At 68.3% G+C, this 54421-nt stretch carries 45 protein-coding genes and 3 pseudogenes; 25 read left to right on the top strand and 23 right to left on the bottom strand.

From position 1 onward, the window contains the following. The first annotated feature begins 79 nt into the window (after positions 1–79). Both GA0115254_RS19820 and GA0115254_RS46250 read left to right on the top strand, forming a co-directional pair. The gene (locus tag GA0115254_RS19820) at positions 80–496 is read left to right on the top strand and encodes an SMI1/KNR4 family protein (RefSeq protein WP_218105562.1); all 417 of its coding nucleotides are present in this window, start codon (positions 80–82) and stop codon (positions 494–496) included. Continuing rightward, on the top strand, positions 484–609 hold the full coding sequence (locus tag GA0115254_RS46250) for a hypothetical protein (protein WP_256102688.1): 126 nt from the start codon (positions 484–486) through the stop codon (positions 607–609). Before GA0115254_RS19820 ends, GA0115254_RS46250 begins: the two co-directional genes overlap by 13 nt. Here GA0115254_RS46250 and GA0115254_RS19815 read toward each other — a convergent pair. Then, positions 604–1677: an IS110 family RNA-guided transposase gene (locus tag GA0115254_RS19815; RefSeq protein WP_093896618.1), complete on the bottom strand. Its 1074-nt coding sequence runs from the start codon at positions 1675–1677 to the stop codon at positions 604–606. The genes GA0115254_RS46250 and GA0115254_RS19815 overlap by 6 nt on opposite strands. 282 nt (positions 1678–1959) lie before the next feature. Between GA0115254_RS19815 and GA0115254_RS19810 the strand changes: the two genes are divergently transcribed. The 4 genes from GA0115254_RS19810 (at position 1960) to GA0115254_RS19795 (ending at position 7387) form a co-directional block, all read left to right on the top strand. Beyond that, positions 1960–2187 carry a hypothetical protein gene (locus GA0115254_RS19810; protein WP_093896617.1) on the top strand — a complete coding sequence of 76 codons (228 nt, stop codon included), beginning with the start codon at positions 1960–1962 and terminating at the stop codon, positions 2185–2187. Positions 2188–2612: 425 nt separating this feature from the next. Next, entirely contained in the window at positions 2613–3779 is a 1167-nt protein-coding gene (gene rhaI, locus GA0115254_RS19805) for an L-rhamnose isomerase (protein ID WP_093896626.1), read from the top strand. A 67-nt stretch (positions 3780–3846) separates the two neighbouring features. After that, positions 3847–5892, top strand: a complete 2046-nt coding sequence (locus GA0115254_RS19800; protein WP_093896616.1) for a bifunctional aldolase/short-chain dehydrogenase — start codon at positions 3847–3849, stop codon at positions 5890–5892. Between the two features lie 16 nt (positions 5893–5908). Then, positions 5909–7387: a rhamnulokinase gene (locus GA0115254_RS19795; protein ID WP_093896615.1), complete on the top strand. Its 1479-nt coding sequence runs from the start codon at positions 5909–5911 to the stop codon at positions 7385–7387. Between the two features lie 121 nt (positions 7388–7508). Here the strand turns inward: GA0115254_RS19795 and GA0115254_RS19790 are convergent, their stop codons facing one another. Beyond that, positions 7509–8723: an IS110 family RNA-guided transposase gene (locus tag GA0115254_RS19790; RefSeq protein ID WP_093896614.1), complete on the bottom strand. Its 1215-nt coding sequence runs from the start codon at positions 8721–8723 to the stop codon at positions 7509–7511. A 237-nt stretch (positions 8724–8960) separates the two neighbouring features. On the opposite strand from GA0115254_RS19790, the pseudogene GA0115254_RS19785 reads away from it, so the two are divergent. Further along, positions 8961–10423: pseudogene (locus tag GA0115254_RS19785) on the top strand (arabinose isomerase). Between the two features lie 76 nt (positions 10424–10499). Here the strand turns inward: GA0115254_RS19785 and GA0115254_RS19780 are convergent. After that, a pseudogene (locus tag GA0115254_RS19780) lies at positions 10500–11571 on the bottom strand (enoyl-CoA hydratase/isomerase family protein). A gap of 242 nt (positions 11572–11813) precedes the next feature. On the opposite strand from GA0115254_RS19780, the gene GA0115254_RS19775 reads away from it, so the two are divergent. Then, positions 11814–13961: a SpoIIE family protein phosphatase gene (locus tag GA0115254_RS19775; RefSeq protein ID WP_093896613.1), complete on the top strand. Its 2148-nt coding sequence runs from the start codon at positions 11814–11816 to the stop codon at positions 13959–13961. Positions 13962–14057: 96 nt separating this feature from the next. Here the strand turns inward: GA0115254_RS19775 and GA0115254_RS19770 are convergent, their stop codons facing one another. From GA0115254_RS19770 to GA0115254_RS19750, 5 genes are all read right to left on the bottom strand, one after another. After that, positions 14058–14678 carry an LAETG motif-containing sortase-dependent surface protein gene (locus GA0115254_RS19770; protein WP_176740199.1) on the bottom strand — a complete coding sequence of 207 codons (621 nt, stop codon included), beginning with the start codon at positions 14676–14678 and terminating at the stop codon, positions 14058–14060. A gap of 154 nt (positions 14679–14832) precedes the next feature. Continuing rightward, positions 14833–15321 (bottom strand): GNAT family N-acetyltransferase, encoded by a 489-nt coding sequence (locus tag GA0115254_RS19765; protein WP_093896611.1) that lies wholly within the window; start codon positions 15319–15321, stop codon positions 14833–14835. Positions 15322–15362: 41 nt separating this feature from the next. Then, the gene (locus GA0115254_RS19760) at positions 15363–16409 is read right to left on the bottom strand and encodes a DUF6397 family protein (protein ID WP_370740902.1); all 1047 of its coding nucleotides are present in this window, start codon (positions 16407–16409) and stop codon (positions 15363–15365) included. 135 nt (positions 16410–16544) lie between these two features. Then, positions 16545–16958 (bottom strand): roadblock/LC7 domain-containing protein, encoded by a 414-nt coding sequence (locus tag GA0115254_RS19755; RefSeq protein ID WP_093896610.1) that lies wholly within the window; start codon positions 16956–16958, stop codon positions 16545–16547. 143 nt (positions 16959–17101) lie between these two features. After that, a complete protein-coding gene (locus GA0115254_RS19750) occupies positions 17102–17728 on the bottom strand; it encodes a GTP-binding protein (protein WP_093896609.1) in 627 nt (208 codons plus the stop codon). A 346-nt stretch (positions 17729–18074) separates the two neighbouring features. Here GA0115254_RS19750 and GA0115254_RS19745 point away from each other — a divergent pair, with 346 nt between their 5' ends. Genes GA0115254_RS19745 through GA0115254_RS19735 form a run of 3 tightly spaced genes read left to right on the top strand, consistent with a single transcriptional unit; the run spans position 18075 to position 21689 of the window. Continuing rightward, a complete protein-coding gene (locus GA0115254_RS19745) occupies positions 18075–18440 on the top strand; it encodes an ArsR/SmtB family transcription factor (protein WP_093896608.1) in 366 nt (121 codons plus the stop codon). Continuing rightward, positions 18424–21144: a magnesium-translocating P-type ATPase gene (gene mgtA, locus GA0115254_RS19740; protein ID WP_093896607.1), complete on the top strand. Its 2721-nt coding sequence runs from the start codon at positions 18424–18426 to the stop codon at positions 21142–21144. The genes GA0115254_RS19745 and mgtA overlap by 17 nt, the downstream gene beginning before the upstream one ends. Continuing rightward, on the top strand, positions 21141–21689 hold the full coding sequence (locus GA0115254_RS19735) for a GNAT family N-acetyltransferase (RefSeq protein ID WP_093896606.1): 549 nt from the start codon (positions 21141–21143) through the stop codon (positions 21687–21689). Before mgtA ends, GA0115254_RS19735 begins: the two co-directional genes overlap by 4 nt. Positions 21690–21716: 27 nt before the next feature. On the opposite strand, the gene GA0115254_RS19730 is transcribed toward GA0115254_RS19735, so the two are convergent. Next, positions 21717–23144: an LCP family protein gene (locus GA0115254_RS19730; RefSeq protein ID WP_093896605.1), complete on the bottom strand. Its 1428-nt coding sequence runs from the start codon at positions 23142–23144 to the stop codon at positions 21717–21719. Positions 23145–23398: 254 nt separating this feature from the next. Here GA0115254_RS19730 and tatA point away from each other — a divergent pair, with 254 nt between their 5' ends. Beyond that, positions 23399–23584, top strand: a complete 186-nt coding sequence (gene tatA / locus GA0115254_RS19725; protein WP_093896604.1) for a Sec-independent protein translocase subunit TatA — start codon at positions 23399–23401, stop codon at positions 23582–23584. 160 nt (positions 23585–23744) lie between these two features. Then, entirely contained in the window at positions 23745–24320 is a 576-nt protein-coding gene (locus GA0115254_RS19720; protein ID WP_072487761.1) for a TerD family protein, read from the top strand. Positions 24321–24432: 112 nt separating this feature from the next. Here GA0115254_RS19720 and GA0115254_RS19715 read toward each other — a convergent pair whose 3' ends face one another. The 4 genes from GA0115254_RS19715 to GA0115254_RS19700 form a co-directional block, all read right to left on the bottom strand. After that, positions 24433–24867, bottom strand: a complete 435-nt coding sequence (locus GA0115254_RS19715; RefSeq protein WP_093896625.1) for a DUF742 domain-containing protein — start codon at positions 24865–24867, stop codon at positions 24433–24435. Positions 24868–24889: 22 nt separating this feature from the next. Further along, positions 24890–25327: a roadblock/LC7 domain-containing protein gene (locus GA0115254_RS19710; protein ID WP_093896603.1), complete on the bottom strand. Its 438-nt coding sequence runs from the start codon at positions 25325–25327 to the stop codon at positions 24890–24892. Then, positions 25324–27885, bottom strand: coding sequence for a sensor histidine kinase (locus tag GA0115254_RS19705; protein WP_093896602.1), 2562 nt, complete (start codon positions 27883–27885; stop codon positions 25324–25326). Before GA0115254_RS19705 ends, GA0115254_RS19710 begins: the two co-directional genes overlap by 4 nt. Positions 27886–27950: 65 nt before the next feature. Beyond that, positions 27951–28829, bottom strand: coding sequence for an MHYT domain-containing protein (locus GA0115254_RS19700; protein WP_093896601.1), 879 nt, complete (start codon positions 28827–28829; stop codon positions 27951–27953). A gap of 171 nt (positions 28830–29000) precedes the next feature. On the opposite strand from GA0115254_RS19700, the gene GA0115254_RS19695 reads away from it, so the two are divergent. Next, positions 29001–29600, top strand: a complete 600-nt coding sequence (locus tag GA0115254_RS19695; RefSeq protein WP_093896600.1) for a class I SAM-dependent methyltransferase — start codon at positions 29001–29003, stop codon at positions 29598–29600. A gap of 24 nt (positions 29601–29624) precedes the next feature. On the opposite strand, the gene GA0115254_RS19690 is transcribed toward GA0115254_RS19695, so the two are convergent. Continuing rightward, positions 29625–30527 carry an oxygenase MpaB family protein gene (locus GA0115254_RS19690; protein WP_256102687.1) on the bottom strand — a complete coding sequence of 301 codons (903 nt, stop codon included), beginning with the start codon at positions 30525–30527 and terminating at the stop codon, positions 29625–29627. Positions 30528–30636: 109 nt separating this feature from the next. Here GA0115254_RS19690 and GA0115254_RS19685 point away from each other — a divergent pair, with 109 nt between their 5' ends. Together GA0115254_RS19685 and GA0115254_RS19680 are read left to right on the top strand one after the other, a co-directional pair. Further along, a complete protein-coding gene (locus GA0115254_RS19685; protein WP_093896624.1) occupies positions 30637–30945 on the top strand; it encodes a hypothetical protein in 309 nt (102 codons plus the stop codon). A 120-nt stretch (positions 30946–31065) separates the two neighbouring features. Further along, positions 31066–32154 carry a hypothetical protein gene (locus GA0115254_RS19680; protein ID WP_093896598.1) on the top strand — a complete coding sequence of 363 codons (1089 nt, stop codon included), beginning with the start codon at positions 31066–31068 and terminating at the stop codon, positions 32152–32154. A gap of 93 nt (positions 32155–32247) precedes the next feature. Here the strand turns inward: GA0115254_RS19680 and GA0115254_RS19675 are convergent, their stop codons facing one another. The 3 genes from GA0115254_RS19675 to GA0115254_RS19665 all read right to left on the bottom strand — a co-directional run bounded on the left by GA0115254_RS19675 (position 32248) and on the right by GA0115254_RS19665 (position 34009). Continuing rightward, the gene (locus GA0115254_RS19675; protein WP_305137304.1) at positions 32248–32622 is read right to left on the bottom strand and encodes an MOSC domain-containing protein; all 375 of its coding nucleotides are present in this window, start codon (positions 32620–32622) and stop codon (positions 32248–32250) included. Between the two features lie 40 nt (positions 32623–32662). Then, positions 32663–32845, bottom strand: coding sequence for a hypothetical protein (locus tag GA0115254_RS19670; RefSeq protein WP_093896596.1), 183 nt, complete (start codon positions 32843–32845; stop codon positions 32663–32665). Positions 32846–32929: 84 nt separating this feature from the next. Further along, positions 32930–34009, bottom strand: coding sequence for a fatty acid desaturase family protein (locus GA0115254_RS19665; RefSeq protein ID WP_093896595.1), 1080 nt, complete (start codon positions 34007–34009; stop codon positions 32930–32932). A gap of 295 nt (positions 34010–34304) precedes the next feature. Between GA0115254_RS19665 and GA0115254_RS19660 the strand changes: the two genes are divergently transcribed. From GA0115254_RS19660 to GA0115254_RS19630, 7 genes and pseudogenes are all read left to right on the top strand, one after another. Further along, complete coding sequence (locus tag GA0115254_RS19660) at positions 34305–37187, top strand: DEAD/DEAH box helicase (RefSeq protein WP_093896594.1); 2883 nt, start codon at positions 34305–34307, stop codon at positions 37185–37187. Next, positions 37184–38554, top strand: coding sequence for an SWF or SNF family helicase (locus GA0115254_RS19655; RefSeq protein WP_176740198.1), 1371 nt, complete (start codon positions 37184–37186; stop codon positions 38552–38554). Before GA0115254_RS19660 ends, GA0115254_RS19655 begins: the two co-directional genes overlap by 4 nt. Positions 38555–38969: 415 nt before the next feature. After that, complete coding sequence (locus tag GA0115254_RS19650; RefSeq protein WP_093896593.1) at positions 38970–40457, top strand: APC family permease; 1488 nt, start codon at positions 38970–38972, stop codon at positions 40455–40457. Beyond that, positions 40454–41470, top strand: a complete 1017-nt coding sequence (locus GA0115254_RS19645; RefSeq protein ID WP_093896592.1) for an acetamidase/formamidase family protein — start codon at positions 40454–40456, stop codon at positions 41468–41470. The genes GA0115254_RS19650 and GA0115254_RS19645 overlap by 4 nt, the downstream gene beginning before the upstream one ends. A 24-nt stretch (positions 41471–41494) precedes the next feature. After that, a complete protein-coding gene (locus tag GA0115254_RS19640) occupies positions 41495–42088 on the top strand; it encodes an N-acetylmuramoyl-L-alanine amidase (RefSeq protein WP_093896591.1) in 594 nt (197 codons plus the stop codon). A 105-nt stretch (positions 42089–42193) separates the two neighbouring features. Further along, positions 42194–43445 (top strand): annotated as a pseudogene (locus tag GA0115254_RS19635) (GAF domain-containing protein). Positions 43446–43550: 105 nt separating this feature from the next. Further along, on the top strand, positions 43551–45074 hold the full coding sequence (locus tag GA0115254_RS19630) for an acetaldehyde dehydrogenase ExaC (protein ID WP_093896590.1): 1524 nt from the start codon (positions 43551–43553) through the stop codon (positions 45072–45074). Between the two features lie 160 nt (positions 45075–45234). Here the strand turns inward: GA0115254_RS19630 and GA0115254_RS19625 are convergent, their stop codons facing one another. Together GA0115254_RS19625 and GA0115254_RS46245 are read right to left on the bottom strand one after the other, a co-directional pair. Further along, a complete protein-coding gene (locus tag GA0115254_RS19625; RefSeq protein WP_093896589.1) occupies positions 45235–46626 on the bottom strand; it encodes a tyrosine-type recombinase/integrase in 1392 nt (463 codons plus the stop codon). Further along, positions 46617–46814 (bottom strand): helix-turn-helix transcriptional regulator, encoded by a 198-nt coding sequence (locus GA0115254_RS46245; protein ID WP_093896588.1) that lies wholly within the window; start codon positions 46812–46814, stop codon positions 46617–46619. The genes GA0115254_RS19625 and GA0115254_RS46245 overlap by 10 nt, the downstream gene beginning before the upstream one ends. A gap of 999 nt (positions 46815–47813) precedes the next feature. On the opposite strand from GA0115254_RS46245, the gene cutA reads away from it, so the two are divergent. Beyond that, complete coding sequence (gene cutA, locus GA0115254_RS19610) at positions 47814–48140, top strand: divalent-cation tolerance protein CutA (RefSeq protein ID WP_053748156.1); 327 nt, start codon at positions 47814–47816, stop codon at positions 48138–48140. A 49-nt stretch (positions 48141–48189) separates the two neighbouring features. Here cutA and GA0115254_RS19605 read toward each other — a convergent pair whose 3' ends face one another. After that, on the bottom strand, positions 48190–49434 hold the full coding sequence (locus tag GA0115254_RS19605; protein WP_093896587.1) for a helix-turn-helix domain-containing protein: 1245 nt from the start codon (positions 49432–49434) through the stop codon (positions 48190–48192). Between the two features lie 128 nt (positions 49435–49562). Between GA0115254_RS19605 and GA0115254_RS19600 the strand changes: the two genes are divergently transcribed. Next, a complete protein-coding gene (locus GA0115254_RS19600) occupies positions 49563–50030 on the top strand; it encodes an ATP-binding protein (protein WP_370740901.1) in 468 nt (155 codons plus the stop codon). Between the two features lie 344 nt (positions 50031–50374). Here the strand turns inward: GA0115254_RS19600 and GA0115254_RS19590 are convergent, their stop codons facing one another. The 3 genes from GA0115254_RS19590 to GA0115254_RS19580 all read right to left on the bottom strand — a co-directional run bounded on the left by GA0115254_RS19590 (position 50375) and on the right by GA0115254_RS19580 (position 54167). After that, entirely contained in the window at positions 50375–51829 is a 1455-nt protein-coding gene (locus tag GA0115254_RS19590; protein WP_218105561.1) for an argonaute/piwi family protein, read from the bottom strand. Then, the gene (locus tag GA0115254_RS19585; RefSeq protein ID WP_093896586.1) at positions 51826–53316 is read right to left on the bottom strand and encodes a DUF4365 domain-containing protein; all 1491 of its coding nucleotides are present in this window, start codon (positions 53314–53316) and stop codon (positions 51826–51828) included. The genes GA0115254_RS19590 and GA0115254_RS19585 overlap by 4 nt, the downstream gene beginning before the upstream one ends. A gap of 641 nt (positions 53317–53957) precedes the next feature. Beyond that, entirely contained in the window at positions 53958–54167 is a 210-nt protein-coding gene (locus GA0115254_RS19580; RefSeq protein WP_093896585.1) for a DUF6243 family protein, read from the bottom strand. Positions 54168–54421 lie beyond the last annotated feature (254 nt).

Raw genomic sequence — 54421 nt, 5'->3', positions numbered from 1 at the left:
CGGCCTCGCGCCGCTGTGGAAGTACGTTGAAGCTCCTATAGATCGTCAAGCCCGTGGGCGGGGTCCATAGGTTGCGTTCGTGGCTCAGTTTGATGAGGTCAAGGCGACGTTCTGGGGCGAGGTCCGGTACGGGGTTGAGCCACCGTTGACCGACGCGGTCGTTCAGGTGGCCGAGCGTCAGCTCGGTGTCTGTCTGCCGACTTCGTTGCTGGAGATCCTGCGGGTCCAGAACGGCGGTGTGGTGGCGGGGCTGTGGAACGCGTTCCTGACCGATGTGCCGACGTCGTGGAGCAAGGATCATGTTCCGCTCGACGACATGATGGGCATCGGCCGTGACAACGGCCAGTTGTCCTTGCTGGACACGGCCTACTTGGTCGAGGAGTGGGGTCTTCCGTCTCCTCTGGTTCTGCTGTCCGGTGATGGTCACTGTTGGATCGCTCTCGACTATCGGGCATGCGGGAAGCGCGGGGAGCCGTCCGTGACGTGTTCGACGTAGACGACAGCACGGAGCTCTCGCTGGCCGCGGACTTCAAGGCGTTCGTCGAGCGTCTGACTGCGGCCGAGTCACTCGATTCCGATGACGCGGACGGTGGTCGGTCGGCATCATGATCTGGCTCTGGCCGGGCCTGTCGTGTTCAGGGTGTTGGTGCTCATGAGGTGCCTGTAGATCTCGCGGGCGACGAACCTCTTGAGACACCGCATGATGTCCTTGGTGGACATGCCCTCGGCGGTGCGTCTGGTGACGTAGTCCCGTGTTCGTTGGTCGTGCCGCATGCGGACCAGGACGATGGTGTAGAGGGCACTGTTGGCATGTCGGTCTCCGCCGCGGTTGATGCGGTGGCGGTTTGTGCGGCCGGACGAGGCCGGGACCGGGGCCGCGGCGCACAGGTGGGCGAAGGATGCTTCGGATCTGAGCCGGTCGGGGTTGTCACCCGCGGTGATCAGTAGCTGGCCGGCCGTCTCGGTCCCCACTCCGGGCAGGGCAACGAGACTGGGTGCCGCCCGGGTCACGAGGGGAGCAAGGTCCGCGTCGGCCTCTTTGATCTCCTGCTGAAGGGCCTGGTAGCGCCGGGCCAGGCGGCGAAGTGCCGTCTTGGCCGCGCAAGCCGGGTCCGCGAGGTCGCCAGCCGGCCGGGTACGGGCGAGAGTGTCGATCAGCAGGCCGGTGGGCAGCCCACGCAGCTTGTCTCGCAGGGCGGAGGGAGCGGTGACCATGAGCGCGCGGATCTGGTTGATGGTCTGCGTCCTGGCCTTGATCGCGCTCTTGCGGACCACGCGCAGAGCACGGATCGCTTCCACGATCCCGTCCCGACTCTTCGGAGTTCCGCTCGCCCGGCCGGACAGGACTGCGGTGGCCGCCGCATAGGCGTCGATCGGATCGGACTTGCCGTGGGCCCGCCTGGCCCTTCGGTCTGGCCGGTCGACCTCGACGACCGTGATGCCGCTGGCTGTCAGGAACCGGGCGAGTTCGGCGCCGTAGGCTCCGGTGCCCTCCATCCCGACCGCGATGACCTCGCCCTGGGAGTGGAGCCAGGCCAGCAGTTGCTCGTATCCGGCTGAGTTCGTTGCGAACGACTGCGTGTCCAGGTGACGGCCGACCGAGTCGATCACTGCGGCCTGGTGGACGTCCGTATGGGTGTCGATTCCGCCGATCACCGCTATCTCGGGCGCTGTCATGCTCGGCTCTGCCGTCCTTCCGTCTGAGGCGTGTGAACAGCGCGTGCTGCCCGGGCAGACGGACAAGACAGTGAAGAGGCTGGTGGCCAAGCTCCTATGAGGTCACGGACACCCGCGAGCACACGCGGTGGCATCCCCCGAAGGCCGACGATTCAACGCACAGACAGCCGAAGCGTCAGTCAGACCCAGAGTCAGGCCCCCGAGGAATGCCGAGTACATCCTCACTGTCAGACCCATGGGGGATGCTGGGGGGTCCGACACCTCTGACCGGGAGATGCTGAGATGCGCAATGACGAACTCGCCGCGGCCCAGGCGTATGTCCGACTGCTGGAGGCCACTCGGGCCGCGCTCGCGGAACCTGACGAGGGCCCCTTGTACATGCCATTGCTCGCCTCGCCGATCGCGGAGGCCGATGGCGCGCTGGAGCGTGCGGGACTCTGCGGCAACGAGTCCCGGTTCTTCGATCTCGTGCGCTCGCTTCAGCCAAGCATGTCCGGCAGCGGTCGCTGAACGGATCTGCTGAACGGCACCGCATTGCGGTGTTCTCCATCGCCGGGCGGACCGGATCGAAAGTCCCGCCCCGTCCGGCGGTCGGCGGTCGGCGGTCACAGCCGTCCGTCGTCGCGCTGTCGCTCTTCACCTCGTCGCTCCGATGCGCCACCATGCTCTGAACGAGTCAGCGGGCAGTGGGCTCTGAGGACCACCCCGAGCGCACTCTATGTCTGTCGGCCCGAACCCAATCGCTCGTCCGGTGGTCAACCCTCTCTGCGAGTGCACCCGCCCCACCTATGGGGTGAATTGATTCAAGCCAGGAAGAGAACGCACCTGGCTGCTTGACTGGAAGCTCGCGGCAGTCCTAGCGTACGGCCAGATGAAACGATTCATATCGTCCGAACGACCAGCGGTCGCTGGATGACTCCGCTTGCGAGGTGTTCATGTCTGATGTGTCGGCCGTCAAGACAGCTCTGAAGTCTCAGGTGATCGAGACACCGTCGTGGGGGTACGGGAACTCCGGGACGCGGTTCAAGGTGTTCGCACAGCCAGGAGTACCGCGCGACCCGTTCGAGAAACTGGAGGACGCGGCGCAGGTGAACGCGTTCACGGGTGTGGCACCGAAGGTTTCGTTGCATATTCCGTGGGACAAGGTCGAGGACTACTCAGCGCTGACCCGGCACGCCGAGGATCTCGGGCTGCGGATCGGTGCGATCAACTCCAACGTCTTCCAGGACGACGACTTCAAGTTGGGATCGGTCACACACCCTGACCCGAAGGTGCGCCGCAAGGCCACGGACCATCTGCTGGAGTGCGTCGACATCATGGACGAGACCGGGTCCCTGGATCTCAAGCTCTGGTTCTCCGACGGCACGAACTATCCCGGGCAGGACGACATCGTGGCCCGTCAGGACCGGCTCGCCGAGGCGCTGGCCGAGGTGTACGAGCGGCTGGGCGACGACCAGCGGATGCTGCTGGAGTACAAGCTGTTCGAGCCGGCGTTCTACACGACCGATGTGCCGGACTGGGGTACGGCGTACGCGCACTGTCTGAATCTCGGCCCGAGGGCTCAGGTGGTCGTGGACACCGGGCACCACGCACCGGGCACCAACATCGAGTTCATCGTGGCGTTCCTGTTGCGTGCGGGAAAGCTCGGCGCGTTCGACTTCAACTCCCGGTTCTACGCGGACGACGATCTGATGGTCGGAGCCGCCGACCCGTTCCAGTTGTTCCGGATCATGCACGAGGTGGTCAAGAACGGCGGCATGAAGCCCGAGACGAACGTCAACTTCATGCTCGACCAGTGCCACAACATCGAGGCGAAGATCCCTGCCGTGATCCGGTCGGTCGCCAATGTGCAGGAAGCGACCGCCAAGGCATTGCTGATCGACATGAACGCGCTGAGCGCCGCGCAGCAGTCCGGCGATGTGCTGGCCGCGAACGCTGTCCTGATGGATGCATACAACACCGATGTCCGTCCGCTGCTCGCCGAGGTGCGTGATGAGATCGGGCTGGCCAGGGACCCGTTCGCCGCATACCTGGCCTCAGGCAATCAGGTGCGGATCGCGGCCACCCGGGTCGGTGGCGAACAGGCCGGCTGGGGCGCCTGAGCCCCCGTCCCTTCCCCGTACACCCGTCCGACCGATTCAGCCCGGCCCCCGACACCGAAGGAATCTCATGACGTCCGCGACCCATGCCGAAGTGGCCGCGCTCCTGGAGCGCGCCCACCGGATCGGCTCCGACGCCCGCAACACCAACTACGCAGGTGGCAATGCATCGGTCAAGGCCACCGCCACCGACCCGGTCACCGGCGGCGAGACCGAGCTGCTGTGGGTCAAGGGATCCGGTGGTGATCTCGGCACGCTGACCGAGGCCGGTCTCGCCGTGCTGCGCCTGGACCGGGTGCGCGCGCTCAAGAACGTGTATCCGGGGATGGAGCGCGAGGACGAGATGGTGTCGGCCTTCGACTACTGCCTGCACGGCAGGGGCGGCGCCGCTCCGTCCATCGACACGGCGATGCACGCACTGGTCGAGGCCGCGCATGTCGATCATCTGCATCCGGACTCGGGGATCGCGCTGGCGTGCTCCGCCGACGGTGAGAAGCTCACGGCGGAGTGTTTCGGCGCCAAGGTGGCCTGGGTTGGCTGGCGCAGGCCCGGGTTCCAGCTCGGTCTGGACATCGCCGCGGTCAAGGAGGCCAACCCACAGGCCGTCGGCGTGATCCTCGGCGGCCATGGCATCACGGCCTGGGGCGAGACGTCCGAGGAGTGCGAGCACAACGCGCTCTGGATGATCCGTACCGCCGAGACATTCCTTCAGGAGCAGGGCAGGACGGAGCCGTTCGGCCCCGTGTGGAGGGGTCGGGAGCCCCTCGCCGAGGAGCAGCGCCGGGGGCGGGCCGCCGCGCTCGCCCCGCTGATCCGCGGTCTGGCCTCAACCGACCGTCCGCAGGTGGGCCACTTCACTGACGCGGAGCCGGTGCTGGACTTCCTCTCCCGCACCGAACACCCCCGGCTCGCCTCGCTCGGCACCTCGTGCCCCGACCATTTCCTCCGTACGAAGGTCAGCCCACTGGTCCTCGACCTGCCCGCGGACTCCCCGCTGGACGAGGCTGCGGCACGCCTGAAGGAACTGCACACGGAGTACCGGGAGGCGTATCGCGCGTACTACGAGAGTCACGCGACCCCCGGCTCCCCCGCGATGCGCGGCGCGGACCCTGCAATCGTGCTGGTGCCCGGTGTCGGCATGTTCTCCTTCGGCAAGGACAAGCAGACTGCCCGGGTCGCCGGGGAGTTCTACCTCAATGCCATCAATGTGATGCGCGGCGCCGAGGCCGTCTCCTCGTACGCGCCGATCGAGGAGTCCGAGAAGTTCCGGATCGAGTACTGGGAACTGGAGGAGGCCAAGCTGCGCCGGATGCCTGAGCCCAAGCCACTGGCCACCCGGGTGGCGCTGGTCACAGGTGCGGGGTCCGGTATCGGCAAGGCCATCGCGCACCGGCTGGTCGCGGAGGGGGCGTGTGTCGTCGTTGCGGACGTGAATGCGGAGAGCGCCTCCTCGGTGGCGCAAGAGCTCGGCGGGCCCGACAAAGCTGTCGCGGTGACGGTCGACGTGACCAGTGAGGAACAGATCGCCGGGGCGTTCAAGGCGGCAGTGCTCGCGTTCGGCGGCGTGGATCTCATCGTGAACAATGCCGGGATCTCGATCTCGAAGCCGCTGCTCGAAACCACGGCCCGGGACTGGGATCTTCAGCACGACATCATGGCGCGCGGCTCGTTCCTGGTCTCGCGTGAGGCAGCACGGGTGATGCGGGCGCAGAACCTCGGCGGCGACATCGTCTACATCGCGTCGAAGAACGCGGTTTTCGCGGGCCCGAACAACATCGCCTACTCGGCGACCAAGGCCGATCAGGCTCACCAGGTGCGGCTGCTGGCGGCCGAGTTGGGTGAGCACGGGATCCGGGTGAACGGCATCAACCCCGACGGTGTGGTGCGCGGCTCGGGGATCTTCGCGGCCGGCTGGGGTGCCCAGCGTGCGGCGACGTACGGCATCGAGGAGAAGAAGCTCGGCGAGTTCTACGCCCAGCGGACCCTCCTCAAGCGCGAAGTGCTCCCGGAGCACGTCGCGAACGCCGTCTTCGCACTGACCGGCGGGGACCTCACGCACACGACCGGTCTTCACATTCCCGTCGACGCCGGTGTGGCGGCGGCGTTTCTGCGATGACCCGGATGAGAGTCCCATGTCTGTGACGTCACCGAGCGACGCGGTATTCGCGGCCGTGGACCTCGGTGCCACCAGCGGCCGGGTGATCACCGGCCGGGCCGGTTCCGGAAGGCTCGTGCTGACCGAGGTGCACCGCTTCCCCAATACCCCGGTCCGGCTGCCGGACGGGCTGCGGTGGGACGTGCTCGCCCTGTACCAAGGGATGCTGGACGGTCTGCGGACCGCCACGCGCAGCGGTCCGATCGCCTCGGTCGGCATCGATACCTGGGCGGTCGACTACGGCCTTCTCGATGCCGACGGGGCGCTGCTCGGGCTGCCGTTCCACTACCGCGACAGCCGTAACGGCCAGGCAGCCGAACAAGTGCTGGCCGAATGCGGGGCGCAGGAGCTCTACTCCGTCAGCGGCTTGCAGCATCTGCCGTTCAATACGGTGTTCCAGCTCGCCGCGCATCAGGCGAGTGCCCACCGGGGTGCGGCACGGACGATGTTGTTGATCCCCGATCTGCTGGTGCACTGGCTGACCGGAACGGTGGGCGCAGAAATCACCAACGCGTCAACGACCGGCCTCTTCGATGCATCTGCCGGGACCTGGTCCGATGCGCTGATCGGCCGACTGGGTCTGGAGCGCTCCTGGTTTCCGCCACTGCGTGATCCGGGTGACCCGGCGGGGACGCTGTTGCCGCATGTGACCGAGTACACCGGGCTGCCGGCCGGTACACCGGTGACGACCGTCGCTTCGCACGACACGGCGTCGGCGGTCGCCTCGGTGCCCGCCGTCGGGCCCGGATTCGCGTATGTGTCCTGTGGCACCTGGTCGTTGGCAGGTCTGGAACTGGTGGCCCCGGTACTCACGGAGGAGTCCCGGGCGGCAAACTTCACCAATGAGCGCGGGGTCGACGGCACCATCCGCTATCTCCGCAACATCATGGGCATGTGGCTGCTGGAGGAGTGCCGCCGTGCCTGGGACCGGCGGGGTACGGCTCCGGGCCTGGCCGAACTGCTCGCAGGGGCGGCCCGTGCCCGGCCGTTCGCCGCGTTGATCGACCCCGACGACGAGACGTTCCTCGCTCCGGGTGACATGCCGTCGCGCATGGACGCCCATCTCGTACGGACCGGACAGAAACCGCCCGACACTCCCGGCGGGTATGTTCGGTGTGTGCTGGAGAGCCTGGCGCTGGCGCATCGCAGGACACTGCGGCAGGCCGCCGCCCTTGCGGGGCAGGAGCTGACCCGGATCCATCTCGTCGGCGGGGGTTCACGCAACGAGCTGTTGTGCCAATGGACCGCGGATGCCACCGGCCTCCCGGTCACGGCCGGTCCCGCCGAGGCGACCGCGCTCGGGAACGTCCTGCTGCAGGCACGCGCCCATGGTCTGGTCGGCGATCTCATGGACATGCGACGACTCGTCGCGCAGACGCAGGAATTGCGCCACTACACCCCTCAGGGGGATCAACAGGCCTGGGACCGGGCTGCCGCAAGGCTGGAGCCGGCCTGAGTCCTGGACACCTCGACCGGGCGCCCGGGCCTCTCCGCGGAGGCCCGGGTAGTCGATGGATGACGAAGGAAGGATTCCCAATGACGTTGTCAACCCCGGTCGGTGACGCCTTGTGACGGGGTCATGCCGCTGTGGCGGCGGGGCTGGGGGTGACGGCCTCGAAGGTTCGGTGGTCGCGTATCAGGGCCCAGAGCACGTTCAGGCGGCGCCTGGCCAGCGCGAGGACGGCCTGCTTGTGGGACTTTCCCTCGGCGCGTTTGCGCTGGTAGAAGGTCTTGGATTGGGGGCAGTGCACCGCGGCGACCTGGGCGGAGAGGTAGAACATCCGCAGGAGTCGGCGGCTGTAGCGTCTGGGCCTGCGCAAGTTGCCGCTGACCTTGCCCGAGTCGCGGGGGACGGGAGCGAGTCCGGCGACGCCGGCGAGCCGGTCGGGGCTGCCGAAGGCGGTCATGTCGCCGCCGGTCGCGGCGATGAACTCGGCGCCGAGCATGTCACCGATGCCGGGCATGCTGGTGATCACTTCCGCGTCGGGATGCTCGCGAAACCGGCCCTCGATGAGGGCGTTGAGCTCGGAGATCTCCTCATCGAGGGCCATCACCTCCCTGGCCAGGGTGTGGACCATCTTCGCAGCGGTCTTCTCCCCGGTGACGACGGTGAACTGGGCCTCGGCAGCGGTCACCGCGGTGTCGGCGGCGCTCTTGGCGGTGCTGAGAGTGCGGACGCCGTGGTTCTTGAGCCAGGTGGACAGCCGGGCCCGGCCGATCCTGCGCAGGGCGGCCGGGGTCTGGTAGCCGGTGAGCAGGATGAGCGCGGTCTTGGACCTGCTGTAGTCGAAGGCCCGTTCCAGGGCGGGGAAGTACTCCAGGATCTGGGCCCTCAGCCGGTTGATGGCCCTGGTGCGGTCGGCGGACAGGTCCATGCGGCGGGCGGTCAGGATCTTCAGGTCGACCGCGATCTCGCTGGTCTCCTGCAAGGGCTGGAGGTCGCGGCGCATGCGTGCCTGGTCGGCGATGACGAAGGCGTCCTTGGCGTCGCTCTTGCCGTCGCCCCGGTAGGCGCCGGAGGCGTGGTGGATGGTTCGGCCGGGGATGTAGAACAGCCGCTGCCCGTGGTTGACCAGCAGGGCGATCCACAGCGCGGCCCCGCCGGCGTTGAGATCGACCGCCCAGGTCACCGGGCCACCGTCGGCCAGGTCCAGGACGTCACCGAGCAGTTGCAGCAGCTCGTCCTCGTTGTTCGGTACCCGGCGCGAGAGCACCTTGGTCCCGTCCGTGTCGATCACGGTGCAGTGGTGTTCGGCCTTACCCGCGTCTGTCCCCGCCCACAATTCGGGCACCGGAGCCTCCTTCGTCGTTCTCCTGTGCTGTCCCAGCAGACGACCTCGCTGTCACGTCCATACGAGCGATTCGGTTTCGCGCATCCCAATCAGCAGTCGAGTCGTCGCGGGATGCCGGGCGGCCAATCCTTCCAAGCCACGAACGCGGCACCCGCATGACAGCCACACCCGGCATCCCTGGGTGTCCCGATCTTACGAATGACCGCGATCAACCCACGAAGAAAGGTATGGAAGCTCATGACTGATGTGTCTCCCGCCGTGCTCGACGGCGTGCTCGCCCGCACCACGCGTCGCCGCACCCGTGTCGGCCTGGTCTCCGGCGGACTCGGCGCGTACTGGCCACAGTTCCCCGGCCTCCTCGACCAACTGCAGGAATCGGCGCGCTTCGTGACCGGGCGGTTCGAGGAGATGGGCTGCGAGGTGGCCGACGCCGGCTTCATCTCCGACCCGCAGGAGGCCGCCAAGGCGGCGGAACAGCTGCGCAGGGCCGACTGCGACATCGTCGTAATGTTCCTGACGACATATCTCACGGCCTCGATGGTCCTGCCGATCGCCCAGCGCACCCACACTCCGGTACTGGTCATCGACCTCCAGCCGACCGAGGCGATGGACCACCCGAACACCGACACGGGCAAGTGGCTGGCGTACTGCGGACAGTGCCCGCTGCCGGAGGTCGCCAATGTGTTCCGGCGAAGCGGCACCCCTTCCGCTCCGTCTCCGGTCATCTGCACGACGAGAACGCCTGGACCCGGATCCGCCGCTGGATCTCGGCCGCGCAGGTGCGCGGCGCGATGCGCCACGGCCGGCACGGGCTGATGGGCCACCTCTACCCCGGGATGCTCGATGTCTCCACCGACATGACGCTCGTCTCCACCCAGTTCGGCGGACACGTCGAAGTCCTCGAATTCGACGACCTGCGGGTCCGGGTCGCCGCCGTGACGGACGAGGAGGCCGCCGAACGCGTCGCGCTCGCGCGTACGGTCTTCACCCTCGACGGCTCCGTCGACGCGGACGATCTCGCCTGGGCCGCCCGGGTGTCGGTCGGACTCGACCGGCTCGTCGAGGACTTCGAGCTCGACAGCCTCGCCTACTACCACCGCGGACTCGAGGGCGAGATCCACGAGCGGCTCGGCGCGGGCATGATCCTCGGCGCGTCGTTGCTGACCGCCCGAGGCATCCCAATGGCCGGTGAGTACGAGCTGCGCACCAGCCTCGCCATGCTGATCGCCGACACCATCGGCGCCGGCGGCTCCTTCACCGAGCTCCAGGCCCTCAACTTCCGCGACCGGGTCGTCGAGATGGGCCACGACGGCCCCGCCCACCTCGCGATCAGCGCCAAGGATCCGCTGCTGCGCGGGCTGGGCGTGTACCACGGCAAACGCGGGTGGGGCGTCAGCGTCGAGTTCGACGTCAAACACGGTCCCGTCACCACGTTCGGTATCGGTCAGGAGGCGGACGGAAACTTCGTGTTCATCGCCTCCGAGGGCGAAGTCCTCCCGGGACCCCTGCTGGAGATCGGCAACACCACCTCCCGTGTCGACTTCGGGTTCGACCCCGGCGAGTGGACCGACGCCTGGTCCTCGACCGGCATCGGCCACCACTGGACTCTCTGCACGGGCCACCGTGCCAAGGACCTCAAGGCCGCGGCAGACCTCCTCGGCATTCCGTTCCGCACCGTCACCGGCCCCGACGAGCTCTGAACCGGCCTTCGCAGTCCCGGTCCGTCTCAGTTCCGCCTTCGTCCGCCTCGGCCTGCCTCGGTCCGTATTCGTCAGATCAATCCGTCGTCCCGGAGCCGGAGGCCAGGTCGAGTTCTCGGTCGCCCAACGTGGCAAAGAAGAGCGCCACGTCGGCCTCGGAGACCTCGGCCAGATCCGCCGGGCTCCACCGGGGATTGCGGTCCTTGTCAATGATCTGGGCACGCACGCCCTCCACCAGGTCGGGCCTGGTGAAGGCGGTGCACGAAGTTCGGTACTCCTGATCGAGCACCGCCTCCAGGCTGTCGAGCATGCGAGCCCTGCGCAGGGCGGAGAGTGTCACCTTGAGCGCGGTGGGCGACTTGGCCAGGATCGTCCCGGCGGCCTGTTTGGCGGCGGGGACACCGCTGTTGTCGAGGCGGTCGAGGATCTCCTCGACGGAGTCGGCCCGGTAGCACGAATCGATCCACTCGCGGTGCGCCGCCAGTTCGCCACCCGGCGCGGGCGAGGCGAAGCTCCGTACCGTCTCCTCGATCTCGGCAGCCGTACCGCAGTCGGCGAGGGCCCTGGTGAGCCCGGCAAGGCGCTGCGACGGTACGAAGTGGTCGGCGAGCCCGCACATCAGCGCATCACCCGCGCCTACCGCATCCGCAGTGAGCGCCAGATGGGTGCCGAGCTCACCGGGCGCGGCACCGAGCAGATAGGTCCCGCCCACATCGGGGACGAAGCCGATGCCGGTCTCGGGCATGGCGATGCGCGAGCGTTCGGTGACGATCCGGACATCGCCGTGGGCCGAGACACCGACTCCGCCGCCCATCACGATGCCGTCCATGATCGCGACATACGGCTTGGGGAACCGGGCGATACGGGCGTTGAGCCGGTACTCGTCACGCCAGAAGTCCATCGATGTGCCGACGCCGCGCGGCGTCCTCGTGGATCGAGCGGATGTCACCACCGGCACAGAGGCCGCGCTCGCCCGCCCCGGTGATCAGGACCGCGGTGACGGTGTCGTCGAGCTCGGCTTCGGCGAGTGCTCCGTCGATGCGCATCACCATGGCGTGGTTCAGCGCGTTGAGGGCGTGCGGGCGGTTGAGCGTGATGTGCCGGATGCGTCCTTCGGTGTGCAGCAGGACGGGATCGTCGTGGGTCATGAATGCGCTCCGGTCAGCCCCTGTGCCGTATCGCCCGCCGATCGCGGACGATCTTCCGCTGCCATTCTGCGGGGCGGGTCCCGGGCTCGGGCAGCAGGGGTGCGGAGGCCGCCCGGAACGGCCCTCAGCCCGGTATTTGCCGGGTGTCCGCTGTGGCAGCCTGCCCGAACCGGTTCGACAATTGAGACACACGTACGGGCCATGCCTCCCGGCTGCCCCGCCGGAAGACGTCCGGAGCAGGAATGACCGATTACGACCGGCAACCGAGCACATCCGTCCCGCCCCGCCTGCTGATCGAGAAGACGCACAAGGGCGAGACCGCGACGGCACAGCGGCTTGCCATGAATCGGACGGGCAGTTTCGAGTGGGACATGGATGCCCACTCGCTCGACATCGACGAAGCGGGCCTGCTGGCCTTCGGGCTGGACCCACTGGCCTTCGACTCACGGCCCGAGTCCCTGGTGGAACGGCTCGAACCTTCGGAGCGGACCAAAGTCAATGTGGCGATCGACGAGGCGATCAAGGGTGGGCGCAACTCGTACAGCGTGCACTTCCGGGTACCGCTCGACGACGGCACGGACCAGTGGACCCATGTCCAGGCGCGGATACTGCGCAGCGATGACGGCCGGGCGCACAGGGTCGTCGGGGTGGTACGGGACGCGACGGCGGAGGTCACTCATTCGGCCTTCGTGCTGGACCTGGAAAAACGGCGACAGCGCCAGACCAGCATTGTTGAACGCACGACGAGCGCTTTGTCACACGCGGTGACTGTGGATGATGTGACCGCCGCGCTCACCGGACCGGGCGGGCTGGACCGGCTCGGCGCGGACGGCCTCGCCCTCGGTCTGGTCGAGAACGCCACACTGAACCTCATCGCCCTGAGCGGCGACCCACTGGAGGCGATCGACGAGCTCGGATCCACGGGTCTGGACCGGCGGTACCCCCTGGCCGACACCATTCTCAGCGGCCGCCCCCAGTTCCTGACCTCGGTCCCGGCACTCATCCACCGCTATCCCGTGCTGACTCCCTACGCGGGGCGGCTGGAATTCCGCGCGGCCGCCTATCTGCCGCTCGTCGCCCAGGCGCGTTCACTCGGCACCCTGGCGCTCTTCTACCGCGACAACACGACTTTCAACGCTGATGAGCGCAATCTGTGTCTGGGGCTTGCTGCCATCGTGGCCCAGTCCCTGCAGCGGGCGAAGCTCTTCGACGAGGAGCGCGAATTCGCCACCGGCCTCCAGTCGACCATGCTGCCGCGACGGGTCCAGGAGATCGAGGGTGGCGAGATAGCCGTGCGCTATCACGCGGCCTGGAGCGGACGCCAGGTCGGCGGTGACTGGTACGACGTGATCGCGCTGCCGATGAACCGCTTCGGCATCGTCGTGGGTGACGTGCAGGGACATGACACGCATGCCGCCGCCATCATGGGCCAGTTGCGTATCGCCCTGCGCGCGTACGCCGGTGAGGGGCACCATCCGTCGACGGTGCTGGCCCGGGCCTCGCGCTTCCTCGCCGAGCTGGACACGGAACGCTTCGCGACGTGTACGTACGCCCAGGTCGATCTCGCCTCGGGGACCGTGCGTGTGGTGCGCGCCGGGCACTTCGGACCGCTGATCCGGCATATGGACGGCCGGGTCAGCAGCCCGCAGGTGCGGGGCGGTCTGCCCCTGGGCATTTCGACCGACTTCGAGAACGAGGAGTTTCCGGAGACCCGTCTCGACCTGGTGCCGGGCGAAACCCTTGTCCTGTACACCGATGGACTCGTGGAAGAGCCGGGGGTCGATGTCGATACGGGCGTGCAGGCTCTGATCAACGAGGTCAGCGCGGGGCCTGCGGGCGCTCAGGCGCTGGCCGATCATCTGTCGGACCGGCTGTGGGAGCGTTGGGGTTCGGGGGACGATGTCGCCCTGCTGGTGCTGCGGCGCAGCCCGGACCCCGGGTCGCCTCGGGCTCCGCGGTTGCACCAGTACATCCACCAGGCGGACCCGGAGGGGTTGTCCGACGCCCGCACCATCGTGCGCCAGGCCTTGACCGACTGGGACATGGCCGAATTCGCCGACGACGCCGAGCTGGTGACCGGGGAACTGCTGGTGAATGTACTTCTGCACACGGAAGGTGGCGCGATCCTCACTCTGGAGGTGCTGCCGGAGCCCGTCCGACGGGTCCGGCTGTCGGTTCAGGACCGCTCAAGCGTGTGGCCGAGACGTCGCAGCCCTGGAGAGACGGCGACATCGGGTCGAGGCCTGCTGCTCCTGGATGCCGTCGCCGCGCGTTGGGGCATCGAGCCTCGCGGCGAAGGGAAGGCCGTCTGGTGCGAGATCGGTCCGTCGGCGCCACCCGCCTCCACTCCCCCGCTGCCACCCGCGGAGCAGAAGCAGGAGCAGGTGTGACGAAAGCGGAGAGGGGTGTGTCTTCCCGCGCGCGGGAAGACACACCCCTCGTCCGGTGGTCCTGGCGCAGTCCTGCACCGGGACCACCGGTCTACGTCACTGCTGTGCGGTACGACGCTTACGCACGGACCACATGATGCCGCCACCGGCGAGCAGGACGGCCACAGCCGCTCCACCAATGATCGGAGTGGCGGACGAGGAACCCGTCTCGGCCAGGTCCGGCGAGCTGGGGCTCGGAGAGGCCGCGGGAGGGGCGGACTCCGAAGCTGCCTCGCTGGGCGTGGCGCTCTTGACGGGTGCCTCCGGGGAGGGCGCCTGCGACGGCGTGGCCTCGGACGGCGCGGGCGCCGGGGTGGTGCCTTCGCACACCGGTGCCAGCTTGGTCTCGTCGCGCGAGAACTTGTCGCCGTCTCCGGCCTTGACGACGAGGTGAACCGTCAGTTCCTTGTCGTGCTTGGGCAGCTCAAGCTTCTTGTGGAGCTCCCTACCGAAAGTCTCGGTGGGCAGGAGGTCCTTGCCGTCGACGGTCACGGTCACCTGGTTGGTGACGTTGCCGTTGTAGGCAGTCAGGTCAAGGCTCACCTCGGTACAGGTCACGGCCCAAGTGGGGGTGTGAGCTGCGGCCGGGCCGGCGGAGAGGACCGCGCCGGTCAAGCCGACCACCGTTGCGGCTGCGAGCGTCCCCGCTGCACGCAACGATCTCCTGGGTATGGTCATGAATTGTTCCTCCGCATGAGTTTCATCGCCCGAATGGCGGTGGGGCGCACAGTACTGCCCCCGACAACTACGCGCGCACCCGCCCCACGGAGCATGCGAGGTCACAGCTGACCCCGCATCACCACCGCTTGGGACATGAGGGACAAGCCGGCTGTCACAGAGGGCGGTACATGATGTGCAGTCCGACGAATCCCTGTTTCGGGTGGTTGAACCCCTCGGGCAGGGTTCCCAGGATTTCGAAGCCGAGCGAGCGGTAGAGCCGGACAGCGTAGGTGTTCGTCTCCACCACGGCGTTGAACTGCATGGCGCGAAACCCCGACGAGCGAGCCCATTCCAGCGTGTACACGCACAGGGCCCGGCCCACACCCTGCCCGGAACGCTTGGGGTCGACCATGTAACTGGCACTGGCGATGTGCGCGCCGTTGCCCATGTGGTTGTTGTTCATCTTTGCCGTGCCGAGGATGGTCCCGTCGTCGTCAACTGCGACGACCGTGCGGTTCGGCGACTCGAGGAGCCACCAGGAGCGGGCGTCGTCCTCACCGAGATCGAGCGGGTAGGTGAAGGTCTCACCGGCGGCGACGATTTCGTGAAAGAACGGCCAGATGGCGGGCCAGTCCTCGGCAGTGGCTTTCCTGATCAGCATGCGGGCCAGGATGCCGGTGCCGTTCTCCCTGCGCGAGTTGTTTACCGGCAAGGACGCCGGGATGCGCGCCTGCGCAGACCGATTCGGGCAAGCAGCCCAAGTGCGGCTTCTGGAGCCGATGTGGGCGCAGGTGCAGGATCGGTCGCCGGATCACGGTCCGGATCGGAATCGCGTACAGGAACGAAGGTTGGTGCGGGCTCGGACGCCGGGACGGGACCGAATGCCGGATCGGGGCTGAAGACCTGGACCGGTTCGGAGACCGAGGCAGGTTCGGGCTCAGTGACGGGCACGAGCTCAGATTCCTGCCCCCTCTCGAACCCGGGCCCGAGCTCGATACCGGGGCACCACTCGTCGCCCGGACGCGGAGCCGGCCTGGCCTCCCGGGCGTTGTCCAGCTCCATGATCAGGCCGACCCGCCGCCACAGCATCTCGTCCGGTTCGTCGGCCTGCATCAGGCGCCCCATGGCCTCCCTCGCAGAAGGCGACCCCGTTGGCCCGAAGACCGGTTCGGGCCGGATCCTGGCGAGGTAGGCACGCTCGTACAGATCGTCGACCACCTCTGCCAACTGCACCGGGTCCAGCGTGCCCGCGAGCACGGCCGCGCGGGCCCAGGGGTCCTCCATGAAGCTCAGCAGCCGTTCGATGCGGCGCGAGCGCCAGTTGCGCGCACGGAAGTCGGCGCCTCCCTCCAACCGGCTACGCACCCAGGCCGGGCTCTTCCCCACCAGGAGCTGAGACTGCCTGGCGGCGAACTCCACAAGCTCCTGAGCGAGATAGAGCCAGACCACCGCCCGGTACCGGTTGAGGTAAAAGGTGATCGGCGTGAGGCATCCCGCACGGGCCAGCTTGGTGAAGCGGTCCGGACTGATCCCGAGCAGTCGGGCGCCTTCCGCCGTCCCGACGGTGTGCACCCTCTCCCGCAGCGCCTCCGGAAACCCGTCCTGCGACCGCAGCCGGTCGACCTCCTCCTTGCGGACCCTCGGCCTTCCGCCACCCTGCACCAGCACGCGGACCAGACCCATATGTACGGCGATGGCGAACTCGCCGCGCTTCAGCTGAAGTTCCCGGGCCGCTGTGCCCACAGCCATCGTGCTTGCGGTATCGATACATGCAGCTTCGGCAACAGTCATGGTGCTCCCCCGTGAGACTGAATTACTCTCTGTGAGCACCGTAACCCGGCAGGTCATCGCTCGCCCGGCCTGTGGATAACTCCCACGGCCGGGTCAGGTCCGCTTGTCTCCTTCGCTTTCCGCCTGCCGCGCGGCAACACCGAGATGCTCTCCGACTCTGTTCACGAGCAGCGTCATCTCGTACGCGACCTGACCGACGTCGGCCTCGGCCGCGCTCAGCACGCACAGACAGCTGCCGTCCCCTGCGGCCGTCACAAAGAGCAGTGCCTCATCGAATTCCACCATGGTCTGCCGGGCCTTCCCGGCGCGGAAGTGGCGTCCCGATCCGCGGGCAAGGCTGTGCAGCCCGGACGAGACCGCTGCGAGATGCTCCGCGTCCTCACGCGCCAGGCCCGTACTCGCTCCGGTCACCAGCCCGTCGTTCGACAGCACCAACGCGTGCCGTATGTGCTCGACCCTGCTCGTGAGATCGTCAAGGAGCCAGTCGAGTTCCCTGTCCAGCGCCATTTCCCCGCTCCTCCCCGCTCATGCGTTCCCCGTGCCCCACGTTTCGCGTAAGCCTCGCGCACTGGTCACGTACGGGCAAGCACTCCTCGGTCATGTGGCTGGGTCCTGGCCCCTCGGCGCGCAACAGATGTGCGCCGGGAGGGTCAGCTCACCGAGTCGAGGAGCCGGGCGGTGTGCATCCGGCCGGCGTATTCGACCATGCGGATCAGGACTTCCTTGCCGGAGTCCCGGTCGCGCGCATCGCACAGCACGACGGGCGTGCCGAGGTCGAGATCAAGGGCACGGGACACTTCGCGCTCGCCGTAGGCGCGGGCGCCCGCGAAGCAGTTGACCGCCACGACGAAGGGGATGCCGCGGTGCTCGAAGTAGTCGACGGCCGGGAAACAGTCCTCCAGGCGCCGGGTGTCGGCGAGAACGACGGCCCCGAGCGCCCCTTGGGAGAGCTCGTCCCACAGGAACCAGAAACGGTCCTGTCCCGGTGTGCCGAACAGATAGAGCGAGAGACCGGACCGGATGGTGATGCGTCCGAAATCCATGGCGACGGTCGTCGTGGTCTTCCGATCGACCCCATCGGTGTCGTCGACCGACTGTCCGGCCTCGCTGAGGACCTCCTCCGTCCGCAACGGCCGGATCTCACTGACCGCGCCGACCAGCGTCGTCTTCCCGACCCCGAAGCCTCCGGCGACCAATATCTTCAGTGCAAGGGCGTCGGTCTCCGCGGTCTCCCTTGCCGGCTCCCCGTGAGTGTTGTCAGCGTGCTCGGAAGGCATCGATCACTTCTCTCACCAGTGAGTCCCAAGACACTGAATATGCAGGTCAGAGCTGTCTTGAAGGGCTCAGATTCCGTGGACCGTCGGCATGAGTACGGCGACAGCATGACAAACGAGAACCTGCCTCGTGGGACGGGATCGCTTTTTTTGCGATGTGACCGTTCCCGCTCGGCAACCGCCCGGATGAGTCCACAATCCGATGCGTCTGACGGAGTGCGCCTGCCGTTCCCGGTCGCGAGCGCGCACGCCGCTCACAGACGCATGGGCCCGCGGACGGCGGCCGTCCGGCGCCTACACTGGGTGTTTCGGGTGCGAGGAATGGCCCACGCGGACAGGGAGAGCAAGAGTGTCGACAGCTGCCGACGGCGGTTTCGAGGATCCGCCCGCGGAGGTACTGGTGGAGGCGGCTGCCGCCTTCGGCCTGCTGGCGACGCCTGCGCGGCTGCACATCGTGTGGGCCCTCTCCCAGGGCGAGAGCGATGTGACCGGCCTTGCGGACCGGGTGGGCGGCACCCTGCCTTCGGTCAGCCAGCATCTGACGAAGCTGAAACTGGCCGGTCTCGTACGGTCACGCCGCGAAGGCCGTCGGCAGGTGTACCTGGTCGACGACCCCGACGTGGTGACGGTCGTCCGGCTCATGGTCGGCCAGCTCGCCGAACGCTCCGGACACGCGCCCGCGCACCCCGTACGCCTCCGTGAACTCGGTGCCTGAGCGCGGTGCCGCCGCAGGCCCCGGCAGCACCGATCCCGACCAGTCGTCCGCCGTGATCGTGCCGATAGCGGATCCGGCGGTCATCCGGAGCGCCGCCCCTGGCGTCACGCCGCCCGCTTCGCCGGTTGCCGCACCGACCTCCTTGCAGGTTCTCCGCTCGCTGGACAGCGGGCCACGCGGGCTGCTGGAGGGACAGGCGGAGGAACGGCTGGAACGGTTCGGCGAGAACACCTTGCCGGCCTGGCGTCCGTTCTCCTGGCCCCGCCGTTTCATAAGCAGCCTGCGGGATCCGTTCACCTCGGTGCTCCTGTGTCTGGGTCTGGTCTCGGCAGCGGTGGCCTCATGGGGCACGGCTGCCGTGACGCTGGCCCTCGTGGTCGTCAGCTGTCTGTTGCGCTCCGCCGAGGAGCATCGGGCCGACCGTTCGACGGCCGTGCTGCGGGAGCTGGTGGCGACCACCGCGACCGTGCTGCGCCGCACCGGCCCGGATGCCGCGCCACAGGCGCGCGAGATGCCGGTCGGGGAGTTGGTGCCGGGCGATGTGATCAGGCTCGGTCCGGGAGATCTCGTGCCTGCCGATGTACGGCTCCTGCGCGCGAGCGGCCTGACCGTGCATCAGTCGGCCCTCACGGGCGAGTCGGTGCCGGTCGCCAAACGCCCCGTCGATGCTCCGGACGGGCACCGCACCGCCGACGCCGGGTCCGGTGGCGAGGCCGGGTTGTTCGCACGGCCCGAGCTGTGTTTCCAGGGAAGCAGCGTGGCTTCGGGCAGTGGTACGGCAGTGGTGACGGCCACGGGTACGGGCACCCGGTTCGCCGCCGCGTACGACAGTTCGGCGCGCCGCCGGGGCACGAGCGCCTTCGACCGTTCGGTGCAGGGGATTTCCTGGACGCTGATCCGGTTCATGCTGCTCACCCCGCCCCTGGTGCTGATGGCCAACGCGGCACTGCGTGGCCGCGGTCTGGAGACGCTGCCGTTCGCCGTCGCGGTGGCGGTCGGGCTGACGCCGGAGATGCTGCCGGTGATCGTCACGACGGTGCTGGCCAGGGGCGCCTCGCTGCTCGCCCGGGACCGCGGAGTGATCGTCAAACGGCTGCCCGCTCTGCACGATCTCGGTGCGATCGACGTGCTGTGTCTGGACAAGACCGGAACCCTCACCCAGGACCGGCCGGTCGTCGAACGGTCGCTGAACGGGGCGGGCCTGCCCGATCCCGAGGTGCTGCACTGGGCCGCAGTGAACGCACTTTGGACGCTGCAGCTCACTGAACTGCCCGCCCCCGACCCACTGGACGAGGCGGTTCTGTACGCCACCGAGGAGCAGGAAGGGGCGTTGTCCGCGTACGACGGGGTGGCCGCATTGCCGTTCGATCCGGTGCGGCGACTCGCCACCGCGGTCGTCCGCGGCCCCGGCAGGCTCGGCAACCACACCCTCGTCACGAAAGGGGCGGTGGAGGCAGTACTCGACCGGTGCGCCCTGAACGATGCCGAACGGGACCGGCTGAGGGCCCTGGCCACCCGCGAGGCCGCGAACGGTCTGCGGCTGCTCGCGGTGGCCCGGAGCGAACGGCCCGCCCGGCTCGGTACGTACACGCCGGCCGACGAGTGGGGGCTGACCTTCCTCGGGTTCGTCGCTCTGCGGGACGCGCTCACGCCGAGCGCCGCACAAGCGCTGGACGTGCTTGAACAGCGGGGCGTCGCCGTGAAGGTGCTCACCGGCGACGATCCGGGGACCGCCGCCCGCGTCTGCCGGGATCTGGGCCTCGATCCGGGCGATGTCGTTTCCGCGGAACGGATCGACGCGCTGTCGGACTCGGAGCTCGCGGAGGCCGCCGACCGGGCCACCGTCTTCGCCCGCTGCACGCCCGAGCACAAGGCCCGGATCGTCTCCGCATTGCGTACCGTCGGGCACACCACCGGATTCCTCGGCGACGGCGTCAACGATCTGCCCGCGATGCACGCGGCCGATGTCGGCATCTGCCCGAGGAACGCGGTCGACGTGGCGCGGGAGACCGCCGATGTGGTGCTCGCCGAGAAGGACCTCGCAGCCATCGATCACGCGATCACTGCCGGCCGGCACTGCAGCGGGAACATCGCCACGTATCTGCGCATCACTCTCTCGTCGAACCTCGGCAACGTCATCGCGATGCTTGCCGCGGGGCTGATGCTGCCGTTCCTGCCGATGCTTCCGGCACAGGTCCTGGTGCAGAACCTGTGCTTCGACGTGGCGCAGCTCGCCTTCGCGTTCGACCGGCCCGCCCCTGCGGTACTGCGGAGGCCCACGGTGCTGCGTCCGCGCGATTTCCTCCGCTTCATCACCTGCTTCGGTCTGCTGAACGCCACTGCGGACCTGGCGACGTTCGCAGTGCTGGCCTACGCATTGCACGGTTCGGCGACATCGGGCGGGCAGGAGGCGTTCCACTCCGGCTGGTTCACCGAGAACCTGCTCACCCAGGCTCTGGTGATGCTGCTGCTCCGTACGGGCCGCCGCGCAGCCGAGGGCCACAGCGGCGGTCCGCTGCGGGCCGCCGCGTCCGGTCTTGCGGTGGTCGGCCTGCTGCTGCCGATCACTCCGCTGGGTCCGCTGCTGGGCATGAGTACGCTGCCACCGCTCTATTTCCTTTTGCTCGCAACGGTGCTGGCCCTGTACACATGCGGACTGTGGGCGGCCCGTACCTGCTACGAACGGAAGTGGAGATTCGCATGACCCCCTCGCGCATCGACCGCCTGGAGTCCGGCACGAGTACGGGCGTCGGCGGCGGGCAGGAGGTGCGTGCTCGTCGCGCCACGCTCGACGACGTGGCCGCGTTGGTACGGCTGCGGGGACTGATGCTGGCCGATATGGGGATGGAGACGGGCGGTGCCGATGCCCCGTGGCGGGAGGCCTCCGCACAGTGGTTCACCGAGCGGCTGCGTCGGCCCGACACGTTCGCCGCGTTCCTGGTCGACGACCCCGAGCTCGGCACCGTCTCCAGCGCCGTCGGGACATGCGATGCGCATGCCCCCAGCCCGGCGAATCCGAGCGGACTGCACGGGCACGTCTCCAATGTCAGCACCGATCCCCGCCGTCGTCGCCGTGGGCATGCTCGTGTCTGCCTCGACGCACTCCTCGCCTGGTTCCGCGAGGAGGCCCACGTCACGGTGATCAACCTGAACGCCACAGGAGACGGTGCCGCTCTGTACGAGTCCTACGGCTTCGTGGCTCCCCCACACCCGGCACTGCAGCTCCGAACCGTCCCGGCACCGCTCTGAGCGCCGCCTTCCCCCGCCGCGGGAGGGTCAGCCGTACGAGAGGTCCGCGCACGGGTCGTCGTCGCCCGACCGCGCCCCGGCAGCGACGGTGGGCGGCACGGCGGAGGGTGCCGAGGTCTCGGGTGCGAACGATGGGTTCCGGGCGTAGGAACTGCCGAGGATCACCTGGATTCCGGCGGTGTCGGACGCGGTCGTCCGGGCTCCGGCGAAGAGCCGCGCGGTGGTCTCTGCCTCGTTCCGCAGGCCCGGCCCGTACTCGATGACGGTCGAGGCGTAGCCCTGGCTGCTCGCATTGGCCGTGGTGGTGACGGTGAAGCCTCGGGCGCGCAGAAGTTCGGTGGCCCGGGCCGCGAGTCCCCTGACCGTGGTGCCGTTGTAGACGGCGATGCTGATGCCCGTGCCGGAGACCGGGGTGGCGGCCGCGGGCGACGCCGGGCTGCTCGCTGTCTCTCTGCCCTCGGCCGCCCCCTTGCCGCTGGCGTCCTGGCCGTCGACCGTACGGTCGGCCTTCAGCGCTGCCCAGAGCGCGTCGGCGTCCGGTTCGACCATCGCAACGCGCGAGCCCTCGTAACGCCAGGGGACAGTGACGAACTTGGTGTTGTGGAGGTCGATGTTCTTCATCGACATGGCGAACGACAGAAGCCGGTCGGCCGACCCGAGCCCGGGGTCGACGGTCATCGCGTCGGTGGCCGCGTCGGCGAGGGGCAGCAGTGTGGTGGGGTTCAGTCCCCGCGACTTGACCTTCTTGATGAGGGAGGCCACAAATGCCTGCTGGCGCTTGATCCGCCCTATGTCAGAGCCGTCCCCGATGCCGTGCCGGAGCCGGACGTAGTCGAGTGCCCGCTGTCCGGAGACTGTCTGCGGACCCTTCGCGAAGATCCGGGCCCCACGTGTGGGCCGCTTCGGGCTGAGGTCTCGCTGGTAGATGTCCTGGGGCAGACATACCGGAACGCCCCCGACGGCCGATGTCAGTGCGGAGAATCCGGCGAAATCGATCACGACGGTGTGGTCGACGCGCAGGCCGGTGAGTTGCTCGACCGTGTTCTGGGTACAGGCCGGGTTTCCCTCGGCCGTCTCCCCCACCGAGAACGCAGCGTTGAACATCACGTCGCGCTGCGGCGCGGTCCACTCACCACCCGGCATCTTGCAGGCCGGGATGTCGACCAGGGAGTCACGGGGAATGGACACGGCGACCGCGTGTTTCCGGTCTGCGTACACATGGAGAAGGAACGCGGTGTCGGAGCGCCCCACCGTACCCGTGCCGCCGCCCAGTTCGCTGTTGTCGCCCGCGCGCGAGTCCGATCCGATGACCAGGACGTTCTGCCCGTTCGACGAGCCGGGCGGCCGGTCGCCCGAGATCCCGTCCGCGCTGAAGGTGTCGATGCTGCCGTTCAGTTTGAGGTAGCCCCACCCGACGCCCGCAACAAGCAGCACGAGGAACGACAGCCCGAACATGGCCGTTCGCCGCAGCCCACTGCCCCCTCGCCCGCCCGCTGCTGAATTGTGACTTCCTGTCATCGGCCACCCCGTCCGTCCGGCTTCCATGATGGAGGACGTGCTCCACCACCCCATGGTTGTACAGTTGCGCAATAGGGCAAGTATCTCTGTTCGAGTGGATCATCGGACCTGCCACAGCCAGCCTGAAGCACCGTCCGTGGCCCCGGAGCGGAAACAGCGGCCAAGACACCGAAAGGAAGGGCAGCACATATATGTTGCGCAACGGTCTCGAACCCTGGCACCTGTTGATCGTGGCGATCGTGGTCATCGCACTGTTCGGCTCGAAAAAGCTGCCGGACACGGCCCGCGCCCTGGGCAAATCCATGCGGATCCTGAAGAGTGAGGCGAAGGCCATGAAGGAGACCGATGCGAGTCCCGGTACCGACCCACGCACATGAGGTATCGGCTCACCGACGTACGGCACCCCTCCCTGCCGGTCACTTCAGGGATTGCGCAAGCGAGGGAACCACGGGCGAGGCGCCGTCGTTGACCCGTATGACAGCCGAAGAAGCGCTGATCACCGAATCGCTGGACCACTGGATCAATGGAGGATGTTTCATGGGTGTGACCCTGGCCAAGGGCGGCAACGTCTCCTTGTCGAAGGAGGCACCCGGCCTGACCGCAGTGACGGTCGGCCTGGGCTGGGACGTACGGACGACGACGGGCGCGGACCACGACCTGGACGCGAGCGCGCTGCTGTGCTCGGACGCCGGCAAAGTCCTGTCCGACCTGCACTTCGTCTTCTACAACAACCTCACGAGCCCGGACGGTTCGGTTCAGCACACCGGCGACAACCTGACCGGTGAGGGCGAGGGCGACGACGAGTCCATCAATGTGGACCTGTCGGCGGTCCCGGCGGATGTGGCCAAGATCGTGTTCCCGGTCTCCATTCACGACGCACAGAGCCGCGGGCAGAGCTTCGGTCAGGTCCGCAACGCGTTCATCCGCGTGGTGAACCGTGCCAACAACGTCGAGCTGGCCCGATACGACCTCAGTGAGGACGCTTCGACGGAGACCGCCATGGTCTTCGGCGAGCTGTACCGGCACGGTGCGGAGTGGAAGTTCCGCGCGGTCGGCCAGGGTTATGCCTCGGGCCTGGCCGGAATCGCATCCGACTACGGGGTCAATGTCTGATCCCGAAGCACCGTACGGTCGATGAGCGCGGCCCCTCTCCCCTCCCTCCGCCGGGGCGAGGAGAGAGGCCCGCCTGCTCCGCGTGCGGCCCGGCCGCGTCACCGAAGTGCCCTTACAGAGCCCGCAAACCGTTGATCACCTCACGAAGAATGTGTTCATCCGGCAGCTGTGCGGGCGGTACGGGGCGGCTGACGCGTACGTAGCCGGCTTCGAGCAGATCGCCGAGGAGTACGCGTACGACTCCGACCGGAAGGTCGGCATCGGCGGAGAGCTCCGCGACGGACTGGGTCTCCGACCGGCAGAGGGTGAGCAGGGCCCGGTGCTCGGGACCGAGCAGCGATTCCTCGGAGCCGTCCGGTGCGTTGTCGTCGAAGGTGACGAGTGCGATCAGATCGAACTGCACGCCGGTGGGACCCGGTTCGGTCCGGCCACCCGTCACGGCGTAGGGGCGGACCAGCGGACCCGCTTCGGCGTCGTACCACTGGCTGCCCGGACATGTGTGCGGGCCCGGGGTCCGCGGGATGCCTCCCGGGCCCTCCTCGGTCATGGACACGGCCGTCTCCGTCCTTTCAGCCGACAGCCGACGGGGGTGCGGCGAACCGTGGCGGGGTACGCAGATGCTCACCCACCCGTTTGACGAGTCGGGCCATCTCGTAGGCGACCAGTCCGATGTCGGCGAAGGCCGTGCTGAGTACGGCGAGGCAGGATCCATCGCCCGCTGCCGCGACGAACAGAAAGCCCTCGTCCATCTCGACCATGGTCTGGCGTACGTTCCCGGCCCGGAAATGGCGCCCCGCGCCCTTGGCCAGGCTGTGGAATCCGGAGGCCACGGCGGCCAGGTGCTCCGCGTCCTCGCGGCTCAGGGCGCTGGAGGCGCCCACCGCGAGGCCGTCGCCGGAAAGCACGACGGCGTGGCGGACCTCGCCGACCCGTGCCACCAAATCGTCCAGCAGCCAGTCGAGTTCGCCCGAGGTGTGGCGTACCCCGGTACTCTCGTTCGCGATCATGCATGGTCTCCTTCGCTGCGTGGACGGGGGTCAGTGGTGCCCGGACGGGGCGAAGATGTCCCGGGGGCGGTGCCGCCGCCGCGCACCCAGCCGTTGCGGTAAGCGGTCATGCGATCCCGGGCCTGCTCGGGGGTGCGGTCCGGGGTGCGATCCTTGTCGTTCGGGTCGTCGTGTGGCTCGTCGGGACGGGGCTCCTCGCGCAATTGCGGAACGAGGCTGGCCTGCCGCACACGGCGCGGCAGCGTGGCATCGCCGAGCTGCTCTTCCGAGTGGGCCTCGGCCTTGTGCTCGTCCGTTCCGCCCGGACGTCCGCGCAGCGAGGTGACCCCGGCAGCGGGCTGCGTGCGGGACTCGAGCACGGGCACCGGTACCGGAACGGGGAAGGCGGTGGTCCGCGGTCGCACCGCGCGGGGGCCGGCTCCGGGTCCGAAGTGCGGACGGTCCCGGTCGTCCTGCCGCTCGACCGAGGTGTTCTCCGGCACAGCCGGCGCCTCGGCCGCCGGAAGTGCGGTCTGCAGCAGAGGCGTTGGCAGCAGAACCACCGCGGTCGTCCCGCCGTACGCAGAGGTGCGCAGCTGAACCTTGATGTGGTGGCGTACGGAGAGCCGGCTGACGACGAAGAGGCCGAGCCGGTCGCTGTCGAAGAGGTCGAGTGCTTCCGCCTGTTCGATGCGCCGGTTTGCTTCGCCGAGGAGTTCATTGCCCATGCCCAGGCCGCGGTCCTCGATCTCCAGGGCGTAGCCGTTGCCCACGGGCTCGCCGCTGATGCGCACCTTGGTGTGGGGCGGTGAGAACTGTGCGGCGTTCTCGATGAGCTCGGCCAGCAGGTGGGTGAGGTCGGCGACGGCTGTGCCCTTCACCGCGGCGTCGGGCAGTTGCCGTACCTCCACGCGGGCGTAGTCCTCGATCTCGGAGACGGCGGCGCGTACGACGTTGGTCAGCGGTACGGGCATCCGCCAGGCCCGTCCCGGCGCCGCCCCGGAGAGGATGATCAGGCTCTCGGCGTGCCGGCGCATCCGGGTGGTGAGGTGGTCGAGCCGGAAGAGATCGCTCAGCTCGTCGGGGTCGTCGGCCCGGCGTTCCATGCTGTCCAGGAGGTTGAGCTGACGGTGGACCAGCACCTGGCTGCGCCGGGCGAGGTTGACGAAGACTCCGGAGATGCCGTCGGCGAGCTCGGCCCGTTCGACGGCGGCGCTGAGGGCCGCCCGGTGCACTGTGCCGAGTGCCTCGCCGACCTGGCCGATCTCGTCGTGGGTGGCCGGGCCCGGCGGGGCCTCGGCCTCGATGTCGAGTTCCTCGCCCGCACGGAGCCGTTGCATGGCGCGGGGCAGTTTGCGGCGGGCGATCTCCAGGGCGCTGTTGCGGAGACTGACGAGTTCGACGACGAGTCCGCGGCCGATGCGCACGGAGATCACCAGTGAGGCGGCGACGGCGACGCAGCCGAAGAGGACCGCGGCTCCGGACGGGCTGAACAGTCCTCGGGCAAGCGGGTTCGCCCGGTCGGCGGCGCGTTGGCCGGCGGTGGTGTCGATGGTGCGCAGCTCGCTCCGTACGCGGCCCGCTGCTCGTTCCCAGTCGGCGGCGGGCACTGCCTGCGCGGCATCGCGACCGGCGGGCGCGGCAAGCACCTTGTCCTCGGCGGCGTGGATCCGGCGGTAGGCGTCCCCGGCGGTGAACCTCTGCCAGGCGGCCCGCTCGGTGGCGGGCAGATCTGCGCCCGCGGTCTCCGTGAAGTTCCTTCGGGAATCCACCGCTCCGATGAACCGGCGCAGTTGGCCGCCCTTGAGTGTTCCGGTGCGAGCGGCCGTGACCAGCAGGGCGGTCTCGCGGGCCAGCATCTCGTCGGCCCGGGAGAGTTCGAGCAGGACGCGGGCGTCCGAGCCGAGCGCTTCGTCCTGGATTCCGGTGAGAGCGCCGCAGACGCCGAAGGCCGCAGAGACAGCCGCGGTGTACTGGTCGTACACGGCGTTCTCACCGCCCGCATCGCTCCTGTCGGCGCGCAGCCGGTGGGTAAGACCCAGAAACCGGTCGAGCCGGTCGGCGACGGTGGGCGGGAGGTCGCCGGTGTCGGCGATGGTGTGGCCGCTGTCGAGGCGCAGGGCGGCGAGTGCGGTGTCGGTACGCTCGGTCTGGCGCTCCAGTGCGGCTGCCTGGGCGCTGCTGGGGGCCGCGGACTGGAGCATGGCTGCCCGGCGCTCACTCTGGAGTGCCGCGACAGCGGTGGACATGGGGGACCGGACCTCGTCGTCGATCTGCTGCAACTGGCGCAGCCGTGCCACGTCCTGGGCGGTGGTGACGGTGGCGAAACCCCACAGGACGAGCAGCGAGACGACCGGCACCATCAGTAGCGAGATGATCTTCGCGCGAACGGTTCCGGGGCGCAGCGTCCACCGTCCGCGCGGCGCGGATGTGTCGTGTGTCAGCAGCGGCCTCACGTCGTGCTCGGCGCTCTCGTCGGCCGGCGGCCCCGCGTGCGCGCGGCGTCCGCGCGTCGGTGCGGTGGTGCGCCGGGTGGTCGCCGTCGCGCCGGTTTCCGGGGTCGTGCGGGGTGGGCGCATGGCCTCCTCGTTCCGGGTGTGGAGCTGGGTGTGTCGCAGGTACCGGTCGGCCGGGTGTTGGGGCGTCAGGGCGTGGTGGCCGGCGATGCGTCGTGATCACTCACGTCACCACGTCGTGCCCGGAAGACGGGCCCGCGCTCGGTGAATCCGTGTGGTGCGGCTGCGGAGGAGTCCGGTTCGGCGGGTCCTGCGGCGCGTTCGGCGAAGACGTAGGCGGCGCGTTCCCTGGCCGTCGGGGAGAGCGCCACGAACGCCGAGGTAAGGAAGAGGTACGAGCCCAGGCCGACAGCCAGGGGAAAGATGAACTGCATCGTCGTTGCCCCGGAAAGTTCCTTTCCGGAGGGCGCGACGTGCACGGAGACCGCCAGCATTCCGGTGTAGTGCATACTGCTGACCGCCGCCCCCATGACGAGGGAGGCCAGCGCGACGGCTCGGGGTGACTTGATGTTGAGCGCCGCCCACAGCGCCGCCGTGGCGGCCACGACAGCGATGGCGACGGAGAGTGCGACCCGCAGCGGGTCGTAGTGGATCGTGCCGTGCAGACGGAGTGCCGCCATGCCGAGGTAGTGCATGCTGGCGACGCCGAGTCCTGTGGCGAAGCCGCCGAGCAGCAACGCCCTGGTCCGGTCGCGGCTGTAGCCGACGGCAAAGACGCCGCCGCCGACCACCACCATGGCACCGAGCAGGCTGAGCAGAGTGAGCGGCACGTCGTAGCGGATATCGGTGCCGGTCACGCCGAAGCCGAGCATCGCGACGAAGTGCATCGTCCAGATGCCCGAGCCGATGGCGGATGCGGCCGTGATCAGCCAGTTGCGGCGCGAACGGCCGGTTGTGTCGAGTGCCCGTACGGTGCAGCTCAGTCCGAGTGCCGCGCCGATGCATGCCATCGCGTACGACAGCGCAGGTGTCAGCCAGCCGAAGGTGGCGTGGTCCAGGTGTCCCATGGATCGGGGACGCTAGCCGCGATGGGGGCGCGCGCCCAGGGCGCATTTCGAAAGCTGCTGAAATATGACAGAGAGATGTTCCAGAACGATCACACAGTGCTCGAACATGCACCCCGTTTCCCGACGTTTCGCTCTGTTTCGCTCCGGTGGCAACTACGCGATCATGTCTGTATGGCCGATGACCACACACACGTCCAGGAGTTCTTCACGGCCCGCGCTGCGGACTGGGACACCCGGTTTCCCGACGACGGGCCCGCCTACGCCGCCGCGGTCGACTGCCTCGCACTGGGCCCCGGTGACGCGGTACTGGACGCCGGCTGCGGTACGGGACGGGCGCTGCCCGCCCTGCGCGCGGCTGTGGGACCGCGGGGCACGGTCCTGGGCGTGGACCTCACAGCGGCGATGCTGGAGTCGGTGGTACGGGCAGGACGCGACCGGAGCGGAGCGTTGCTTCTTGCCGACGTCGCCCGCTTGCCCCTGAGGCCGCAGTCGCTCGACGCGGTGTTCGCGGCTGGGCTGATCTCCCACCTCTCGCGTCCTGGACCGGACCTGGCGGAGTTGGCGCGGGTCGTTCGGCCGGACGGGCAGCTGGCCCTCTTCCACCCCATCGGTCGCGCCGCCCTGGCCGCGCGCCACGGCCGCCGGATCACGGACGACGACCTGCGTGCCGAGCACAACCTCCGCCCGCTGCTGTCGCGTTCGGGCTGGCGTCTCGAGTCGTACACCGATGAGGACGACCGGTTCCTCGCCCTTGCCCTACGGACACCCTGACCTGCGAACGCTCCCCACTCCCGCTCACTCGGCCGGAGCGCCGGGACGTCGCTCGTGAGGGACCGGACAGCCCCGGATGCCCGGGGTGGGGAATGTACCGAGCCCGGAAACCTCGTAGCCGTCCGGATAGCCCTTGATCTCCGGGTTCTGCCGGGCGAAGTGCGGGGTGGTACGGGGCGGCAGCAGTCGCACGGCCCGTGCCCTCAGGCGCAGAGCGCCACGGGTGAGGTTTCGGGTCACAGGGCCCGGGCGGTCGTAACGGAATGCCCGCATCAGCGAATCATCGAGCAGCGCGAGGGCGGCCTTCCGCGCGACGGGAGCGAAGGGGCGCGGATACCAGGAGCCCATCAGGTCCAACGTGGCGTCGGAGACGCGGCGCCCCCCTTCGTCCCAGCCGAAGTGCTCGGCCTCGTAGGTATCGAGGGTGCGTTCGAAGTCCTCGTACGTCTCCGGCAGATCCTTGATGCCCATGTGGGCACCCAGGGTCCGGTAATAGGCGGCGCACGCCCGGAGTTCGTGGTCGGACAGCCGACGCCAGCCGTAGCTGTCCAGCCACCGCTTCGGGGTGACGACGAAGGTGCACAGCACATAGCGCATGTCGTCGTTGCTGATGTCGTAGCTGCGGTGCATCTGATTGATCCGGCGGATGGCCGTGCGCCCCGGGTCGCTCTCGAAGCCGTGCTCCACGACCGTGTCGAGGAGCAGTGCGGTGTCGTCGTAGCGCTTCTGCGAACGGTTCGTCAGTTCGGCTGTCTCGGCGAGAAGCCGGCCGATGCTGGGAACTGCATAGGTGCGGTACAGAGCCAGTTCGAGAGCGCGGGTGATGTCCCAGGGAAACTCGTAGGTTGCCGTGATCCGGTAGATCCGGAGGAAGTCCCGTTCCGGATCGAGACGCTGAGTTTCCTTCAGCCGGTCGTACCGCTTCACCGTGCTGCCCCCTTTTCTCGGTCGAAGGTCCAACTCTACGTCGACGGGGAAGACCGTCAGTGTGTACGACCAAGCCATGCGCTCACGGCTCCTCGGAAGGGCGGTCTCTGTGATCGACATAATCGGCAGCCTGCGGAAAGTTGTCTCCTCCGACCGGAAGGCCGCGCGGTCAGCAGCACCTCTCGGGGCAGACCGGCACAGGCAGCACAATCTGTTCGAGGCCGCAGCCACCTATGTCTCGGCATCCGTGGAGGACGATCAGGCGCGGATCGACGAGGCGAGCGGCTGGGTGTCGCCCGAGGCGCTCTCCTTCGGTGTCAGCGAGCTGGCCTGCCGGGCCGTCATCGCACTGGCCCGCGAGCGCGACGAGTCGCCGCAGACGGTGGCCCGTACGCTGCTCGGCCTGCCCGCCGACTGAGGCCCGCCGTCCACCGGACTGCGGGCCCACGTCTTCCCGCCGTGTCAGGGACCACGTCTTCGCTTGTCAGGGCCTCGACGAGTGGGTTACCGACTCGTTAAGGTGCGCCGACGGACAACCATGACGGACGAGGAGGGTGCCGTGGCCGGGACGAGCGACACAGCCGCCGACGACGATGCACTGTATGTGCTCACCGCGGTACTGCTGACACCTGCGCAGTTCCCGAGCGTGCTCGGTGACGACTACCCCGCTGCGTGTGCGGCACTCGCCCTCGAACCGTACGACGAGGGATACGGGCTGGTCCTCGGCCAGGACGGCAGTGGTGCGCGCTGGACCGTCGTCGTCGAGGACGTGTCGCTGGTCGCTGTCGCGATCGCGGCCTGGGACTGCGGAATGGAGTACGACCTCTCCCCCGACGACCGTTCGGTGGTCTGCGCGCTGCCCGGCTGGCCCCTCGCTGTAAGAGTCGCCGCTCCGGGAGTGGCCGCCCCGCACGATCCGCTGCCGGACCCGGAGGCCGAGGGCGCCGATCCGGCGCCGCTGGCCCCGCCCGACACGGAGTCGTGGGGGCCGGCCCAGCGGCGCATGGGTGCGGACGAGATAGCGCACCAGTGGGTGGCTTGGCGCGAGCAGATCGATGACGAGACGGCCTTCATCACTTCGGTCGGGGCGGACGGTGCCGGGGGCGAGGGCGGCGTCGACGTCGGCGTGGAGAAGGACGGTGCCGACGCCGTTGCCGGGCCTGAGGGCAAGGACCAGAACGACGACGAGGCCAACGCTGCAGCCAAGGTTGAACGTCAAGCTGAGGTGGACGTCGAGGCCGACTCTGCGGCTGGAGGCGCGGGCGAGGCCGACACCGGAGCCGCGGTCGAGATCGAGGTCGAGAGCGACGGGTCCGACGCCAACGCCGAGAACCCCGCGAAGGAGACACCGTCCGCAGGGCACCCCGGTGTGCGACGGGCGCTCGCGCAGGCGCGTGCCTATGTGGACACCCCGCCGCCACCCGGCCGCGTCCGGTCTTCCTTCGCCACGGGCGACGCGCGGATGCTGCGCGCCGACGGCCCCGGCTGGTCGCTGGTCGCCAGGACCGATGACATCGCCTTCATCCTGCTGGACGAGGAACCGGGCGAGGTGCTGCCGGTCGGGCGCGGCACGCAACTGCCCGGTCTGTTGAAGGCACTGGACGCGCTCGCAGTACGGCCGAGCTGAGCGCGGCTGCCGGTACTCGGCAGCCGACCGACAGTCGATCATCGGCCACCCGACCGAAGGCGCGGCCCAGCTCCGTCTCGGACCCGATCCGGACTACACGCACTCCGGCGCCCGATGCGGCCCGACGGACAGCTCGACCTCGATCGGGTCGCCCGGCCGGACGACTCCGCCGACCGTGACGATGCCCATGATCCCGGCCTTGCGCACGATCCGGCCCGTCTCGTCCCGGCCCGCGACCCGCTTGACGAGACCGTCCTGGAAGTTGTCGATCTGCAGACACGGGTTGCGCAGGCCGGTGACCTCGACAACCGCCTCGTTGCCGAGGTGCAGCAGAGTACCGACGGGCAGGGCGAGGAGATCGACACCGCTGGTGGTGAGGTTCTCTCCGAGATCGCCCGGAGCGACGGTGACGCTCCGGCGGTTCGGCTTGGTGAAGGAATACTCCTCGTTCCTGCTCACCACGGTCACTGTCCCGCTCGCTGCGGAATACCCCTGTTTCAGCATGTGGTCAGCGGCCTATTTCCTTGCGGGTGATCCTGCGGAGCCGGCGTCGCTGACTGGGATCCAGCAGCAGATACGCGACCGTCGGAACTCCGATCAGGACCAGCAGCGACAGCCAGAATCCGATGAACGGCATCAGGATGACTGCCGCAACGACTCCCCCGATGGCGATCTTTGCGCTGTTCGACATCGTCCACGCCTCCTTCGCGGCCCGAGGCCGCTCCTGCTGTGAGAACGCCTGTGCCCGCCCATCGGTTCCAGCCGGCCGAAGTCCTCACCTGAGGGGTTCGCCGACCTCGTGCATGTGCTGGAGTGCCTGCCGGTAGGACTCGATCAGTCCGGTCTCCGTGTACGGCATGCCGAGCGCCTCGCAGTGAGCGCGCACCATGGGCTGTGCCAGGCGCAGATGCGGTCGGGGCATGCTCGGGAAGAGGTGGTGCTCGATCTGGTAGTTGAGCCCGCCGAGGAACCAGTCGGTGAGGACGCCGCCGCGTACGTTGCGCGAGGTGAGTACCTGACGCTGGAGGTGGCCCCAGCGGTCACCGTCGGGATCGGGCATCTCCATGCCCTTGTGGTTCGGTGCGAAGGCCATACCCAGGTGGAGCCCGAACAGCGCGTGGTGCACGAGTGCGAAGACGACGACCTTCCCCGGGGACATGACAGTAAGCAGCAGTGATGCGTAGAGACCGAGGTGGGCCACCAGGAGCAGTGCCGAGAGGGTGCGTTCCCGGGCGGGCTGCTGCCGCAGGTACTGGAAGCCGGAGATCTTGAGCGCGATGCCTTCGAGGAGCAGCATCGGGAAGAACAGCCGGGCCTGGTTACGGGTGAGCCAGCGGGCGAAGCCTTCACGCTGGGCGGCCTGCTTCTGGGTCCATACCAGGGCGCCGACGCCGACGTCCGGGTCCTTGTCGATGTGATTGGGGTTGGCGTGGTGGCGTACGTGTTTGTCGTTCCACCATGCCTCGTTCATGCCGAGCAGCAGGTTGGCGTGCACCAGACCGATGGCCCGGCTCGCCCTGCGGTCGCCGGTTATCTGGGCGTGTCCGGCGTCGTGTCCGACGAACGCGGTGCGGGACCAGAAGATCGCCAGTGGCAATGCGAGCAGCAGGGTCCACCAGGTGTTGCCGAGGAGGAACATGCCGGTGACCACGGCACCCAGTGCGACCAGGTTGGCGGCGATGCCCATCGCATACCAGCCGGTGCGCCGCTCCAGGAGTCCCTGCCCCTTGACCGCGCGCAGCAGGGGCGCGAAGTCGCTTCCCTGACTCTGGGCGATTCCGGTACCACCGGCACCTACTGCACTTCCCGCACCGTCACGGGTGCCTTCCACGGCGGTGGCTACGGCCTGGGGCATGGGGTCTCCGGTCTCTGGAAAGCTGCGCTGACCTGTAGAAACGTACGGTGACCGGAGGTGTGGCAACCATGGCGCCACCACCCGGGATTTACGGGGGCAAGCCCCCTCCCTCCAGGGGGGTGCTGGCTACACCTCTGGGCGCGCGACGCGCAGTCGTACCCAGCGGCCGAACGGGGCGGCCGAGCGATCCGAAAGTGAGCTGGATCACGGCGGTTCCGCTCACGGCGGTGCGCATCGGTGGAGTACCCTCGGCGACCCGACCCCACTAGTCAAATTTGAGGAATTCGGCATCGCTGTGCACAGGCTCCCTGCGGCAACGCTCTCCGAGATCTCCGCACTCTCCAGCTGCTCCGTGGTCTTCCTGCCCGCGGACCCCTCCCGTACCGGCCGTATCGCCTTCTGGTGTCCGGACGGCAGCAGTCCGCCCGATGGTCCCGGTTCCGTCGAGGAGCTGACCGTCGTCGGCGCCGACGCGCGAACGTACGCCGTACCGGCGCTGCTGCTTCCGGTCCGGGACGCACTGCCCGTACTGACGCGGGCGCGGGCCTCGACGCATGCCTCCGGCGCCGCCGCGTTCTGGGGTGCCGCGGCGCTGCTCGCCCTGCAACTCGCCGCCCGTGGCTTGTTGTTGCCAGGGCTGAGCGCGACGGACCACGACGCCTGGCGGGCCGGGCCGTTGACCGCCGACGATCAGTCGCGAATCCGTACCCTCGCGGCCTCGATGCCGCCCCTGGCCCACGCGGTGCCGATCGACGGAACCGCGCAGCCCGTGCTGCTGCCCGATCCCGAGCTGCTGCTGCGAGCGTTCCTCGACGCGGTGGCGGACGGCCTGCCGCGCACCCCCGCCGCAGCCTTCGCCACCGGCGGCCCGGCGTTCGCCGTCGACGCACCACAGCATCTGCCCGGTCAACGGGCCTGGGCCACCGATGTCGCGGCCGGGCACGATGCGGGCGTCCGGCTCTCGCTGCGGATGGAGGTGTCCGGGCTGACAACTCCGGGCGAGGACGACGAGCCGACCGCCGGGCCTTCCTTCCGTGCTGTTCTACAGATCCACAGCGTCAGCGATCCGGCGCTGGTGGCCGATGCCGCCGAAGTCTGGGCGGGGTCCGCGCCGACCGCTGCCGCCTTCGGCCCCCGGGCCCGGATGGATGCCCTTCTGGCGCTACGCCGGGCCGCCCGGGTTTGGCCACCGCTGACTCCGTTGTTGTCGGCCGCAGTGCCCGACTCCATCGAACCGGCCGACGAAGAGCTGGGCGAACTCCTCGGCCCCACCGGACGGGCACTCGCCGCGACCGGGGTCCAGGTCCACTGGCCGAAGCAACTGGCCCGCAAGCTCACCGCACGTGCGGTGATCGGTCCGCCCGACGACGGGGACAGTCAGGAACACCAGGGGTTCGTCCACACCGGCTCGGACATGCCACCGATCCTGTCGGCCGATGCGCTGCTGACGTTCAACTGGCGGTTCGCACTGGGCGACCAGAAGCTCAGCCGCGCCGAGCTGGACCGCCTGGCCGAGGCCAACAGGCCGGTGGTGCGGCTGCGCGACCAGTGGGTGCTGATCGACCCCGAGGAGGCACAGCGCGCCCGCGAGACCCAGGACCGCAAGGTCACCCCGATCGATGCGCTCGGAGCCGTACTGACCGGTTCCACCGAGGTCGGCGGCCGTCGGGTCGACGTCCGGGCCACCGGCTGGCTGGAGCAGCTGCGCCGCCGCTTGGCCGACCCGGAGTCCGGCGGGCAGCAGACGGTCGGTCAGCCCCCGGCGCTCACCGCCACACTGCGCGACTACCAGCTGCGCGGCCTGAACTGGCTGCACACCATGACTTCGCTCGGCCTCGGTGGATGTCTCGCCGACGACATGGGGCTCGGCAAGACCATCACACTCATCGCTCTGCATCTGCACCGCCAGAGCATCGAATCGGCCGCAGGGCCGACACTCGTGGTCTGCCCGACCTCGCTCATGGGGAACTGGCAGCGGGAGATCGAGAAGTTCGCGCCGGGTACGCCGGTACGCCGCTTCCACGGCGGATCGCGCAGCCTGGCCGACCTGGCGGACGGCGAGTTCGTCCTCACCACGTACGGCACGATGCGGCTGGACGCGGCGAAGCTCGCGGAGATCCGGTGGGGCATGGTGGTCGCCGACGAGGCGCAGCATGTCAAGAACCCGTACTCGGCAACGGCCAAGCAGCTGCGGACAATCGGCGCTCAGGCACGCGTCGCGCTCACCGGCACCCCCGTCGAGAACAACCTGTCCGAGCTGTGGGCGATCCTCGACTGGACGACGCCCGGCCTGCTGGGACGGCTCGGCACCTTCCGTACCCGCTATGCCCGGACCGCGGAGGGCGGCGACCCGGCTGCGGCCGAGCGGCTCGCCGCGCTGGTGCGGCCGTTCCTGCTGCGACGTCGCAAATCGGATCCGGGCATCGCCCCCGAGCTGCCGCCGAAGACCGAGACCGACCGCACGGTGTCCCTGACGGCGGAACAGACGGGGCTGTACGAAGCGGTGGTGCGGGAGACACTGGCCGCGATCTCCGGCGCCGACGGCTTCGCGCGGCGGGGCCTTGTCGTGAAGCTGCTGACGGCCCTGAAGCAGATCTGCAACCACCCGGCGCAGTACCTCAAGGAGAAGGAGCCTCGGATCGAAGACCGTTCAGGAAAGGTGGAGCTGCTGGACGAGTTGCTCGACACGATCCTGACGGAGGACACCAGTGTGCTCGTGTTCACCCAGTACGTGCAGATGGCCCGGCTGCTCGAACAGCACCTGGCGGCGCGCGGGGTGCGCACGCAGTTCCTGCACGGCGGTACACCGGTCGCGGAGCGGGAGGCGATGGTGAACCGCTTCCAGGCGGGAGAGGCCCCGGTCTTCCTGCTGTCGCTGAAGGCGGCCGGCACCGGTCTCAATCTCACCAGGGCCGGCCATGTCGTGCACTTCGACCGGTGGTGGAACCCGGCGGTGGAGGCGCAGGCCACCGACCGCGCGTACCGGATCGGCCAGACCCAGCCAGTACAAGTGCACCGGCTGATCGCCGAGGGCACCATCGAGGACCGGATCGCCGACATGCTGGCCCGCAAGCAGGGGCTGGCTGACGCGGTGCTCGGCTCGGGCGAGGCGGCGCTGACCGAACTGACGGATGCGGAACTGGCCGATCTGGTGGAGCTGCGAGGGGGCACGCGATGAGCGACGCATACGACAGCGGGAAATACGACCGTGAAGGATACGAAGGCGACGGGAGCGATGCCCCGACGCCGGTACAGGAACGTACCTTCGCCGCACTGCCGCCCGCGCACGGCCGCGGCTTCGCGGAGTCCTGGTGGGGCCGGGCATGGCTGCAGGCTCTGGAGGACACCGCGTTGGACGGCGAACAGCTCAAGAAGGGGCGGAGGTTCGCCCGCGAGGGCCGGGTCGGTGCGGTTTCCGTACGGCCCGGCCGGATCACCGCGGTCGTCCGGGACCGGGCCTCGTCCACGTACCGCAGTGATGTGCTCCTCCAGGAGCTGAACGAGGCGGAATGGGAACGGTTCCTGGACATGGCCGTCGACACACCGGGGCACATTGCGGCGCTTCTCGACCGCGAAATGCCGCCGCACCTGGTGGAGGACGCTGCGGCGGCAGGTGTGGAACTGCTGCCGGGGATCGGCGATCTGGACCCGGAGTGCACCTGCGAGGCGTGGGACCACTGCCCGCACACCGCTGCCCTGTGCTACCAGGTGGCGCGGCTGCTGGACCAGGATCCGTTCGTCCTGCTGCTCATGCGGGGGCGCGGCGAGCGGCGGCTCCTGGACGAACTCCAGGTACGCATCGCGGCCCGCGCCGAGGGTCACGGGCCGTTCGGCCCTGCCGCCCTCGCCGACGGGTCCGGTGCCTCCGACACCAAGGCGAAGGACCGCGGCATACGGGCGGACGAGGCGTTCGCCGCGCGCGACATCCTGCCCCCGCTGCCCGCTCCCCCGCCCCTGCCCGCGGAGCCCGGCCCCGCGCAGTCGCTGGACACGGAGACCCAGCCGGAACCCGGCGTCGATCCGGCGGTACTGGAATTCCTGGCGACGGACAGTGCGGCACGCGCCCACCGGATGCTGGCGGATGCTCTCTCCCCCGGCCATGAACAGCAGTCACTGCCGACCTGTTTGACACCGCAGCAGGATGCCGTGCGGCTGGTTGCGAACACCCGGCCCGAGTCCTGGCTCGCGACACGGCTGGCAGCCGGGTCGGGGCGACCGCGAGCCGAACTCGATGTGGCGGTGCGTGCCTGGCAGTACGGCGGGGCGGCTGCGCTCACCGTGCTGGATGAGGAGTGGACGCCGGATCCACAGTCTCTGGCCAGGGCCCGGGCCCGGCTCGCCGAGGCGTGGGAGGAGGGCGAGCAGCCCCGGCTGCGGCCGGCGGGCAATCGCTGGACCGCTGTCGAAGACGGTGTACAGCTGCGGTACGGGCGGGACGGGCGCTGGTGGCCGTACCGCAAGGAGAGCGGGCGCTGGGTTCCGGCAGGTCCGGCGGATGACGATCCGGCGGCGGCGCTGGGAGGCTCGAGCGTGTCCGACGACTGAGGTCATCATCAGGGCCGATCGGCGGCGAACGGGCGGTGGCCGGCAGGACGTCCGGCCACCGCCCGTCGTCACGCTCCGCCCTGGCGTTCAACTGGAGGTGACCGTGCATCGAGGGGGAGGGCGGAATCTGGTGGCCGCACGGGCTGTTTGTGCCTCAGGAGGCCTCATGTCCACGCGTGTTGTCCCTCGTTCCCTTGCCGTCGGCCTGCCGCTCGCCCTGCTCGGAACGGTGTGTGCCGCCGGGACGGCAACGGGCGCGCAGGCGTGATCCGGCGGCTTTCCCCCGCCCTCGCAGCCGAATTCAGGCCTGTGCCGTCTTCCACCACTCGCGTGACGCCCGTACGGTAGGGCGCGCGAGACGCTCGGCCGTACATCGGAGAACACCTTCCGGTCATCGGACAAAGGGAGCCACGGAGTGTCGGGGGATTCGAGCAGCGGACTGTTACGCGATGCCATCGGGCTGCGCGAAGTTCTTTTCCAGAGCATCACGGCGATGGCGCCGGCCGCCGCCATTGCCGCGTCCATTCCGGCCGGCGCCGCGTTCGCGGGCGGCAGTCTGCCTCTGTCAGTGGTGGTGGCACTGGTCGCCTGCCTGTTCACCGCGTCGTGCGTAGCGGAGCTGGCGCGCCGTCTGCCGGCTGCCGGTTCGGTAGCCACCTACTCGGCTCAGGGACTGCATCCGGCCATCGGCTTTCTCGTCGGCTGGGGCTATGTCTTCGTCGAGGCACTGGTGCCCGCGCTGTTGCTTCTTCAGCTCGGCTTCACCACGGCGGGCACCCTGCACGAGGAGTGGTCGTCCTACCCGGCGGACCTGTGGTGGCCGTGGTCGCTGCTGGGCGCGGTGATCATCGCGCTCGCCGGGTATTTCGGAGTACGGGCCTCCGCCCGGTTCGGAACCGTGCTCGGCATCTTCGAGGTGCTCGTCTTCGTCGCCTTCGCCGTGCTGCTCATCGGTCAGGCAGGCTCGGACAACACCCTGTCGGTGTTCGGTACCTCGCATACCGCGGACGGCTTCGGCGGCATCAGCGGTATCTTCGCCGGTTCGGTCTACACCGTGCTGGCCTTCGCCGGCTTCGAGGCCGCGGCACCACTCGCCGAGGAGACGAAGGACCCGCGGCGCACGATGCGGCGTGCGGTGCTCGGCGCGGCACTCTCCATCGGACTGGTGTACGTCCTCACCACTTATGCGATGTCCGTGTATTTCGGGCCCGACAGGTTCGCCGGCTTCGGCGCTTCGGGTGCGGCATCGTGGGAAGGCGTGGCCCGCGCCTCGTTCGGGCTGTTCTGGGTGCTGCTCTTCCTCGCCGTGGTCAACTCGACCGTGGCCAACGCCAATGCGTGCGCCAATGTGTCGACCCGGACGGCGTTCGCTCTCGGCCGCATCGGGGTGTTCCCGCGGGCCTTCGCGCGGCTTCATCCGCGCCGCCGCTCCCCCGTCACCGGAGTGGCCGTGCAGTTCGTGATCGCGGTCGGCGCGGCGCTCGGGCTGGGTTTCGCCTACGACCCGGTGACCGCGTTCGTGCTGCTGGCCACCGTGATCGTGACGGTGATCACCGGTGTGTACATCATCGTGAATCTGGCCTGCGCCGGGTACTTCCTGCGCCGACGGCGCGACGCTTTCAATCCCGTGCTCCATCTGCTCTTCCCGGTACTCGGCATAGCGGCGTTCGTCCCCGCGCTGCTGACGGCCGCCGGGATTCCGGCCTTCGACTTCGTCTCCGAGCTGAGTGCGCCCGTCTCGTACGCCGGTCCGGTCGTCGGTGTCTGGATGCTGATCGGGATCGTTGTACTGACGGTGCTGCTGCGCAGACATCCGGAGCGGGTGGCACAGACGGGACGGATCCATCGTGACGACGCCCCGGAGCCGGCCGGGGAACCCGGGACAGGAGCAGTGCAGCGATGAACGACCCCCGAATCCTGACCGTCCGCCCCAAGGAGGGCGAGTACGCCTGGACCTTCGGTGGAGCGGAGCCGGTCGCCCGTATCGAGCCGGGGACGTTCCTCGATGTGTACACGGAGGACTGCTTCGCCGGCCGGGTGCGCTCCGAGAAGGATCTGGTCTCCGCGGTCTGCGAATTCCCCTTCCTCAACCCGCAGACCGGTCCCTTCCATGTGGTGGGTGCGGAACCCGGCGACACGGTCGCGGTGCATTTCGTGTCCGTCGAACCGGCCAGGGACTGGGCCGCCTCGACGACCGTGCCTCTCTTCGGCGCCCTCACCTCCACGCACACCACGGCGTCACTGCAGGCTCCGCTGCCCGAGGTGGTGTGGATGTGGCAGCTCGACCGGGCGCGCCGCACGTGTCTGTTCAGCGCCAGGGACAGTGACATCCAGGTGGAGCTGCCGATGGATCCGATGCACGGCACGGTCGGGGTGGCGCCGGCCAATCTGGAGGTGCGGTCCGCGCTGGTGCCCGACGCGCACGGCGGGAACATGGACACACCCGAGATGAGGGCCGGTGTCACCTGTTATCTGGGCGTCAATGTCGAGGGTGCACTGCTGAGCCTCGGGGACGGTCATGCCCGTCAGGGCGAGGGCGAGACCTGCGGGGTCGCCGTGGAATGCGCGATGAACACGGTGGTTCTGGTCGAGCTGCTGAAGGGCGTCATGACACCGTGGCCGCGGATCGAGTCCGACACCCATCTGATGTCGACCGGATCCGCCCGTCCGCTCGAAGACGCCTTCCGTATCTCACAGTTGGACCTGGTGCAGTGGCTGGCCCGCGACTACGGCCTGTCCGAACTCGATGCCTATCAGCTGGTCAGCCAGGCCGGTGAGGCGCCGTTGGCCAATGTATGCGACACCAACTACACCTGTGTGGCGAAGATCCGCAAGGAGTGGCTGCCCGCAGGCGATCCCCATCGCGGACTCCACCGTCATCTGCGGGAGACTGCGACACTGCTGTCCAGCCTCTGACCCTCTTCCCCCACAGGAGTGTTCATGCACCGCAGAAGGATCCTTCAGGGCGCCGCCGCGACGGCGGCCGCCGCGCTGATCCCGGCCTCCGCCCACGCCGCGGCTTCCACGGCTGCAGGCGACACCGACTACCCGCTCGCCCACTGGACACCCGCGTCCACGTCCAACTGCACCGCGTCGAACCGCCCTTCGGCCTATCCCATCCAGTACGTGATCATCCATGTCACCCAGGAGACGTTCCCGAACACGATCGGGATCTTCCAGAATCCGGCGAAACAGGTCTCCGCGCACTATGTGGTGCGCTCGGCGGACGGCTATGTCGCCCAGTGCGTCCGGGAGCAGAACATCGCCTGGCATGCGGGCAACTGGGACTACAACACGCGAAGCATCGGCATCGAGCACGAGGGCTGGGTGGACCAGCCCTCGTACTTCACCAACGCCATGTACGAGAAGTCGGCACTGCTCACCGCCTCGGTCTGCGACCGTTACAGCATCCCCAAGGACCGCGCGCACATCCTCGGCCATGCCCAGGTCCCGGGCACCGACCACACCGATCCCGGCCCGAACTGGGACTGGGTGCGCTACATCCGTCTCGTCAATCTCTACGGAACCGGCTGACGCACCTTCGCCACCGCGTCCGATTGCTCTCCGCACCGTGGTTGTCGCAGACGTCGACTGCGGCCACGATGGGGTGTGCACGACGCCCCTGAACGGGAGGGTGAGTTGACGGATCCCTGGGTGGCCCTGGCAGCCGATACGGACCCCGGTGAACGGCTCGGCCAACTGCGGCACGCACACGAGGTTTTCACCACGGCCGGACGGCTGGAGCGACCGGTGCGTCAGGTGGTCGGTGAGTCGTGGCGGCGCTCGGCCCGGGCCAGGGTCAGCCCGGATGGTGCGGCCCTGGTCGAGCTCGGCGCGGACGACCTCGGGCCGTACCGGGACGGGCATCCCCCTGGCCCCCGCCATGCCGCTGATCCGTGAGCTGATGAGCGCGTACGCGACGGACGGCGAACATCTTCTCGCGGTGTGCGACGCGCACGGCAGACTGCTGTGGGTCGAAGGACACGCGTTGACCCGACGGGCCGCGGGCCGGATGAACTTCGTGGAGGGTGCCCGCTGGGCCGAGTCCGTGGCCGGGACGAACGCTCCGGGCACGGCCATCGCCGTGGACCGGCCGGTGCAGGTCTTCGCCGCCGAGCATTTCCTGCGGCCGGTCCAGCAGTGGACGTGCGCGGCGGCGCCGCTCCACGACCCGCACACGGGACGGGTCCTGGGCGCCGTGGACATCACTGGTGGGGACCGGCTCGCACATCCGCACAGCCTGGCGTTCGTACAGGCGGTGGCACGCGCCGCCGAGGCGCAGCTCGCACTCCTCGCGCCCTCGCCGGCCGGGGAGACCGTACAGCTCAGTGCGCTCGGCCGGGACGAGGCCCTGCTCGTCGCGGGAGGCCGCAAGATCCCGCTCAGCAGGCGGCACAGCGAGATCCTGGTGACGCTGGCCCGCCACCCCGAGGGCCTCGGCGGCGACGAACTCCTTGTCGAGCTGTACGAGGACGAGTCGGTGACCCCGGTAACGCTGCGGGCCGAACTCTCGCGACTGCGACGACTGCTCGGCCCCGAACTCCTCCTTTCCCGCCCCTACCGTCTTGCCGCGCCGGTCGACGCCGATTTCGACACGGTGGCGCGCAGACTGGCATCCGGAGCGGTGGCAGCGGCGCTCAGCGCCTACGCGGGTCCGCTGCTCCCGGGCTCGCGGGCACCATCCGTCGTCCGTCTGCGGCGCCGGGTCGACGAGCAGCTGCGGGCAGCACTCATCGCTCGCGGTGACCCGGGGCTGCTGGCCGACTGGGCGTACAGCCCATGGGGCGAGGACGATCTCCCGGTCTGGCAGGCGTTCGCCGCGGCCGTACCCGCGGGACAGCGGCCGGCACTCCTCGCCAGGGCCCGGGCGCTGGACGCCGAGCAGCGGTAGCCGCTCCCCCGCCGCCCACGCAACGGGGTTGCAACGTCGCGCTGCCTACCCTCACGCCGAGGGCCGTCCAACGGCGGGCGGCACCGGATCCGGGAGGCCACAGAGATGACCCGTTACGCTGCGCCGGGCACCGAGGGCGCCATCGTCTCGTACGAGTCCCGCTACGACCACTGGATCGGCGGCGCGTACGTCCCGCCCGCCCGTGGCCAGTACTTCGAGAACCCCAGCCCCGTCAACGGCCGTCCCTTCACCGAGATCGCCCGCGGCACTGCCGAGGACGTCGAACGGGCCCTCGACGCGGCACACGCCGCGGCGCCCGCGTGGGGAGCCACCGCGGCAGGCGACCGCGCCTCGGTCCTCAACAGGATCGCCGACCGGATGGAGGCGCACCAGCAGGAATTGGCGGTCGCCGAAAGCTGGGACAACGGCAAGCCGGTACGCGAGACCCTGGCCGCCGACATCCCCCTGGCCATCGACCACTTCCGCTACTTCGCCGGTGCGCTGCGCGCCCAGGAAGGATCGCTCAGCGAGATCGACGACGACACGATCGCGTACCACTTCCACGAACCGCTGGGCGTCGTCGCGCAGATCATTCCGTGGAACTTCCCCATCCTGATGGCGACCTGGAAACTGGCCCCGGCGCTTGCGGCGGGCAACACAGTGGTCCTCAAACCGGCCGAACAGACCCCGGCCTCCATCCACGTATGGCTGAAGCTGGTGGCCGACCTCCTTCCGCCCGGCGTCGTCAACATCGTCAACGGCTTCGGCGCGGAGGCCGGCAAACCCCTCGCCTCCAGCCCCCGTGTCGCGAAGATCGCCTTCACCGGTGAGACCACCACGGGGCGGCTGATCATGCAGTACGCCTCCGAGAACATCAAGCCGGTGACGCTCGAGCTGGGCGGCAAGTCGCCCAACATCTTCTTCGACGACGTGTGGGAAGCGGACGACGACTTCCGTGACAAGGCCCTCGAAGGCTTCACCATGTTCGCCCTCAACCAGGGCGAGGTCTGCACCTGTCCGTCGCGCGCACTGATCCAGCGCGGGCACTACAGCGAATTCCTGGAGGCGGGCATCGCCCGCACCGAAAAGATCGTGCCCGGGCACCCGCTGGACACGGACACCATGATCGGCGCCCAGGCCTCCAACGACCAGTTGCAGAAGATCCTTTCGTACCTGGACATCGGCCAGCAGGAGGGCGCGAAAGTCCTCACGGGCGGTCAGAGGATCGAGTACGACGGGGAGTTGGCGGGTGGCTACTACGTCCAGCCGACCATCTTCGAGGGCGACAACCGCATGCGGGTCTTCCAGGAGGAGATCTTCGGCCCGGTCGTGGCGGTCACGTCCTTCTCCGACTTCGACGATGCGATCGGAACGGCGAACGACACGCTGTACGGCCTCGGGGCGGGCGTATGGACCCGCGACATCAACACCGCGTACCGCGCGGGCCGCGCCATCCAGGCAGGCAGGGTCTGGACGAACTGCTACCACGCGTACCCGGCCCATGCGGCCTTCGGCGGCTACAAGCAGTCGGGGATCGGCCGCGAGAACCACAAGATGATGCTGGAGCACTACCAGCAGACGAAGAACCTTCTGGTGTCGTACTCGCCGAAGAAGCTGGGCTTCTTCTAGACGCGAAAAAAGGGCGCCTGACCAGGCATTTCACCTGACAGGCGCCCTTCCCTGCGTGCATCTAAGCCACGGGGTGAAGTGCAGAGTAACTCCTGATATGTCCCACTGCTATCCCACCTCTGACCAGCTGTTCCGGGGCATTTCCGGGCCAAGGCCCGGTTCATGCGTCCTCTGCACTGCCGTCCTGCCCCTCCCACCTTCGCATCGACTCCTCGATCAGGCTGTTGGCATGGTTCCGCGCCTCGGCCAGAAACTTGGCGTAGTAGCGGAAGAGAACCTGGATGCTTTGTCCGGCGCGGCGCGCACACTCTGCCGGGTCGACACCGGAGGCAAGCCAGAATGAGATTCCTGCGTGGCGCAGGTCGTAAGGGCGTTTCGCAAGCTCAAGGGCGTGTTCATCGAGAGTCAGTTCGGCCTCACGCGCACGTCCCCATGTGATGCCGTACGCGGAAGGATCGACATAGTTTCCCGCTGCATTGCGGAACAGACGTCCATCGGGTGCGACACCGAAACTCTCTATGTGCTCGCGCAGCATGCGCACCAGCACAGGCGGGATGGGCACGGGCCTCGTCGCCTTGGCCGCCCGTCGCTTCAGTGAGTGGACCTCGTGAACGGCACCGTCATTCGTCCACCCCTTCCCCGCCGTGACCACCCCGCCCTTCAGGTTGAGGAGCCCCCATCCGCTCGCTGGCAGTCGGCACTGAGACTTCTGCAAGTGAATAACCTCAGCAGGACGCATCGCGGCGTAGTACATACACCCGAAAAAGGCGTACAGGTGTGGGCCTCGACCGGGCAGCGCCCTGACCGCAGCAAGCAGGCGGCCCACCTGCGCCGGATTGGGCACGCAGTCCGGATCGACTTCGTCGGCAACGTCCGGCGCAGACCACCGCAAGCCGCTCAGCGGGTTCTGGGTGAAGTACCCACGTTCCACTGCGACCCCGAACACCTCGTTGACGGCAGCTTTCTTGCGCTTCACCGTCTTCGCTGCAGCGGCTGCCCCATCAACCTTGCGGCACAGAGCGTCGAGCCCCCGGCGCAGAACATCGGGCTCCGCCAACTCGCTCACGGGCAGCGAATGGCGCTGCAGCCAATCCAGTGCTGCCTGCCACTCCTCGGGCGGATCCTCCCTCCAGGCTTTTTTGTTGAAAGCCCATGAATACAGTGCCCTCCGCAGTTCATGAGGTGCCCGGGACATGTGTTCTGGCTCGACGAAGGCTGGAGTGATGGTCGCGAGAGCGTCGGCAAGCGTTCGACGTGTATTTCCCGGCGTACGGTCCCAACGCTGCTCGATGTACTCCTGCGCCAGGACATACCAGGTGGTGCGCTGTTTCAGGGCCCGGAGCTCGGAGGCCGGCAGGCCCGTCCTTGTGTCGAACGGCTCGCCGTCGCGCGCGGCAGTCACGAGTTTGGAACGCCGGCTCTCCGCAAGCCCCTTCGTGAGAAAGGACTCGGATTTCTCCCGCCCATTGACCGTCCATCGAACCTCGAACCCCTTGCGACGGTCTGGCCGCTCGCGTGTGTCCCAAAATCGAACTCTGTAACTCATCGCCATTCAGGCGTATCCCTCTCACACGCTTCCCACCACGCGTCTAGATCGACGCGGCGGCAGCGGAGTTCACCATTCGGAAGTTTGATCATTCGGGGTGCTTGACCGCGAGCGCGCAAGCGGTAGAACGCTGACGGGCTCATTCGGATTTCCGCCAGGACCTCGGCGAGTTTGAGCGCAGGAGGGCGAGCCATTTTTCCCCTGAAGATTTGAACGAGTCACCAGACGCTGGGCGGCGCAACAGAGCTAACTCAGTTGAGCGTTGGCATGGAAGTTCACCGCATCCGCACAGCTCCACCGCCAAGCGCAGCCGCTGCGAACTCCTCAATGGTCGCGACGATCGCCGGTTTGGCTAACCGGCGATCGTGGTCTATGTTGCGTGCCGCATCGTCAGAGTCCGGATGCCCCCGCGCTGGCCTCAGCTAGGAAGCCAACCGGTATGAGCGCAGTGCGGGGGTCGCGCCGTCCGGGACGATTACCAGCAGACCCTCATCAGTGAGTCTGTCAAGATTTCGCGCTACGACATGCTCAGGAGCCCTAATGGCAGGGGCCACGTGCCAAGTTGCAGATCCGGGGTGCGTTGCTCGGTCGCGACGATGGCTGCGTTGCAGTAGATCCTCGCCGAACAGTCCGGCCGCAAAGACGCAAACTCCCAGCCCAGTGGACACGGTGCCGTAGTCACCGGCCATTCCCGGACCAAGCGCTCAGTGCGCCGAACGCGAAGAGGACAGGGGAAGGGAAGCGGGCGGAACAAATAGCGGAATCCGACAGACCAACCTCCTGGCAAGGGACGACACCAGAAGAAGCCCGGTGTGGGCGGTACTTCTGACTGGTATTTTCCGGGACGTTGTACGTTGACATGCTCCCGGCGGAGGTTTCCAGTCCTTTGGAGTTCTTTCTTGTCTGCCGTTGGCGAATGCATGCCGACAGCTGCGTGGAGCCCTTCTGTCACGGGGGCGTTGAGGCGCAAGACATGCCGGCGCCTTCGTAATGAAGCCGCTGCCCGTGTCTCGTCGACAAGAGGACCTTCACCGAGCTGCCGAAAGCGACGCGCCACCCTGGAAGACGGGCTGCCGACTCACTGATCGGGGCCGGTGGGTGAGTCCCTCCCATCTTGACCGGTAGCCACCGACTGTCGGCGTGCGCTGAACGGCTGGGTAGGGTCGCGGTACCCGAGCTGGAGAGGTAGTTGCATGGCCCACGAGATTGTGATCGCGCAGACGACCAGTGACAACGAGGATCAGGCGAAGGCGCTGGCTCGGGGTGCGGTCGAGAGCAAGCTGGCAGCGGGCGTTCACATCGATGCGCCTATCACCGCCTTCTACTGGTGGAAGGGGAAGGTCGAGACGGCGCAGGAGTGGCGGATCTCGTACATGACTTCAACGGACCGTCTCCCGGCACTGGAGGCGTGGCTGCACGAGAAGCATCCGTATGACGTCCCCCAGTGGGTCACGCTGCCCGTGACCGGAGGATCGGAGGCGTACCTGTCCTGGGTGGTCGAGGAGACTCACCCGCAATAGGGCACGCCACCCGGCGTCTCACCGTCACCGAGCCTGCTCGCCGGATGGCTCACGACGCGAACGCCAGCAAGTGGCCGGCCAGGTCGCGCTCCGTGTCGGGGAGCCAGGCAGCGATGCTCTGCGCTCGCTGACGTCCCATGGTGTTCGGCTTTGACTCCGCTGCTGCGGCGAACTGGCGCGCGACGTAGACCCCACGGTCTACGTCGCCGCCGTGCAGAAGTGCCGACGCCAGGTCACCGAGGACCACCACTCCAGAGTCAGGCAGTTCCTCACCGAGGCGCTCGACCGCGGAGTCGGCTGTGACCGTCAGTTCTTGGCGCTTGAGTTCGCCGTATACCGAAAGCGCCAGTGAGTCCATCCGGTACGGCGTCACGAAGCGGACCCACGCCTGCTCGTTCGTGTGATCCGCGAAGTCATACGCGAATCTCGCCTGCTCCAACGCCCGGAGAGCGCCGGCTTCGTCAGCTAATTGAGCCGCTTCCTCCGCGTACCGTCCCAATGCCCACGCCGCAGCGGTCGCGTTGCCATGCCCCCGCACATCCTGAGCCGCCTGTGACAGCATCTCCAGCGCCTTAGCCGGGGTAGCGGCACCGTAGCTCGCGTAGCCAAGCGCCAGGGCGCGCAAGGGCGGGTGCCCGGCCTCCTTCGCGCACTCCGAGGTCACCCGGTAATAGGCAGCAGCCTTATCGTGTTCCCCCAGGTCCCAGGCGACCCATCCGGCAAGGGCCGCGGTTTCCCCCGCCGCGATGGTCAGCGCTCGCTCGTGGCCGCCAGCGCGCGGAAGGGCCGCCGTGATCGCGTCGAGGTGAGACTCGACCCGGTTCTGCAAACTGCGTGCGCTTTCACTCAGCTCGTCCACGTGCAACTCGGCCGCGTGATCGATGAGCACCGACGCGGACTCGGGGTCGATCCTGGCTCCCTTGCTGAGCGCGTAGGCGAGTCGGCCCCAAGGCTCGGCAGCGGCAGCAGCGCCGACGACGGCGCCTCCCAGCAGCGTTCGGCGCTTCACGTCGTCCAGGTCCTCCCCTTCAGCGTCGTCCTTCTTCCTCCGCCTGGCTCGGGCGGCCTTGGCCTCCCGCAGGAGCGGCTCCAACGGGACGCCGCAGGCCACAGCAATGTGCCCAAGTGTGTGGTTCGTAGGGACGTTCTCACCGTTCTCGTACCGACTGACCTCTCGGCGGGTTACCGTCGCCCGGCCCGAGGCCGCGTTGATCGCATCCGCCTGCTCATCCTGCGATCGGTCCGCGTTACGGCGCAGCTGACGGAGTAGTTCGGCGAACGGATCTGCTGCCATGAGTGTGACCTCTATCGGTGGGGAATCCAATCCTGACCCCAACTCCCCCCTCGTTTTCCCCCCTTGACAAAGTTTTCCCCCTCAGGTTTCCCCTGTTCCGGATCACGACACCACGGTGCGATGGGCACATGACCACGCACCGGGCAGCAACGCTTCCCCAACCTGGGATGACTGACGGCGGCCCCACCGCCGCCAGCAGCGCGCCGGCCGTGTCTCCACTGGCATCCCGTGCCTTCGAGATGGTCATGGCGCCGGCGAGTATTCACGTCGCTCAAGCACGAGGCACCACAGCGGCCGTGCTGAGGCAGTGGGCCCTGCCGGACGCCCCGGCAGAAGATGCCCAGCTTGTCGTCTCAGAGTTGGTGACCAACGCGATCAGTCACGGCTCTGGGGCTGTGGGGCTGCGGGTGCTGTACGGCAACCACCAGCTCCGGATCGAGGTCACGGACGGAAGCACCACCCCTGCCAAGCGACGACGCGCAGGTGGATGTTCGTCGTCGGTGAAGGCAGTGTTGGCCAGCAGACCGCGCCGTAACAGCGGCCAGACACCTCCACCGGTTTCAGCTCCGATACACAGGAGGGCAATTGGGCGATAGCGAACCAGTCGAGCTTGTTCGCGTACTCGCGCATCCCGGCGGACCAGTGGGTGTTGAGCTCGTCCCAGATTAGGACGATAGGGGCTTTGAGCTGGATGTGGGGCGCAGGACCAAGTCGCGGCAGTCGGTCCAAGCGAGGCTGTTGCGTACTGCACCCCGGTGCTTGCGGTGCTTGCCCGGCCGGTAGATCAACCGGGAGGAGTCGCCCGGCCGGTAGTAGCACATAGCGGCGATCGACCAGCCCGCCAGGACCGGCCGCGCACCCGCACCACGGGCGTGCGACGCGCCGGAACGGATCAGCGTGCGGGCCCGGCCAGCGGAAAGCGAATCGCCCGGTCGGCTGACTACATGTAGTGGGCGTAGCGGGTGGCGACAGCCTGGTCGGGCGGGCAGAAGCGCAGGACGGATTTGACCTGGTTGGCCGTGCGCAGGGTGACGGGGAGGCGCCCGTCGAGGCGGGTCTGGTTCCAGTTCATCTTGGTCAGGGCGAGGACTTCGGCTGCCAGTTCGCGGGGGTTGCGGGTGGGGGTCACGGGCCTGATGCCGATCGGGCGCGGAATGTACATGCCGGGGTAGGTTCGGTAGAACTCGATGCTGCCGGTGGCGTACAGCGCAAGTTCGCGTTCGCCGAGGCTGACGAGGGTGCCGCGCAGGGGCGGTGCGTCTCCGGGACGGAAGGCTGCGGCTCCTTCGCTGCTGGTGATCCAGCTCATCTCCAGCGTGTCGATGAACCGTTCGTCCGCGGCGTCTTGGAAGCCGCCTGCCTCGTCGTCGGTGAAGGCCGAGGTCTTGTGCAGCACGATGCGCGCGGGTGCGGTGTGGTGCTCGCGCCGGTAGGCGCCCAGGGCGTGGACCAGGAGGGCGTGCGCGTCGGCGCGGGCCAGGTGGGGCTGGCGGTCGGTGCGGCTGATCCTTGCCGGCCCTCCGCGCACGATCACGCCGTCCCCGCGTTCGTTGAATACCTGCGCGACGGAGGTGCTCAGAGAGGTCCCGTCGTCGCTGCGGTAGAAGGCGACACCGACGTAGCAGGTCGTGAGGTCAGCGGGACTGCGCAGGAGGCGCCACGGGACTCCACCGGCCTTGTAGTAAAGGGCGACGTGCAGGTTCCAGGCCCGGCTGGCCTCGTCCTGGCGACTGTGGCCCTCGGGAGGCCGGGTGGCTTCGTCCCAGGTGCTGCGTCGGATGATCTGGATGGGCTGGCGCAGATGCAGCAGCCGGGCTTTGAGCAGGTCGTGGAAGTTGGCGAACTGAGCCGGGGGCGGCTCGTCGAGGGTGTCCCGGGCTGGAAGCTCGTCGGCCTCCTTCGGGCCGCGGGCTGATCGGCTGGCGGTGTCGATGAGCTGCTCGGGTCTGGCGACCAGGAGGACGTCGACACGGTTCTCGTCAGCCAGGGTCCTGATCTCTTCCGCGTAAATGCTCACGGCCTTGGTCAGGGCTGCCGGCTGGCCGGCGGTCTCGATGGCGCGCAGGTCGCGGCTGCTGATCGCCCGCGTGTTGCGGTCGCTGAAGACAAGGGTGGTGTGCAGACCGCGGTCGGTGTCGCAGCCGGGGAATTCCGGGAAGAGATGCGGGTACTTCTCGTCCTTGGCCGCTATGGGTTCCCGGCAGCGCTCTAGCCATCGGCGCAGCCCGTCGAGTTGGTCCGCAGGACCGACCAGGCCGACGCGGATCGCCCTGGGCGCGTCGGCCACGCCGAGATCGGCGGGACCGTAGTTCGTGATCCCGAACCGTGGATCGATGTGCCGGGCCGCTCCGCCGAATTCCAGTTCTGGTTCGTCAAGGATCACCGAGCTGATCACCGGCCTCGCCTCGCACCGCTCGCCCGTCCCTGACGGGGCGTCCGCAGTCCTGCAGACCTGGCTTTGCTTCCGGGGCTTCTTCGCCGAGGAGCGCCCTCGTCACTCTCGCCGTCCTGGAGCAGGCTGAGGAGATCCTGGGTGTCCGCATCCGCGGCAGCCAGTACAGCGTCCAGACTTTCCTGCCCTCCGGCGGACGGGTCCTGGTCGTCCTCGGGTGCGGCCCCGGACGGCGCTGGCCCCCACAACAGGTCGTCGATACCGCGCTCGACTGTCATGGTGGCCAGCTCGCCGAACCGGACGGGCCGTGCTTCCGTGAACAAATCGGCGTCCTGGCGCAGGTAGTTGGCCCACATGCGGGTCCAGCCTCGGACCGCCGGATGCCGGTCGAGACGTTTGATCCCCGCCAGGAGCCGGTCGGCGAAAGGGTATTCGGTGTATCCGTCGGTGGTGAAGCAGTAGTCCGGTTCCAGCTGGCAGTACCAGACACCGTCCAGGCGCCGGAATCTCGTGCGCAGTGCGGCGTGGTGGTAGTAGCCGACGCGCTGTAGGTCGGACTTCGAGGTGTGCGGACCGAACACGGTCCGGCCGCGTGATCCGGGTCCCTTGCCCGCCTTGCGGGGCCCCAGGTGCGAGGTCGCGCGAAAGTGCATGTGCTTGCGGTTCTTGTGCCACCGCAGTTCCGGATAGGAGCCCTGAACGGTCCGGGAGAGCAGGTCAGCGAAGCGGTGCTGGGTGTCGAGGTCTTCGCTGTCCGCCCACTCTCTGGTCTCGTGCCGCTCGGGATCTCCGTCGCAGAGCACCCGCAGAGGCGAGTTCCGAAGGTCGTGGAACGACAGGACCAGGTTGTCCCGCAGGATCCAGCCGGACTCACGCCGGCCCTGCGTCTCCAGTGCGCCACCGGCCGCGCGGTAGTCAGTGAAGGCCGTCGGGGCCAGATGCACGGTCGGCGGCATCTCGATGACGGGCAGCAGGTTCGTGGTCAGCACTTCGGTGATCGGCGCGGGCCGCAGGTACAGGCCCGTCGTCTGCGGCATCGCCAAGCGCAGCAGTGCCTGGGCGGCGTCCCGGTCGAAGCGCTGGGTGTGCTTGTCGATGTCCACGCGGCGGGCAGCACGGCTGACCGCATCCGGGAACGCCGCCTTGACCTCCACCCACCACGCCTCATGACTCTCGGGGTGGGAAAAGACCAGGATGACCGGCGAGTTGCCGGACAGCCAGTGATCAAGATCGCGCTGGTCGCAGAGGTAGTGGAAGCCGTCGTCCGTCTCGCCAGAGAAGCGTCGGTCCTGCGCTTTGCTCTGGACCAGCAGGGTCAGGTTCAGCACGGCACGGCTGTCGGGGTCGACCAGATCGATGTGTCCGTCGATGCCGTGATCGACGCGCCGGGGATGGAAGAGGTGGCCCATCTCCAGGCAGCGTCGCTCGATCAGGGCGATGCCCTTCTCACCGATGAACGTCTGGCGCGTCACCGTCTTGCGATCAGCCATCGCCTCATCCTCCTTGCTGGACACGACCCGTCGGCAAGTAGCCGGCCGAGGTGCTCATCTAGGGTATGCGGCACCACTGACAGTCAGGCCCGACCGCATCCAGCGCTCCGCTGACGATCAGGCGTGGCGATGCCTGTGCCAAGACGATTTTCGAGATCGTCACCAACGACGAAAGCGAATGAGCGGCACCGGGCTGCACCAACTCGGCGTATCGGCTACTCGAACTTTGGGATGCGATTTCGCAGGTCAGCGACATGGTGAAATTCATACACTGAACCCGATTCGACCATCCGCCCACGGGCCTGCCGCCGGAGGCACTCGAACCTCTCTCCACGGCTTACTGCACCCGACTCAGACTCGAAGAGCCCCCTGGCGCGCGTCGACGCTGGCCAACTCAGCGAGGCGGTGTCGCCCGGGCTGTGCACGGGGAACGCGCTGGTGGTGACGCTACTGGTGCAGCTCGGGGTGGTGGCGGTGACGAGGCTGCTGAATCTGCGGCTGCCCCGGTTGGCCAGCTGAGACGCGGATGCTCGGCCGGGACCTGAGCGGGGCAGGTCGCGCTCGGTACGGCAGCAGGGCCCGGGCCACGTGTCGCGGTCCGGACCCTGCCCCGTGCGGTGCCGCCCTGCGGTGGCGGTGCGTCAGCTCTGTGCGGTGTTGTCGCCGGTCTGCCCGGCACCCTCGGCTGTGCCGGCCTTTTCGCGCATCTTGCGCACCAGCTCCGCCTTCTGGTCGGCGGCACCCTGGCGGTCGAGGTTGCGGTGCGGACCGTTGTTCTGCCGTTCGGCGCGGGACAGCTTCTTGCGCTGGCCGCCGCCCATGCCCACGGGGTTGTTGATGTTCTTGCTCACGGGTTCTCCCGGAATGTTGTGAAGTGATCTACGGATTCATCGGTGAGGAACGGCACAGCGACGTCGAAGGACGTCAGCAGGGGCCCGCATACCAAGTTTTTCGCCGTCCCGGCGTCGGCCGGGCCTTCGGTGAGCCAGGGGCAGCCGTTTCCTGAAAGAGCCAGCGGGGGCTCTGCAGCGCCATTCCTGTCACGCCCTTGCCAGCCTGAAGCGGAGCGAAGAACGTGGCCCGGCTCGCGTTACGGGCTCACGAA

This window comes from Streptomyces sp. Ncost-T10-10d (assembly GCF_900091955.1).
GTDB lineage: Bacteria > Actinomycetota > Actinomycetes > Streptomycetales > Streptomycetaceae > Streptomyces.
The sequence above is the reverse complement of the archived record's forward strand: the minus strand, read 5'-3'. Positions and strand labels throughout refer to the sequence as shown.

Bases quoted from the DNA above. Each gene is read 5' to 3' on its own strand.
- GA0115254_RS19815 (WP_093896618.1), bottom strand. From the start codon at position 1,677: ATGACAGCGCCCGAGATAGCGGTGATCGGCGGAATCGACACCCATACG.
- GA0115254_RS19810 (WP_093896617.1), top strand. From the start codon at position 1,960: ATGCGCAATGACGAACTCGCCGCGGCCCAGGCGTATGTCCGACTGCTG.
- rhaI (WP_093896626.1), top strand. From the start codon at position 2,613: ATGTCTGATGTGTCGGCCGTCAAGACAGCTCTGAAGTCTCAGGTGATC.
- GA0115254_RS19800 (WP_093896616.1), top strand. From the start codon at position 3,847: ATGACGTCCGCGACCCATGCCGAAGTGGCCGCGCTCCTGGAGCGCGCC.
- GA0115254_RS19795 (WP_093896615.1), top strand. From the start codon at position 5,909: ATGTCTGTGACGTCACCGAGCGACGCGGTATTCGCGGCCGTGGACCTC.
- GA0115254_RS19775 (WP_093896613.1), top strand. From the start codon at position 11,814: ATGACCGATTACGACCGGCAACCGAGCACATCCGTCCCGCCCCGCCTG.
- GA0115254_RS19770 (WP_176740199.1), bottom strand. From the start codon at position 14,678: ATGACCATACCCAGGAGATCGTTGCGTGCAGCGGGGACGCTCGCAGCC.
- GA0115254_RS19765 (WP_093896611.1), bottom strand. From the start codon at position 15,321: ATGCTGATCAGGAAAGCCACTGCCGAGGACTGGCCCGCCATCTGGCCG.
- GA0115254_RS19760 (WP_370740902.1), bottom strand. From the start codon at position 16,409: ATGGCTGTGGGCACAGCGGCCCGGGAACTTCAGCTGAAGCGCGGCGAG.
- GA0115254_RS19755 (WP_093896610.1), bottom strand. From the start codon at position 16,958: ATGGCGCTGGACAGGGAACTCGACTGGCTCCTTGACGATCTCACGAGC.
- GA0115254_RS19750 (WP_093896609.1), bottom strand. From the start codon at position 17,728: ATGCCTTCCGAGCACGCTGACAACACTCACGGGGAGCCGGCAAGGGAG.
- GA0115254_RS19735 (WP_093896606.1), top strand. From the start codon at position 21,141: ATGACCCCCTCGCGCATCGACCGCCTGGAGTCCGGCACGAGTACGGGC.
- GA0115254_RS19730 (WP_093896605.1), bottom strand. From the start codon at position 23,144: ATGTTCGGGCTGTCGTTCCTCGTGCTGCTTGTTGCGGGCGTCGGGTGG.
- tatA (WP_093896604.1), top strand. From the start codon at position 23,399: ATGTTGCGCAACGGTCTCGAACCCTGGCACCTGTTGATCGTGGCGATC.
- GA0115254_RS19720 (WP_072487761.1), top strand. From the start codon at position 23,745: ATGGGTGTGACCCTGGCCAAGGGCGGCAACGTCTCCTTGTCGAAGGAG.
- GA0115254_RS19715 (WP_093896625.1), bottom strand. From the start codon at position 24,867: ATGACCGAGGAGGGCCCGGGAGGCATCCCGCGGACCCCGGGCCCGCAC.
- GA0115254_RS19710 (WP_093896603.1), bottom strand. From the start codon at position 25,327: ATGATCGCGAACGAGAGTACCGGGGTACGCCACACCTCGGGCGAACTC.
- GA0115254_RS19705 (WP_093896602.1), bottom strand. From the start codon at position 27,885: ATGCGCCCACCCCGCACGACCCCGGAAACCGGCGCGACGGCGACCACC.
- GA0115254_RS19700 (WP_093896601.1), bottom strand. From the start codon at position 28,829: ATGGGACACCTGGACCACGCCACCTTCGGCTGGCTGACACCTGCGCTG.
- GA0115254_RS19695 (WP_093896600.1), top strand. From the start codon at position 29,001: ATGGCCGATGACCACACACACGTCCAGGAGTTCTTCACGGCCCGCGCT.
- GA0115254_RS19680 (WP_093896598.1), top strand. From the start codon at position 31,066: ATGACGGACGAGGAGGGTGCCGTGGCCGGGACGAGCGACACAGCCGCC.
- GA0115254_RS19670 (WP_093896596.1), bottom strand. From the start codon at position 32,845: ATGTCGAACAGCGCAAAGATCGCCATCGGGGGAGTCGTTGCGGCAGTC.
- GA0115254_RS19665 (WP_093896595.1), bottom strand. From the start codon at position 34,009: ATGCCCCAGGCCGTAGCCACCGCCGTGGAAGGCACCCGTGACGGTGCG.
- GA0115254_RS19655 (WP_176740198.1), top strand. From the start codon at position 37,184: ATGAGCGACGCATACGACAGCGGGAAATACGACCGTGAAGGATACGAA.
- GA0115254_RS19645 (WP_093896592.1), top strand. From the start codon at position 40,454: ATGAACGACCCCCGAATCCTGACCGTCCGCCCCAAGGAGGGCGAGTAC.
- GA0115254_RS19640 (WP_093896591.1), top strand. From the start codon at position 41,495: ATGCACCGCAGAAGGATCCTTCAGGGCGCCGCCGCGACGGCGGCCGCC.
- GA0115254_RS19630 (WP_093896590.1), top strand. From the start codon at position 43,551: ATGACCCGTTACGCTGCGCCGGGCACCGAGGGCGCCATCGTCTCGTAC.
- GA0115254_RS19625 (WP_093896589.1), bottom strand. From the start codon at position 46,626: ATGGCGATGAGTTACAGAGTTCGATTTTGGGACACACGCGAGCGGCCA.
- GA0115254_RS46245 (WP_093896588.1), bottom strand. From the start codon at position 46,814: ATGGCTCGCCCTCCTGCGCTCAAACTCGCCGAGGTCCTGGCGGAAATC.
- cutA (WP_053748156.1), top strand. From the start codon at position 47,814: ATGGCCCACGAGATTGTGATCGCGCAGACGACCAGTGACAACGAGGAT.
- GA0115254_RS19605 (WP_093896587.1), bottom strand. From the start codon at position 49,434: ATGGCAGCAGATCCGTTCGCCGAACTACTCCGTCAGCTGCGCCGTAAC.
- GA0115254_RS19600 (WP_370740901.1), top strand. From the start codon at position 49,563: ATGACCACGCACCGGGCAGCAACGCTTCCCCAACCTGGGATGACTGAC.
- GA0115254_RS19585 (WP_093896586.1), bottom strand. From the start codon at position 53,316: ATGGCTGATCGCAAGACGGTGACGCGCCAGACGTTCATCGGTGAGAAG.